The sequence below is a fragment of the Neorhizobium phenanthreniclasticum genome, from assembly GCF_040066075.1.
GTDB classification, from domain to species: Bacteria; Pseudomonadota; Alphaproteobacteria; order Rhizobiales; family Rhizobiaceae; genus Neorhizobium; species Neorhizobium petrolearium.
Window position 1 is genome coordinate 344583 of record NZ_JBEAAL010000003.1, and the last position, 55362, is coordinate 399944.

Below are 55362 nucleotides of genomic sequence, written 5' to 3' on the forward strand. Positions count from 1 at the left end.
TTCGCCGGGTGCTGCGGTTTCCACCGCCAGCGCATGCAAGCCGGCATCGAGTTCCGGCTTCAGAAGCGCGTTCACTATTCGATGTCGGTCGATACGGCTCATTCCGGAAAATTTGGCTGAGACGACACGGACACGCATATGCGTCCCCTCGGCGCCGGTGAAGTGCGGCTGATGACCGGCATGCTGATGGCTTTCGTCGATGACGACCAGCCGTTCCGGCTCAAGGTTTTCGGTAAGCGTGGCTTCGATCCGGGCTTTGACGGACATGTTCGGCTCCATGACAACGTAGGTCGCGGCGGCGACCTCAAAGGGGCATCCCACAAACCAGTAAGAAAGCGCTTTGTCAATTCTTGCCGCATCCTGCCGGCCATCCCATAATGAGGGCCTTATGAAGCTAGATTCCAAATATTTCGATCGTATCCGGACGCGCCGGAACAGGCAGCAGGAAGCGGCTCCGCAGACGCCGACCTGTCAGTGGGACGGGTGTGACAAGCCCGGAGTTCACCGCGCTCCCGTGGGCCGCAACGCGGAAGGCCAGTTCTTCTTGTTCTGTTTCGAACACGTCAAAGAATACAACAAGGGCTATAATTATTTTTCCGGTCTTTCGGACGGCGAGATCGCCCGGTACCAGAAGGAGGCGGTGACGGGCCATCGCCCGACCTGGACGCTCGGCGTCAACAAATCGGCGAAGCAGGCTCCACTTCATTCGACCGTGCGATCCGGCGGTGCCCACGCGCAACGGTTCAGGGATCCGTTCGGCTTCGTTTCGCAGGCGCGCGCCGGCGGCCCTCGCTTTCCACCCCAGGAGCGCAAGCTGAAGACGCTGGAAGCAAAGGCCTTCGACACGATGGGGTTGACGGGGAATGCGACAGCGACTGAAATCAAGAGCCGCTACAAGGAACTGGTCAAGAAGCATCATCCCGATGCCAATGGCGGCGATCGCGGCTCGGAAGAACGTTTTCGCGCTGTCGTTCAAGCATATCAGTTGTTGAAGCAGGCGGGTTTCTGCTAAGCCGTAAAAATTGCGTCAGTGAGGATGACGGACGGGCGGCGGCCCGTGCCTTGGAGAGATGATGAGTAAGATTGATCTAGATATTTCCAATCTGCCCGATACGACTGTTTCGGTCCGGGAAGTTTTCGGCATCGATACGGATTGGAAGGTTCCTGCCTACAGCAACGGCGACCCCTATGTTCCGGATCTCGACCCGGACTACCTGTTCGACCGCGATACGACGCTCGCCATCCTTGCAGGCTTTGCACATAACCGACGCGTCATGGTGTCCGGCTTCCACGGCACCGGCAAGTCCACCCATATCGAGCAGGTCGCAGCCCGTCTCAACTGGCCTTGCGTGCGCGTCAACCTCGACAGCCATGTCAGCCGTATCGATCTCGTCGGCAAGGATGCGATCGTGCTGAAGGATGGCAAGCAGGTCACCGAATTCAAGGATGGTATCCTGCCTTGGGCCTACCAGCACAATGTCGCGCTCGTCTTTGACGAATACGATGCCGGCCGCCCGGACGTCATGTTCGTCATCCAGCGCGTGCTGGAATCCTCCGGCCGCCTGACCCTGCTCGATCAGAGCCGCGTCATCCGCCCTCACCCTGCCTTCCGTATCTTCGCGACCGCCAACACTGTCGGCCTCGGTGATACGACCGGCCTCTATCACGGCACGCAGCAGATCAACCAGGCGCAGATGGACCGCTGGTCGATCGTCACCACGCTGAACTATCTGCCGCATGAGAAGGAAGTCGACATCGTCGCCGCCAAGGTGAAGAGTTTCGGCGCTTCCGCCGAAGGTCGCGAGACGGTTTCCAAGATGGTGCGCGTTGCGGATCTTACCCGCTCGGCCTTCATGAATGGCGACCTTTCGACCGTCATGAGTCCGCGCACGGTCATCACCTGGGCGGAGAATGCCGAGATCTTCGGCGATATCGCCTTTGCCTTCCGCATCACCTTCCTCAACAAGTGCGACGAGCTGGAGCGCACGCTGGTCGCCGAGCAGTACCAGCGCGCCTTCGGTGTCGAGCTGAAGGAAAGCGCAGCCAACATCGTTCTCGGGGCATAAACGCACGGAGGCGGCATCATGGCAGTGCGCGGAGACAATTCGAAGGCCAAACCCGGCGGGCCGGTGGATACCGAGCCGTTGCGGCAGGCGATCACCGGCTGCATTCGCTCGATTGCCGGCGACAACGAGGTCGAGGTTTCGTTCGCGAACGAGCGCCCCGGTCTTGCCGGCGAGCGTATCCGCCTGCCGGAAATTTCCAAGCGACCGACGGCGCACGAACTTGCGGTGACCCGTGGTCTTGGCGACTCCATGGCGCTGCGGCTTGCCTGCCATGATACGAATGTCCATGCCAATATGTCGCCGCAGGGCTCCGACGCCCGCGTTGTTTTCGACGCGGTCGAGCAGGCCCGCGTGGAATCGATCGGGGCACTGCGCATGGCCGGCGTCGCGGCTAACCTCAATTCGATGCACGCCGAAAAATATGCCAAAGCGAATTTCTCCGGCATCGAGCGGCAGGAAGATGCGCCGGTCGCGGAAGCCGTCGCCATGCTGGTGCGTGAAAAACTGACCGGCGAGCGGCCGCCCGCCAGTGCCGGCAAGGTGCTCGACCTTTGGCGGCCTTTCATCGAGGAAAAGGCATCCGGCGATCTCGACAACCTGAAGGGTGTGATCGAGGACCAGCAGGCTTTCGGCAAGCTCGTGCGGCACATGCTGTCCTCCATGCAGATGGCGGAGGAATTCGCGGAGGAGGACTCCGAGCCGGAGGAAATGGAGAATCCGAGCGAGGAAGACCAGCCGCGCAGCAATGAGACCGACAACGAGGACGTCGAGGAAGAGGCCGGTGCCGACGCCGCGCCCGCCGAGCAGAGCGAGGCTTCCGACGATGAACTCGAAGACGGCGAGATGGACGGTGCCGAGATGTCTGACGAGGACATGTCGGACGACAGCGACGAACATTCCGAGACGCCGGGCGAAACCCGTCGTCCGAACAGCCCGTTCGACGATTTCAACGAAAAGGTCGACTACAAGATCTTTACGCAGGAATTTGACGAGGAGGTCACGGCGGAGGAACTCTGCGACGAGGCCGAACTGGACCGGTTGCGCGCCTTCCTTGACAAGCAGCTTGCTCATCTCCAGGGCGCGGTCGGGCGGCTCGCCAACCGTTTGCAACGTCGCCTGATGGCGCAGCAGAACCGCTCCTGGGATTTCGACCTGGAAGAAGGCTATCTCGACCCGGCCCGCCTCGTGCGCCTGATCATCGACCCGATGCAACCGCTTTCCTTCAAGAAGGAGCGCGACACCCAGTTCCGCGATACGGTCGTTTCGCTGGTCATCGATAATTCAGGCTCGATGCGCGGCCGGCCGATTACGGTTGCGGCCACCTGTGCCGACATCCTTGCCCGCACGCTGGAACGCTGCGGCGTGAAAGTCGAGATCCTCGGCTTCACGACTAAGGCCTGGAAGGGCGGGCAGGCGCGCGAGAAGTGGCTCGCCGGCGGCAAGCCTCCGACCCCCGGCCGCCTTAATGACCTGCGTCATATCGTCTACAAGTCTGCCGATGCGCCCTGGCGCCGGTCTCGCCGCAATCTCGGCCTGATGATGCGAGAGGGCCTGCTTAAGGAGAACATCGATGGCGAAGCGCTGATGTGGGCGCACCAGCGCCTCATCGGCCGGCCGGAACAGCGCAAGATCCTGATGATGATTTCCGACGGCGCACCGGTCGACGACTCGACGCTGTCGGTCAATCCGGGCAATTACCTGGAACGGCACCTGCGGGCGGTGATCGAGCAGATCGAGACGCGCTCGCCAATCGAGCTTCTGGCGATCGGCATCGGCCACGACGTGACGCGTTACTACCGCAAGGCCGTGACGATCGTCGATGCGGACGAGCTTGCAGGCGCAATGACCGAGCAGCTTGCGGCGCTCTTCGAAGAGAGTAACGGTCATTCGACGGGCCGCATGCGCCGGGCCGGTTGAGGCTTGCTCCCTTGAAGCTTGTCCGTCTTGCCATCTGCTCCGCGCTTTTCAGCGCGCTGGCTTTTCCGGTGGCGCCGGCGACGGAGAGCGTCTCGGTGAGGGCGCGGGCGATCACGGAGTTCAAGCGGGGTTCGGCCGAGACGCGTTTCGGTCCGCTCGAATTCCTCGGTGGCATCGAGTTCTCGTCCACCGACAGCCGGCTGCAATCGTTGTCAAGCATACGCTTTCGCTCCGATGGCCAGGGCTTCGTATCCGTCCTCGATATCGGCAACTGGCTGACGGGCAGGATCGAGCGGGATGCCGGCGGTCGGCTTTCCGGCCTCTCGGATATCTCGATCAGCCCGATCCTCATCCAAGGCGGGCGTGCCGGTTCGAAATATTATACGGATGCCGAAGGGCTGGCTCTGCGCCGGGGACAGGCGATCGTCAGTTTCGAGCAGCGCCATCGCGTCGATGTCTATCCCGATCCGGGCTTTGAGACTTCCGCTCCACTGAAGACACTCGATCCCGTCATTCCCCGCCATGAGTTTCGGATGAATGCCGGGATGGAGACTGTGGCGGTCTCGCCTTCCTCAAGCCCGCTCAAGGGGGCGCTTGTCGTCGTCACGGAGCACAGCATCGACGATGACGGCAATTCGTTCGCAGCGATCCTTGAGGGGCCGCTGAGGGGTGTGTTCAAGGTCGCGCGCCACGATCCCTACGATGTAACGGATGGCGCCTTCCTGCCGAGCGGCGATTTACTGCTGCTGGAACGCCGCTTCAGCTTCACCGGTGGGCTCGGCATGCGCATCCGCCGGATCAGGGGCGACAGCATCCGTCCCGGCGCCGTCGTGGACGGCGAGGTGCTCATCGACGCCGATATGGGTTATGCGATCGACAATATGGAAGGGCTGGACGTCGTTATAGGGCCAGAGGGAAAACCGCATCTGATCCTGGTCTCGGACGACAACGGCAACCTCCTGCAGCGGAACGTCATGTTGGAGTTCCGGCTGAACCAATAGCGGTTTCCGGCTTCAGTCCTTTTTCGCAGCCTTGTACGCATCAAGCAGGTATTGAACAGGGATGCCGTCGATCCTGGCTCCAGTCATTCTGCATCCCGTGAATTCCGCGCCTGAAAGGTTTGCGTTCTGGAGGCGCAATCCGGAGAGATTGACGTCATCGATGGACCAGCCCGACATATTGCTATCCGTGAATGTCGCCCCAGAAAAATTGATGTCGTTGAACCTTGTTCCGGAGAGGTTGATATTGTTGAAGCTTGTTCCGGAGAGGTTGACGTTTTCAAATGACGAACCTGAAAGGGTTGAATTCGTCGCTTCAACAACGTCGATGACATCGTGAATCTTCATTGGCGTCCACCTTTTTTGAACCGTCGCTGGCGCGCGCAAATTGCAGCGCTTTTGTGCGACTTTCAAGTGGAGACGAGGCGGCTTCCGGTCAGGCGGCCTTGGCCACCTGCGGCATCGGCTTCAGCACGTTCATCAGCGCGCCATAGGGCAACAGCAGCACGATACCGACCAGGATCTTGACGACAAGATCACCCAGCGCCCAGGAGACCCAGCGCGGAGCCTCGATGGCGAAGGCGCCGAGGATCGGAGCCGAGGCGATTGCGAAATCCTCGTTCGGGCCGATGAAGACAAAGATCGCGGCGAAGGCCAGCGAGAAAAACAAGAGAGTATCGAGCGCCGAGCCGAGAAGGGAGCCCGCAAGCGGCGCACGCCACCAGGTCTGGCGGCGGAGCTGATTGAAGACCGAGATATCGAGAAGTTGGCCGATGAGATAAGCGGTGCCCGATGCGATCGCGATCCGCGGCGCGGAGGCCAGGAACGAAAGCGTCACACCGACGATGAAGCCGACGAGGACGATGCGGCGGGCAATTGCCGGGCCGAACTGTCGATTGGCGAGGTCGGTGACCAGGAAGGCGACGGGATAGATAAACGCGCCCCAGGTCAGAAGGTCGGCGAGCGCAACGCCCCAGAACGTTCCCGTGACCGGAAACTGAACCAGGAAGTTCGAGGCGACGACAACGGTCGCCATGATCAGAGCATAGATGAGGGTATAGCGTGTCACTTGCATTTTTTTATCCTGGGTGATGCCACCAGTTGGAGAAATATTGAGGCAAGAGAAAAGGCTTGTCCGGTTTTACCCGTTCAAGCCTCCCTCAAAGCCGGATGATATGTCGCCGGGCGATTAAGCGGCTTCGGCGGTCTTCTTGACGATCTGGCGGCGCAGCAGGCGAGCGCGCATCGACAGTTCGTTTTCGTCGGACTTCAGCAGGAAGGCGTCGAGACCGCCACGATGCTCAACGGAGCGCAGGGCATGCGCGGAAACGCGCAGACGGAAGCGCTGGCCGAGTGCGTCGGAGATCAACGTGACCTGGCAGAGGTTCGGCAGGAACCGGCGGCGGGTCTTGTTGTTGGCGTGGCTTACATTGTTGCCGGTCTGAACGCCTTTGCCGGTCAGTTCGCACACACGAGACATGGATACACCTTTGTTCTTCTGCAATCGGATGGTCTTTCCGGGCAACACCCGGCACCCCGATCCAACTGGTCCTGATTGGAAAGTTGCGGTTCTATAGTCAGTGAGGTCCGCCGCGTCAAGCCAAACCTTGGCCAAACCCCGGAGATTCCGCCTATGGTGAGATTATGCCGCTATTTTCTTGCCATTATGCCCGGTCTATATGTGGGTGGGAAGGCGCTTTCGGCGTCCTCATCGTTCAGAGCAGAATCATGATCCCTCGGGGCCGTTTCGTCAGTGCATTCATGTTCATCTTCGGACTTACCGCCGTTCCGATCGGCTCCGAGGAGATCCGGCATGTCAGCGAGTACGACATTTCGCTCGGCATCCTGCCGATCGCCAAGGCCTCTTTTTCAAGCGAATTTAACAGCAAGGACTACAAGATCACCGGCATCTTCAAATCCGCCGGCATCGTCAACATCATCAGCCGCATCTCGGCCGAGACCAATGTGAGCGGGCGCATGCAGGCCGACAAGCTGCAAGCCGATCGCTACAATCTCGTCTACAGCGCCGGCAAGCGCACGCGTATCTACGAGGTGGAATATCGCAACGGCAATGTCACCGAAACGACCGTCAAGCCCGAGCCGAGACGCAATCCGAAAAACTGGATTCCGGTAACGGAGGACGATCTGCATTCCGTTCTCGATCCGCTGAGCGGGCTCATCTTCCCCGCCAATGCCAAAATCTGCCCGAGCCGCCTGCCGATCTATGACGGAGAGTCCCGCATGGATCTGGTGCTGACGCTGAAGGGCATAAGGCCCTTCTCGACGGATGGCTTCAAGGGCGATGCGATCGCCTGCTCGATCCGCTATGTGCCGAAATCCGGCTTCCGCCGGGGGCGCAGCGATATCGAGTATCTCAGGAAAACGCCGATGGAAATCTGGTTTGCCAAGGCACAGTCGGCGAATGTATATGCTCCCGTTTACGCCCGCATCCCCACCAGGATGGGGCCGGTATATGTGACTGCCGTCAAGTATGGCGGCTGAAATGACGCTCGGCAGGGCGTCGAGGGGGCAGGGGTGAAAATCCGGGGAACTCTGATCGGCTTCACTGCGATCCTGATGTGGTCGCTGCTTGCGTTGATGACGGCCGCATCCGGCAAGATGCCGCCGTTCCAGCTTTCAGCGGTCACCTTCGCGATCGGCAGCCTGCCGGGCATCATCCTTTTCATCATGAAACCGCGGCGCATCGCGTTTTTGAAGCAGCGGCCGAAGGTCTGGATCACCGGCATCGGCGGGCTGTTCGGCTATCATTTCCTCTATTTCACGGCGCTCCGGAATGCGCCGGCGGTGGAGGCAGGCCTTATCGCCTATCTGTGGCCGCTATTCATCGTGGTCGGCTCCGCCTTGCTGCCGGGCGAGAAACTGCGCTGGTATCATGTGATCGGCGCCGTCGCCGGCCTCTGCGGCACGATCACCATCGTATCGCGCAACGGTCTGTCGTTCGACGACGCCTATCTGGTCGGCTATGGTGCGGCTTTCCTTTGCACCTTCACCTGGTCCGGCTATTCACTGTTGACGCGGCGCTTCGATCGGGTTTCGACCGATGTCGTGACCGGCTTCTGCCTCGCGACTTCGGCCTTGTCGCTGATCTGCCATCTGGCCCTGGAGACGACAATCTGGCCGGCAAATGGCGGTGAATGGGCGGCTGTCGTCGGTCTTGGCCTGCTGCCGGTGGGGGCGGCCTTCTACGCCTGGGATTACGGTGTCAAAAACGGCGACATCCAGATCATCGGCGCGGCGAGCTATGCGGCGCCGCTGCTGTCGACGCTGATCCTGGTCGCCACGGGTTTTGCCGAACCTGACTGGCGTATCGCGCTGGCCTGCCTGCTGATTACGGGGGGCGCGGTGCTTGCCGCGCGCGACATGTTCCGGCCGAAGCCGATCGGCGAGGCGGTTGCTGAGTAGGCGTCTCCGAATAACCGGAGGCGTCGGGGGGAAAGATGTCCGTTCTTTTGTCTGTCGTGCTTGCCGCGTCGATTGCGCTTGCACTTTTCTATTTCCGTTGCCTTGAAAAGCGCTCAAGCCATTGGCGCGCTGCGCTGAAGACCGCGCCCGTCCTGCTGCTTGCGATCTACGCGCTGCTCATCCAGGCGCCGCTTCTCCTGGTCGCGGCGCTTGCGCTCGGCGCCTTGGGGGATGCTTTCCTTGCCTATGATCGAGAAGGTGCCTTCCTTGCCGGTCTTTCGGCCTTCCTCCTTTCACATCTCGCTTATATCGCGCTCTTCTGGCCGTCGATCATGCCGGAATTGGTCGTTGCCAGCCCCTGGCGCTACACCGCGGCCTGGACCTTCGTCACCCTGATGGCGATGATGCTTCTCGTGCTCTGGCGACCGGCCGGACCGCTCGCAATCCCGGTCGCGGCTTATGCTGTGGCGATTATCGCCATGGCGTTGTCTGCCGTCGCGCTGAAGCCTGTCCCGCCATCGGCGGGCGCCATCCTGTTTGTGATGTCGGATACAGCGCTCGCCATCCAGACATTCCTGGTGAGGGCGGATGATCCTGTGATGAAAAGACTCAGGCCCTTCGTCTGGGGCACTTACTATGCTGCGCAGCTTGTCTTTACGCTGGCGATTGCCGGGCTCCCCTATTGAGCCGAAAGTTCCCGACTGGCCGAAGGAAGATCAGCCAGGTAGCCAGTTGGCCAAGGGGGATATCAGCCCGGCTCCCAGCCGGGTGGCGCCATTTCGAAGCTTGAAAACTCGAACCCAGGCGCGACCGTGCAGCCGACCAGTGTGAAACGGCCGAGCGGTTCTGCCGCCTGCCAGGCATCCGCCGGCACGATCGCCTGCGGCCGCTCGCCCTTTGCCAGATCGATGCCGAGCGTCACTTTTTCCGTCGCCTTGCCATCGGAAATGCAGAGAAGCAGCGGATCGCCGTCATAGAAATGCCAGACCTCCGCCGCGTCGCGCACCCGGTGCCAGTGGGACCGCTGACCGGCTTCAAGCAGGTAGTAGATCGCAGTGGAATGACCACGGGTGCCGCCATTGTCATCGCGGAAGGTCTCGGCATACCAGCCGCCTTCCGGATGGGGCTGCATGTCCAGCACCCGGATTATCTCCTGGATATCCATTCAGAAATTATCCTTCCGCTTGCGGATTTCGGCAAAGACCTCTTCATTGGACCTGCCCTCCATCAGCAAGTTGCGGCGGATGGCAGGATCGGCGGCGCGCAGGAACGGATTGGTTTCCTTCTCCAGCCCGATCGTGGTCGGAATCGTGAATTTCCCCGCAGCGCGGTTTTCCTCGATCTCCTCGGCTCGAGCCTGGAGGCGCGGATTGTCCGGATCGATCGTCAGCGCAAATCTGGCATTGGACAGCGTGTATTCGTGACCGAAATAGACCGCCGTCTCGTCCGGCAGGACGGCGAGTTTCTGCAGCGAATGCCACATGTCGGCCGCCGGGCGTTCGAAGATGCGGCCGCAGCCGAGCGCGAAAAGCGTGTCGGCCGCAAAGAGGATCTTGTCGTCCGGGAAATGGTAGCAGATGTGGCCGGCGGTATGGCCGGGCGTCTCGATGACGCGGACGAAGTGGTCGCCGAACTGGAACTCGTCGCCGTCCGCCATGGTCTTGTCGAGCCCGGGGATCGCCACCGCCTCGTTGAAGGGTCCGATGATGTCGAGCCCGAATTTTTCCTTCAGCGCCAGATTGGCTTCGACGTGGTCGGTATGGTGGTGCGTGGTGAAGATGTGGGTGATTTTCCAGCCGCGGCGCTCGGCGGCGTCGAGGATCGGCTTTTCTTCGGGCGCGTCGATCGAAGCCGTCAGCCCGCTTTCCGGATCGTGGACCAGGACGCCGAAATTATCGCTTCGACATGAAAAAACTTCGAGTTCCAGTGGTTTCATATCATCGCCCCTATTGCTCAAATCGCTTCGCGGGACAATGTAGGGGCTGCGTCCTCGAAGTCCAACCACTTGCCTGACAGATGTCCGTCGATATCGTTGATCTCCGCGAATTCTATCACTCGCCGCTCGGCCACCTCGCCGAGCAGTCGATTGCGATGGCGCTTTCATCGCTTTGGGCGCGGCTGCCGGAAGAGCGGCTGGTTGGGCTCGGTTACGCCGTGCCCTATCTCGATCGGTTCCGCGCCGATACCGAGCGCACCTTCGCCTTCATGCCGGCAGGCCAGGGCGCGGTAAACTGGCCGGTTGGAGAACTCTCCTCAACGGCGCTGGTCTTCGATGAGGAATTGCCGCTGCCGGACTCCTCCGTCGATCGCGTGCTCATGGTGCATTCGCTGGAATTTGCTGAAAATCCGCACGAGACGCTGAAGGAACTCTGGCGGGTGCTCGCGCCCGGCGGCCGTCTCGTCATCGTGGTACCGAACCGGCGTGGCGTCTGGGCGCGGATGGAACATACACCGTTCGGTTCAGGTCGGCCCTATTCGCGCAGCCAGCTCACCTCTCTGCTTCGCGAGACGAATTTCACGCCCGGGGCCAGTGCCGAGGCGTTGTTTTTCCCGCCGTCGAAGATCCGCATCGTCTTGAAGCTCCGGCATGTCTTCGAGCGTATGGGGCGGCGCTTCTGGCCGGTCTTTTCAGGTGTCATCGTGCTTGAAGCGCAAAAGCGGCTCTACCAGGGCCTGCCAGTCGCTGCGCGCGCCTCCCGCCGCGTGTTCGTGCCGGTGCTGGCGCCGCAGGGCGTACAGACGATGCGGATGCGTGACGTTCATCCCCGCTGACGGCGCTTCGCTTTGGGATCAGGGTCGTCTTTCGAAACGATCCACCGGAGCGTTTTGTCGGCGGCACCGACCATTCCTCGCCCCTCGACAAAGGCCGTTTTCGGCTTTAATGCCACTCAGATCATCGCCGCTTGAGGCATTTCCGAAAAGGTTGATCCGATGAACATCGTCACGAGTGAGCCCGTTCCACGTCCAGGCATCCTGGATATTGCCGCCTATGTGCCCGGCAAGGAACATGCTCCCGGTGTGGCGCGTGTCTTCAAGCTGTCCTCCAACGAAACGCCGCTCGGGCCGAGCCCGAAAGCGGTCGAGGCGTTCAGACAGGCCGCCGGCAATCTCGAACTCTATCCGGACGGCCAGGCGCTGGCGCTGCGCGAGGCGATTGCTTCCGTGCACGGCCTCAATGTCGCGAACATCATGTGCGGCAACGGGTCCGACGAACTGCTCGGCCTGCTCTGCCATGTCTATCTCGGATCGGGCGATGAAGCGATCATCACCGAACATGGTTTCCTGGTCTACAAGATCCAGATCATGGGGGCAGGCGCCAGGCCGGTCGAGGTCAAGGAAAAGGATTGTACGGTCGATGTCGACGCGATCCTTGCCGCCGTGACCGAGAAGACGAAGATGGTCTTCATCGCCAACCCCGGGAACCCTACCGGCACTTATGTCCCGGTCGCTGAAATCCGTCGCCTGCATGCGGGGCTGCCGAAGAACGTCATTCTCGTTCTCGATGCCGCTTATGCGGAATATGTCCGCAAGAACGACTACGAAGCGGGGCTTGAGCTGGTTTCGAACAACCGCAACGTGGTGATGACCCGCACCTTCTCGAAGGTTTATGGTCTTGCTGCACTGCGTATCGGCTGGATGTATGGCCCCGCCGGTATCCTCGATGCGCTGAACCGCGTGCGCGGTCCGTTCAACATGAATGCACCGGCGATTGCCGCGGGTGCGGCTGCAATCCGCGACCAGGCTTTCGTTGAAAAGGCGGTCGAACACAACACGCTGTGGCTCGACAAGCTCACACATGCTTTCGAGGCGATCGGCCTCAAGGTAACGCCGTCCGTCACCAATTTCGTCCTCATCCATTTCCCCGATGCGGACGGCAAGCGTGCGCCGGAGGCGGATGCATTCCTGACGAGCCGTGGTTATATCCTGCGGGCCGTGAAGGGTTACGGTTTCCCGAACGCATTGCGCATGACGATCGGCACGGAAGAAGCCAATCGCGGCGTCATCGAGGCGCTCGGCGAATTCATGGGTAGGAGCGCATGACGGAGCCGCATTTCGACCGGATCGCGCTGATCGGCATCGGTCTCATCGGGTCGTCGATCGCGCGTGACGTCAAGGAACTCGGGCTTGCCCGTGAGGTGGTGATCTCCACCCGCAGCGCCGAAACGCTCAAGCGCGCCGAGGAGCTGGAACTTGGCAATCGCTATGTGGCCTCCGCTGCGGAAGCGGTGAAGGATGCCGATCTGGTGATCGTCTCGGTGCCGGTCGGCGCGTCGGAGGCGGTCGCAAAACAGATCGCCGGCAGCTTGAAGCCCGGCGCCATCGTCACCGATGTCGGCTCCACCAAGGCTTCCGTCATCGCCCAGATGGCGCCGCATGTGCCTGAGAACGTGCATTTCATTCCCGGTCACCCGCTTGCGGGCACGGAGAAGTCCGGTCCGGACGCAGGCTTTCCAGGCCTGTTCCGCGACCGCTGGTGCATCTTCACGCCGCTGCCGGGCACCGATCCGGCGGCGCTCGACAGGCTCAAGGCCTTCTGGACGGCGCTCGGCTCGCGCATCGACGAGATGGACCCGCAACATCACGACAAGGTTCTGGCGATCGTTTCGCATCTGCCGCACATCATCGCCTACAATATCGTCGGCACGGCGGACGATCTGGAGACGGTGACGGAATCGGAAGTCATCAAATATTCCGCTTCCGGTTTCCGCGACTTCACCCGCCTTGCCGCTTCCGACCCCACCATGTGGCGCGACGTCTGCCTGCACAACAAGGATGCGATCCTGGAAATGCTGGCGCGCTTCTCGGAAGACCTTGCTTCCCTGCAGCGGGCGATCCGCTGGGGTGAGGGCGACAAGCTGTTCGAACTTTTCACCCGCACCCGCGCCGTCCGTCGCTCAATCATCGAGGCCGGCCAGGATGTCGATGCGCCGGATTTCGGCCGCCACGCGCTGGATCAGAAGAAGTGAACTTCCGGGTTAGATCGGCGGGATTTCGCCGATCGGGATGAAGCCGCCAGCAAAGACCTTGCCGCGGGTGATGGTGAGGTCGAGCGAAGCGTTCCTGCCGCCGCCTAGCGCCGACAGCATCCTGGAGACGGTTTCGAGCGTTGAGGCGATCTCCGGGAAGGCCTCTCCGAGACTGTTTCGCCAGGCATCGATCTGCTCGATCCTGAGCCTCAGCTTGCCGGAGAGATAGCCTTGTTCGTCGAAGGAAAAGGGTCCGGAAACGGTAATCAGCCGGCCTTGGCCGAGATCGGCAGACAGGCTGCGCATCTCACCTTGCGTGCCGTAAAGAACCAGTCCGTTCGGATCGCTGCCGTCGATCATGCCGGCGCGACCATTGAGGGTCAGATCGACATTGGCCGTCAGCCGGGGAAGAAGCTGCGGCATGTCCTTCATCATCAGATCCGTGCCTTCGAGCGTCATGGCCGCATCGAGATCGCTGCCGTTCTGGCGCAGATGGATTTCGGTATGGCTGGCGCTGATATCGAAAGCCTGGCCGGTTGAAGATGAGACGACACTGGTCTTGGCATTCTCGATCACCGTCGAGGTTCGCTCTACGCCCCGAAGCCTGGTGATCAGGCTCGACTGGAAGTTCTCCCAGGTGGTCGAAACCGTAAGGCCGTGGCCGGTACGGGCTTCCACTGGCGAATCGAGTTCCCAGACGATATGGCCGGGATTGTAGACCTGAGCGGCGGAGCGCAGGGCGCCGAAGGTGGCAGAGATCCCGTTTACCCGATCATCGATCGCGACCTTCGAGCAGAACAGGCCGATCCGGAAAGGATAGCCGCGATATTCCGCATCGCTGCATTCGGCGGAAACGCCGTTCCTCTCCTGGCTGCCGAGCAGCGTCAGGGTCCGTTCCCTCAGGGTCGATGCGGCATAGAACCAGCCGGCGGTGTAGAGCGCGATCACCAGCACAACGCCGCAGGCGAGTAGCCATAATTTTCCGCTGACGCCAGTTCGGCTTGACGCTGCCATGATGTTCTCCAATGGTGCTGAAAACGAAAGGCCAGTCTGTTTGATTGAATTGGTGTTGCGCGCGATATGGACGAATTTTGGGTGTTTGGCTACGGGTCCCTGATGTGGAATCCGGGTTTTGCGTTTGAGGAAAGACTGACCGCACGTGCCTTCGGCTTTCGCCGTTCCCTCTGTGTATGGTCGTATGTGCATCGCGGTACGCCGGAAAAGCCGGGTCTGGTGCTCGGTCTTGATCGTGGCGGCTCCTGCCGCGGCGTCGCTTTCCGGATAAGCCGGGAAGATCGTGAGGATGTCCTCGATTACCTGCGACGCCGCGAGCTTGTTACCAATGTTTACAGGGAAAAGATGCTGCCCGTGTTGCTCGGCGATGGGCGGCAGGCGAGGGCGGTCGGCTATGTGGTCGATCGTCAGCATGTGCAATATGCCGGCGCGCTCGGCGTCGAGGAGGCAGCCGAAATCGTGTGTACGTCCGTTGGCCAGTCTGGACCCAACGATGCCTACGTCTTCAACACGCTCGCGCATCTGAAGGAGATGCGCATCCGCGATCATTGGCTGGAAGGCGTGGGAGCTTCCGTGGCGGCACGCCTTCAAGCCGCGGTCTGAGCTTTCAGCTCTGCCAGGCGCCTTACTGCCGTGGGCGGCAGCGGCAGATGCGGATTGTCTTCGACAGTCTCGATCAGCAGCTTGTCGCTCTCGCGCTCCATCGTCTCGACGAGATGGGCGTAGAAGGCATCCGGATCCATGCCGGGCGCGATCGGCGGCAATATGCGCACCTTGAAATGGCCGGGATGCTTGATCAGCTTGCGGCGGCCCCAGAACAGGCCCCAATGGGCGACGACCGGCACCACGGGGACTTGCACGTCGCGATAGATGCGGGCGATGCCGTATCGGTATTGGGGTTCGGCCCCCGGAGGGCGACGTGTGCCTTCGGGGTAGATGATGAGCTGGCGGCCGTTTGCCATTTCCTCCCGGGTGCGCTTCATCACGTCGATCATGATCTTGCCGCGGGCGCCGCGATTGACCGGAATCATGCGCTGCTTCATCGCGTACCAGCCGAACAGCGGAATCCACATGAGCTCTCGCTTCAGAATGTAGACCGGGTCCCTTTGATAGGGCAGGAGGGCTACCGTATCCCATGCGGACTGATGCTTCGGCGCGAAGATGCAACCGCCCTCCGGTACGTTCTCCAAACCCTCGATCTCGAACGTGGCTCCTACGATCTTCGCCATCAGCCAATTGCAGGAAGCGGCCCAGGCTTTCGGAATCCGATAGGCGGCCTTGCGCGGCATCAGAAAATAGATCGGACTCAGCACGATCATGCGAATAATGAGATTCGTATAAAAAGCCGTGTTGAAAAGAACCGAGCGTATCAGAAGCATGAATGGAAGTTCCTTTTGGACAGCCGTTGCCTACACGAGATCGGCTTTCGAAAAAAGCGCCTTGTGTCGGCGGCTCCATGGACGCGACTGACTGTCAGGGCTCCGGCTTGGCCGCCGTCTTGGTGGCCGCTTCCGTGCGCAGCCCGGTGCCCCGCTCGATGCCGATCCAATCGCGCACGGTCGCCAGAACGACCTTGCCATATTCTGCGAGCATGGTGCGCAACACATCCGGTTCGGCGAACCATGCCTTGCGGGTGAGGTCGGAATTGACCACCGGATAGGGGATGAATTCGGTCACCGGATCGGCGCGGCGCAACTCGTGCAGGCTGCGCAGCATGTGGTAGTTGTTGGTCACGACCAGCACGGACCTGTAGCCGTGGTCGTGGATCCAGCGGTTGATCTCATTGGCATTGCCGATCGTGTCGATCGCGTCATAGCCGATGTCGACGCAGCAGGCGAAGAGGTCCAGCGAGGCCTGGGTTACCTTGCGGATCTGGTTCGGTGTCGTGGAGGGATGGGCGCCGGAAATCAGAAGCCGCTGGCCGGCACCATCCCTCAGGAGACCGAGCGCCTGCTCGATGCGCAGGTAGCCGCCGGTCAACACGACGATCGCGTCTGCCCTCACGCCATCCGGTGCCTTGAGCGATGTGACGGAATTCGCAAACCACAGGAAACCGCCGAACAGCACGGCTACGAACAAAACGCCCGCCATGATGACGCGGCGTGCAACCCAGCGCAGCCGGCCCTTGCGTGAAAACAAGCCGGCGGGCGGACGGTTCGGCTTGCCGTCTGCTCCATTGTCGGGTGTCATCTGAGCCGGTGTCATGATCGTGCATAGCCGGAGATTCGTGGCGAGAACAGGGCCAACCTATAAGGGGAAGAAGCCCGGTTCAAGAAGATGGCGCTCCATCGGAACGCGCCGGATCGGACCGTATGAGGTCGATTTCGTCGATCGTTCGCATCACGGTGAACCGGGCCGTCAGCGTTGTCAGCAACGCAATCACGATCATCGTGGCGAAAATGCCGAGATAACCGGTGATGCCGATTGTGAAGGAGCCGAAGAGAGCGGTTGCCTGATCGCTTTCCGGTGTCGCCAGCGAATTGGCCTGCCACATGTTGGCAGCGGCGAACAAGGCCGCCGCCAGCACGCCTCCGGCGGCCGAGCCCTTGATGCTGATCTTGAGGAAATGCTTCTGAAATTCGCCTGCCACGAAGGAACTCTCCGCACCGACGAAATGCAATACCTCGACGATATGGCGGTTGCCGGACAACGCTCCCCGCGTTGCGAAGACGACCGTGAGGATCATTGCCGTGAAAACCAGTATCAGGACCCCGGTTCCGATCAGTACCGTCGTCTGGGCCATGGAGACCAGGCGGTCCACCCAGGTGCGGTGATCATCCAGAAAGGCTTGCGGTATCTCCGTCTTCAGGAGGTCGCGCATGGCCGCGAAATCCGGCGGATTTTGTTCGTCGATGGTGATGATGACAAGGCGCGGCACCGGCAGTTCGTCGAGGTTCAATCCGGTGCCAAGCCAGGGTTCCAGCAGCCGGGCGGTCGCATCCTCGTCCATGATCGTGCCTTCGCGGGTGCCGACGAAGGTGAGCGCCAGCTCGCGGGCCTTCTTCAGCGCCGCGTCCATGTCGAGCCCTTCTTCGGGCTTGATCTGGATGGTGATCTCACGGGAGATCTGGCTCTGCCAGCCTGCGGCGGTCGCCCTGACCATGGTGACAGCGCCAAATGTCAGACAGGCGAGGAACGCCATGATGGCGATCACCACCATCAGCGCATTGCCCTGGATATTGGAGGGCGGCAGGATCGGAGCGGTGGGTCTCACCCGCATTTCCGCCCGGCGTGGCTGTTGTTGGGTTGGCGGCGCCGGTTCCGGCTGCCTGCCGGCCCCGGTCGCCTTCGCCGCCTTCAGGATTTTCTGGCCAAGCTCATTCATAGATGTCGAGCCGCCCTTCCGTCAGGATCATCCGCCGCGCATCCACCTGATCCATCAGGCCTAGATCGTGGGTGGCGATCACCACCGCGGTGCCGAGCCGGTTGAGTTCCAGGAAGAGACTGAGGAGCCGCCGCGCCATCGGTGGATCGACATTGCCCGTCGGCTCGTCGGCGAGCAGGATTTCCGGCCGGTCCATCAGCGCCCGGGCGATTGCGGCGCGCTGTTTCTCTCCGCCGGAAAGCACCGGCGGCAGCACATTGATACGCTCACCAAGCCCTACCCATTTCAGGAGTTCGATCACATCGTTGCGATAGGAATTTTCCTCCTTGCCGCGGACGCGCAGCGGCAGCGCCACGTTTTCATAGGTCGTAAGATGGTCGAGCAGACGGAAATCCTGGAAGACGATGCCGACACGCCGGCGCAACATGGGGAGTTCGGCACGCGGGATCTGAGACAGGTCCCGGCCGAACATATGGATGATGCCGCGGGTCGGGTGCAGCGACATGAAGAGCAGACGCAGAAGCGTGGTCTTGCCCGCGCCGGACGGCCCCGTCAGGAACTGGAACGACCGCTTGGGGATGTCAAAGGTCATGTCCCGGAGAATTTCCGGACCCATCCCGTAGCGCAGGCCGACATTTTCGAAATGAATCAATGGGTGACCCAGTCTCTCGCCTTCAGATTTCTGGTGCTCGTTATCTCTTAACGACCCGGGTAAACGGACGGTAAATCACGCGCGTAAAAAAGGCTAATTTCGGGTCGCGTTTGCGAAGCATTAACCATTTAAATTTACGACTGAGCGGGATTCGTTTCAATGCCCGCAACCCCGAACATCGGGGAAAACGGGCCGAAGAGGCCCCATGAGCACGTTCCACAGCCAGCAGGGCAAGACGGTCATCCGAATGGACATCCTTCCGCCGGATCATCCCGGCCGGGCAGGACGGGTAATGCAACGTCGCGGGGAGGTCATCGACGCTCAGTTCGTCACGGTTCGTGATGTTTCCCGTCGCGCTTCAAAGCCGCGCTCGCATAACGACAATCGTAACGACCCAGGATCTGCTGTCGATGCCGAACCACTCCTGCAGCGGATGGTCGCGGCGGGCGAACGTGCCTTGTCGCGCCTATCCGCCGATTTCTTCTCGGCTGTCGTTGCGGTCGTCTTCGTCACGGTTTTCAGCCTCGCAGGCGGCTTCTCTTTCCTTTTAAACGGATCGGACGCGGCTCCGGCGGGCCTGGCATTCGACATCACGCATGTCACCATGACACCACAGGACGCCAACGGCATGCGCGTGCTGCTGATCAACGGAATTGTTGAGAACCGCAGTGGCGGCAGTCGCGTCATGCCGTCGATCCGCGCTGATCTGATGTCCGGCGAAGAGCTGGTGGCGAGCACATTGATCTCGCCCCCTGCCTCCGCCATCGCGGGCGGTCAGAGCCGGGGCTTTTCGGCGCGCGTACCGCATCCTGGTGGAAAACTGCCGGACCTCCGGCTTTCGCTTGCCGAACGGGGTGCGTAAGCCTTTTTATTTTCCGGCCGTTTGTGCTATCGCAGCGCTTTAACGGACACGGAGAACCTCATGCCCGTCGTGCGCGGCAAGACCATTGAGCCGCTTTATACCGCCGAACAGATCGCCGAACGCAACCGGGCCATGGCTGCCGAAATCGCTGTCGGCCCGACCAAAGATCTACTTGTCATCGCCATCCTCAAGGGCTCGTTCATTTTCGCTGCCGATCTTCTGCGGGCGCTGCATGATGTCGGCCTTGCGCCTGAGGTGGAGTTTATCACCCTGTCGAGCTACGGCGCCGGCACGGTTTCGCAGGGCGTGCGCATCGTGAAGGACATCGACAGCGACGTGAAAGATCGCGACGTGCTGCTGATCGACGATATCCTTGAATCCGGCCGCACATTGCTTTTCGCCAAGGAGATGCTCTACGAGCGTGGCGCCCGCCACGTCTCAATCGCCGTGCTGCTCGACAAGCGCGTGAAGCGCAAGGAGGCGCTGGAGGCGGATTATGTAGGCTTCGAATGTCCGGATTATTTCGTGGTTGGTTACGGCATGGATGTTGCCTATGCCTTCCGTGAATTGCCTTTTGTCGGTGTCGTCACCGGCGATGCGTGAAACCTGGTGGCAAGGTGTTAACCATCCCAGCCCAGTAAAGGCCAATATTTACTCCTCGACAAGAAAACTCTGGTGAGTTGCTCCCGATATGAAACACGACAGGGAGCGATGATCGCTATGGCAAAGATCCTGATTACCGAGGACGAGGATACGCTCCGCAGCTTCGTCGCGCGGGCGCTTCGTCTCGACGGTCATGAGACACATGAAGCAGGTGACGGCGCCGAGGGTCTCGAAAAGCTGAGCCAGGGCCCTTTCGATTTGCTGCTTTCCGATATCCGCATGCCGGTCATGGACGGAATCGAGCTGGCGCATCAGGCTTCCGTCAGGTTCCCGGGCCTCAAAATCCTGCTGATGACCGGGTATGCCGAACAGCGCGAGCGCGCCGATGACCTTACTGCCAAGATCGTCGACGTGGTGCAAAAGCCGTTCGCCCTTCCGGACATCCGCAAGGCCGTCGCCGCGGCCCTGGCGGCCTGAGGGCGGCAAGAGGTGACGCAGTCGAGATCTGCTCGCCCCCTCACCTTGCATTTCTGACACCTGGCTTTCAGCCAAAGTTTTGAGTTTGCTACCTCTCCTGCAAGAGGAGAGGTAGGCTGCCGCGTTCACAAATCATGATCTTGGCGAAGCTAAGCCGTGGATTTTGTCGGTGAGGAGATAATCTTCTCCGCTATCTTATATCCAGCAGCCGCTCCAGGTATTGCCGTTCGGCCTCGCCGGAGAGCGCGTTGCCGAGTCTTTCGCGGATCGCTTCAAGGATCTCGCGGGCGCGCTGCACGTCGATCTCGTCCGGCACCTTCACCTGATCGCCGAAATCCGGGCCTGACGTGGCACGGGGCCGGCCAAGCGGGTCGCGGCCGTTCTGGCCGCCTTGCGACGACATGCTCTCACCCGGGCCACGGTCCTGACCTTGCCCCTGGCCCTGCTGCATGGCCTGCATCATCTGCTGCATCATGTTCTGGGCGCCCTGACGCAGCGCACTGAGCGCGTTGCCCTGACCCTGGACTGCCTGCTCGCCCTGGCCTTCGCCAAGCGCGCGGCCGGCATTGCCCATTTCGCGCTGTGCTTCGCCAAAGCCTTCGCCAGGCTGCATGCCGAGGTCCTTCAGGCCCTTCTGCAACTCTTCCAGCTTTTTGCCGAGGCTATCCTGTTGCGCCCGGAGGTTCTTCAGCGCCTCGCGAAGCTGTTCGGCCGTCATCTGGTCGGTATTCTGCTGACCCTGCTGGCCCTGTTGCCCCTGCTGACCTTGTTGTTGGCCCTGCTGCTGCTCGCCTTGCTGTTGGCCCTGCTGTTGCTGGCCCTGCTCGTTGGGCTGCTGGTTCGGATTGCCGCGCTGCATACGGTCGCGCAGCGCCTGGTCCAGCTTGAAGGTCTGGTCCATCAGCCGCTGCTGTTCCTGCATGATCTCGCCGAGTTTGTCGATCTGCTGACGCATCTGGCTGTTCTGCTGCTGGCCCTGCTGCCCGCGCTGCATGCGGCCGGCCTGCAGATTGTTCATCATCCGCTGCATTTCGGAGAGGAGTTGCTGGGCGGCATCGCGATTGCCGGACCGGGCGAGGTTTTCGATCTGGTCCATCATGTTCTGCAGGTCGCGCTGGCGGATGACGTTCTGGGCCTGCATGTTGTTCGGCGCCTGCGGGGCGTTCTGCATCCGCTGGGCAAGCTCGTTCATGAACTGCTGCATGGCTTCGCGCAGTTCCTTCATCAGACGGGCGATCTCCTCATCCGAGGCCTTGTTCTCAAGTGCTTCGGCAAGATTGCGCTGCGCATCGCGCAGCCGGCGTTCGGCGAGCGACAGATCGCCATCCTCGATGCCGATCGCTATTTCCCAGAGATAATCGGCGGTGTCTTTGAGCTGTTCCTCGGTGCGGGAAAGCTTCATGCGTTCCTGCGCCGAACGGATCAGCAGGAAATGGGCGAGATTCGGGATGGTCTCGTCAGGACGGATCGCCAGCGCTTCATTTAGCGCGATGGCGCGCGGCATCTGACGGGTGTCGAGTGCGAAGACCTGGCGCTCCTCCGCGACGGCTGCAGCAAGCGGCTCGGAGAAACCGCGGGCTGGCAGCACCATTTCATGGGGAGGGCTTCGGCCTGTCTGGCTGGCGCCATCCTTGGCGACGAGCGTGACCCTGACACGTTTGCCGGCAAGCGGATGCTCGGTCAGGTTCCGGCTCGTCAGTCCCTTGACCTCGCGGCTGTTCTGGCGTGGCAGGTTCAGCCTGTAATCCGGCGGAGGATAGAGTGGGGTTGCAGCCGGATCCTGTTGTTCAACCGGCTCGATCAGCGCATGCGCTTCGCGGATTCCATAATCGTCTTTCCCGGTGAAGCCGATTTCAAGAGCACCGTTGACGGAGCGTCGCGGTTGCCCGTCGAAGGCGATCTCCGGCGGACGGTCGGGAATGACTTCGAAAGCCCAGCTCTGGCCATTTACGGTCAGGTTGCCGCTCTCGGCGATGTTGAGCGCGTAGGTACGCGGCGGCATCTGGTGGTTTATCTGCGGCTGCGGCGGTTGGGCCGGAGCCTGCTCTGCTGTTTGTGCACCATCCCGCTGCGGCTGTCTGGCCGAAGCTTCGGCGATCTTTTTGGCCTCCTCGGTGATGAGCGTAACCTCCTCCCCGCCGGCTTCCGGTGTGAAGATCACGGCCTCGCCACCTTCGCCGCCGGTGACGCGCACGGTGAGTGCGGAGTTCTGGGGGATGGATACGGTGTTGACCGCGGCATTCACCTCGCGACCGGTCAGGAACACCGGTGCGCGGCCGGTATAGGAAGGCGGCGTCAGCCAGGCGTCGATGCGCAGGTCGGGATTGACGCTCGGTGCAGGCGGAGCCGCGCGGAACGCATCGGCCGGCGAGCCGCCGCCGTTCGAGAAGGAGTAACCGAGCGCGATTGCAAAGACGAGTGCCGGGATGGCGCGCAGGGCGAAGCGGTCATGCCTGGCGATATCGGGCTGCGGCAGGCCGGCATCGAGGGCGGCGATGCGTTCAGCCATGCGGATCTGGTGTTCCTTCCAGAGCGCCCTGGAGAAGGGCGTCTCGAAGGCCGGCTCATCCTCCTGCACGCCGACCGGCTGGTGGGGCAGGTTGTTGCGGTCTTCGAGAAGCCGGTCGGCCTCTTCCGAGGCCGGCCAGCGCAACCGGCCGAAGGGAAGGATGGAGTAGAGAAAGGCAAGAGAGAAGCCGCCGAGCAGAACCCAGCGTACCCAATCCGGCGCAATGCGGAAAATCCCGAACCAGGCGACCGACAGGAAGAGCGCTGCTATTCCCAGAGGAGGCAGCAACAGCGGTAAAATCCGCTCGAAAAACAGGACGATCCGCGCAAAGGAACGCTTCAGCGCGACGCGGCGCGCAAGCACAGGATGCGATTCGAAGGCACCTTTGCGGATGAAGCTCATGCGGTCCGTCTCCAGTCGTGGCGGCGCAAATCAAGCTTTAACGATAACGATCTTTGTGGCGAAGACGAGGGCAGGAGGCGTTTCGCACCCATATTTTCCGGTGTTTCCCCGAAAAGTGAACGGATGTTAACCCGTCACGCCAGCCATGCGGGTACAGAATCGAGACCGATAAGCTCTTCATAGGTGCGGCGCGGGCGCACGACGTGGAATTCACTGCCCTTCACCAGGACTTCCGGCACCAGCAGGCGGGAGTTATAGGTTCCCGCCTGGACGGCCCCATAGGCACCGGCCGACGCAACGGCGATCAGGTCGCCCGGCTTCGGTGCCGCCATCTCGCGGTCGAGCGCCAGGTAGTCGCCGGTTTCGCAGACGGGACCGACGACATCGGCCTTGATGCGGGGGGCATCGGCAGGGGGCACGACGACCGGGCGGATCATGTGATAGGCATCGTAAAGCGTCGGGCGGATCAGGTCGTTCATCGCGCCGTCGACGATCACGAAACTCTTCTCGCCGCTATCTTTCACATAGATGACCTCGGTCACCAGAATGCCGGCATTGCCGACAATCAGGCGGCCGGGTTCGGTGACGATCCTGCAGTTCAGCGAGCGGAGCTGGCGCTTGACCGTATCTGCATAGGCGTCCGGCAACGGCGGCGGATTGTTGTCGTCCTTGTAGGGGATGCCCAGGCCACCGCCGATATCCACGTGGTCGATGCGATGACCGTCGGCCCGCAGCGTGTCGACGAGTTCACGCAGCAGCCGGAAGGCATCGTCGAATGGCTCAAGCTCGGTGATCTGGCTGCCGATATGCATGTCGATGCCGGTCACCTCGATACCGGGCAGGGTCGCGGCATGGGCGTAGACGTCGCGGGCGCGCTCGTAGGAAATGCCGAACTTGTTTTCCTTCTTACCCGTGGAAATCTTCGCGTGGGTGCGGGCGTCGACGTCCGGATTGATGCGGAAGGAGACATGCGCCTTCTTTCCCATCTTCCGGGCGCGCAGGTTGAGCACTTCCAGTTCCGGCTCCGACTCGACGTTGAAACAGTAGATGCCGGCTTTCAGCGCGAGATCCATTTCCTGCACCGTCTTGCCGACGCCGGAGAACATGATACGGCTCGCCGGAATGCCGGCCGCCAGCGCGCGGCGCAGTTCGCCGCCGGAAACCACGTCAACACCTGCGCCAAGACGTCCCAGTGTCTTCAGCACCGCCTGGTTGGAATTCGCCTTCATCGCATAGCAGATCATGGTGTCCACGTCGGCAAAAGCCTGGGCGAAGACCTTGTAATGGCGCTCCAGCGTCGCGGTCGAATAGACATAAAAAGGCGTGCCGACAGCCCTTGCGATCTCCGGGATCGGCACGTTTTCGGCGTGCAGGACGCCGTCGATATAGTGAAAATGGTTCACGTCAAAACTCGAAAAAATTAAAGAAGCGGGTCGAGCACGAAGGGCTTGTCGGCGACAGGCTCCGGTTTCTTCTGCTCACCCGGCCTGGTGACCTTGCGGATGTTCTGCTGTTCCACCGGCGTGCTCGGGCGGTCGAGATCGCCCTTGCGGCCGCAGCCCGCGACGACGATGCCGGCAAGGCTCAGCACAAACGCTATGCGGGCAATATTCACCAGGGATTTCGACATTCTCTTGACCTTCTTCGGCACGGCTTGAGGGAACTGTCATAGCGAAGTTCCACTCGCTTGTGCAGTGTCATTCCGGCATCAATTGATCTCAGTTGCGGGCGCGCCACCAGGCGATCTGCTTCCTCACCTCCGCCGGCGCGGTGCCGCCGAAGCTGGTGCGGCTGGCGACAGAGGCATCGACCGACAGGACGTTGAAGACCTTGTCGGTGATCGCAGGATTGATCGACTGCAGTTCTTCCAGCGACAGTTCGGAAAGGTCGCAGCCCTTCTCTTCGGCAAGCGCCACGACGCGGCCGGTCACATGATGGGCGTCGCGGAAGGGCAGGCCGACTTCACGCACCAGCCAGTCGGCAAGGTCGGTCGCTGTCGAATAACCGGCACCGGCGGCGGCGCGCATCTTGTCGGCACGGATCGTCATGTCGCGCATCATGCCGGTCATCGCGGCGATCGCCAATTCCAGGTTCTCGGCGCAGTCGAAGACCTGTTCCTTGTCTTCCTGCATATCCTTGGAATAGGCGAGCGGCAGGCCTTTCATGACGGTCAGCAACGCGACCAGCGAGCCGTTGATACGGCCGGTCTTGGCACGCACCAGTTCGGCCGCATCCGGGTTCTTCTTCTGCGGCATGATCGAGGAGCCGGTCGAGAACGCGTCCGAGAGGCGCACGAAGCCGAATTGCGGCGTCGACCAGATGACGATTTCTTCGGCGAGACGCGACAGGTGCACGGCGCAGATCGCTGCGACGGACAGGAATTCCAGCGCGAAATCGCGGTCGGAGACGGTGTCGATCGAGTTGCGGGTCGGCTCGCGGAAGCCGAGCGCCTTTGCCGTCATGTGGCGGTCGATCGGGTAGGGCGTGCCGGCAAGCGCCGCGGCGCCGATCGGGCTTTCATCGAGATGGTCGATCGCGTGGCGCACGCGGGCGCGGTCACGGCCGAACATTTCCACATAGGCCATGCAGTGATGGCCGAAGGTGACCGGTTGGGCGGTCTGCAGATGCGTGAAGCCCGGCATGACCGTTTCGGCATGCTCTTCCGCGCGATCCAAAAAGGCGGCGATGAGGTCAGTCAGCATCCGCTCGGTCTTGGCGAGCTCTTCCTTGACCCACAGGCGGAAATCGAGCGCCACCTGGTCGTTGCGGGAGCGGGCGGTATGCAGGCGGCCGGCGGCAGGACCGATCAAGGTGGCCAGCCGCGCCTCGATGTTCATGTGGATGTCTTCGAGCTTTCTGGAGAATTCGAACTTTCCGCTCTCGATCTCTGACATGATCGTGTTCAGGCCGGACAAGATCTTGTCTTTATCTTCGCGGGAAATGATGCCTTTCTCCGCCAGCATGGTCGCATGCGCTATAGAGCCGCGGATATCCTGGGCATAGAGCTTCTTGTCGAAACCGATCGAGGCATTTATCTCCTCCATGATCGCGTCCGGTCCCGAAGCGAAGCGCCCGCCCCACATCTGGTTGGAAGATGCCGCGTCCTTCGTGCCCTCGGTCATGATGCCTAAGTCCTGGAGTAGTTGATGACGACCAAAAGACCTTTCGGCCTTCCTTCCGCCCGGTTGATCGTGATTGCCGCCGTTCTCGGAATTCTTGCCGGCGCCGTGGCGGTATACGTGAGGAATATGGGGTCTGGCAATGGTGAGGATGCCCTGTTGGCGGGATCATCCGGCGCCTGCGAGGGCGCGATCGAGAAGGTGAAGTCCGTCTCGCAGTTCTCCAAGGGCCAGGTTGCCGCCATGGTCGCTGCACAGCCGCCCCGACCGCTCGATCTTGCTTTCAAAGGCCCTGACGGAAGGGACCTCAAGACCGCCGATTTCGCCGGCAAGACCGTGCTTCTCAATCTCTGGGCCACCTGGTGCGGTCCCTGCCGCGAAGAAATGCCGGCGCTGAACGCATTGCAGAAGGAGATGGGCGGTGCGGATTTCGAGGTGGTGGCCGTCAATATCGACACGGGCGGTGACGAAAAGCCGAAGGCGTTCCTCGCCGAATACGGTGTCGATCAGCTTGGCTATTATCGCGACAGTTCGATGGGCGTCTTCAATAGCTTGAAAAAAGAGGGCCTCGCCTTCGGCCTGCCGGTGACGCTGATCATGGACAAAAAGGGCTGCCTGATCTCGGCCATGAACGGTCCGGCGGCCTGGGACAGCCCGGACGCCAAGGCGCTGATCACCGCCGCGAAATAATCCTGTCTTCGGGCACCGCTCAGTAAAGCGGCGCCAGATCCACTCCGTAGAAGAGGCCGCGGCCAACCCGGCCTTCGCTCCGTTCGACCGAGATACCGAATTCGGCTGCGATCTCCCTGACGATTGCGGCTTTGATATTGGCGTCCACCCCGGCCTTGTAGGTCAGCTTGTAGTCGAGGTCCGCTTTGAAGACAGCACGGACGATATGGGCATTGGCTTTCTCGCGCTGCTTCCTGAGTATATTCCTGCATTCGGGTCCAAGACTGTTCTCGATCATCTCGAGTTTATCCAACCCGTATTCCTGATATTCGATATTGCTGAACTTCATCGTCAGGTTGCTGACATAGCTGGCGCTGACGCCGAGCCCCAGCGCCTTGAGATTGTCCGCGCTGAAGGAAAAATTTTTCGCGCTGCCGAAGTCGGTGATCTCGGCACCGGATTTTTCCGGGTTTCCGGGAAACTTCACGAATTCCGGCGAGCAGATGTAGCCAAGGGATACGTCCTGCTTGTCGTTGTAGGCGTTCGCCCGTTTCCAGACGATGTTACCCGGGCCATAATTGGTGCTGGGCGGGACCGTCGTCAGGTAGCCCGCCTTTCTGACAATGGTCCTTGGGTTTTCGGAAGTGCAGCCGCAGATCAAGGCAGCGGCCAGGACGAGAATTGAGCATTTGTGCATTGATGATCCCCCGAGTCGATGACGACAATGTAGGGATCACACGTATCGCGTGTCTACTTACCGAGTAAATCCTAAGGCTGCATTTGGCGAGGCATCAGGTTGTCTCCGGCAATGCCCATTTCAGCGCGTCGGCACCGGCGTCTCGCCGCGATAGTCGTAGAAGCCGCGGCCGGATTTGCGACCGAGCCAGCCGGCCTCGACATATTTTACGAGGAGCGGGCAGGGGCGGTATTTCGAATCCGCCAGACCGTCGTGCAGCACCTGCATGATCGACAGGCAGGTGTCGAGACCGATGAAGTCGGCGAGTTGGAGCGGACCCATCGGATGGTTGGCGCCGAGCTTCATCGCCGTATCGATGGCTTCCACCGAGCCAACGCCCTCGTAAAGCGTATAGATCGCCTCGTTGATCATCGGCAGCAGGATACGGTTGACGATGAAGGCGGGGAAATCTTCCGCGACCGTCGCGGTCTTGTCCAGCGAGGCCACGTAGTCCTTGGCGGCCCTGAAGGTCGGCTCGTCGGTAGCGATGCCGCGCACCAGTTCCACAAGCTTCATCACCGGCACCGGGTTCATAAAATGGATGCCCATGAACCGTTCCGGGCGGTCGGTGGCGGAGGCGAGCCGCGTGATGGAGAGCGACGAGGTGTTGGTGGCAAGCAGGGCATCCGGTTTCAGGACCGGACAGACCTGAGCGTAGATCTTGCGCTTGACGCTTTCATCTTCGGTCGCGGCCTCGATTACCATGTCCATGGGGGCTAAGTCGTTCAGGTCGGCGGAGCCGGAAATGAGGGAAAGCGCAGCCTTCCGCTCCTCGTCACTCAGTTTTCCGCTGCTTACCTGCCGGGCGAGATTGCCGTTGATGGTGGCAAGTGCTGCTTCGATCCGGTCCTTGGAAAGATCGTACATCTGCACCTTGTAGCCGGCCTGCGCCGAAACATGTGCAATGCCGCAGCCCATCTGGCCCGCTCCGATGACGCCGATATTCTTCATGGCCGAACTCATTGTTCCGTTCCTGGGTTTCTGCTCCCGAGGCGCTGACGCTAACGTTCGCGTGCGCCGATCTTATGAAAATGCCGGACTACATGGATGCAGTCCGGCAGATTGTTATTCCGCTATTTGCGGTTTTGCCAGCATTTTTCGCGCTTGCGAAATGAACAGGCCTTCAAATCGCTCACAGCGCCTTTTCAAGCTGCGGCAGGATCTCGAAAAGGTCACCGACGATACCGTAGTCGGCGACCTGGAAGATCGGTGCTTCCTCGTCCTTGTTGATGGCGACGATGACCTTGGAATCCTTCATGCCGGCGAGATGCTGGATGGCGCCCGAGATGCCGGCTGCGATGTAGAGGTCGGGAGCGACCACCTTGCCGGTCTGACCGACCTGCCAGTCGTTCGGGGCATAACCGGCATCGACGGCGGCACGGGAGGCGCCGACGGCGGCACCCAGCTTGTCGGCCACGGGAAGGATGACTTCCTTGAACTTTTCCGCCGAACCGAGAGCCCGACCGCCTGAGATGATGATTTTCGCCGAGGTGAGTTCCGGACGCTCCGACGACGAGAGCGCATCCGATACGAAGCTTGAAACGCCCGGGTTCGCCGCTGCCGATACGGTTTCGACCGGAGCGGAGCCGCCCTCGCCAGTCGCCTGGAAAGAGGCGGTGCGCACCGTGATGACCTTCTTGACGTCGGTCGTCTGCACCGTCTGGATCGCGTTGCCGGCGTAGATCGGCCGTTTGAACGTATCGGCGGAGATCACTTCGATGATTTCCGAGACTTGGCAGACGTCGAGCAGCGCTGCGACGCGCGGCATGATGTTCTTGGCCGAGGCGGTTGCCGGAGCGATGATCGTGTCATAGGCACCAGCCAGCGAGACGACCAGTGCCGCCAGCGGTTCGGCGAGCTTGTTGGCGTAATCGGCGCTGTCGGCGAGCAGGACCTTGGAAACGCCGGCAAGTTTGGCCGCCGCATCGGCTGCCGCACTGGCACCGGAGCCGGCGACCAGCACATGCACGTCGCCGCCGATCCTGGAGGCCGCGCTCAGCGCCTTGGCGGTCTGGTCGGACAGGCTCGAATTGTCGTGTTCTGCCAGAAGAAGAATGGCCATGATGTTTACTCCCTATCCGCCCCTTAGAGCACGCCGGCGGTCTTGAGGCTGGCGACCAGTTCCTCGACCGACTTTACCTTGACGCCCGCCTTGCGGCCGCCCGGCTCTTCCGTCTTCAGGACCTTCAGCCGCGGCGCGGTATCGACGCCGAAATCGCCCGGAGTCTTCTTGTCGAGCGGCTTCTTCTTTGCCTTCATGATGTTCGGCAGCGAGGCATAACGCGGTTCGTTGAGGCGAAGGTCGGTGGTGATGACCGCCGGCAGCTTGACCTCGATCGTCTGGAGTCCGCCGTCGACTTCGCGGGTCACCTTTGCGGAGCCTTCGGAAAGCTCGATCTTCGAGGCAAACGTCGCTTGCGCCGAACCGAGGAGGGCCGCCAGCATCTGGCCGGTCTGGTTGGAATCGTCGTCGATCGCCTGCTTGCCGACGATGATCAGGCCCGGCTGTTCGGCGTCCACGACACCCTTCAGGATCTTGGCGACGGCGAGCGGTTCGACCACGTCGTCGGTTTCGACCAGGATCGCCCGGTCGGCGCCCATGGCGAGCGCGGTGCGCAAAGTCTCTTCCGCCTTGGCCGGGCCGATCGACACGACTACCACTTCTTCCGCCTTGCCCGCTTCCTTCAGTCGCAGAGCCTCTTCGACGGAAATCTCGTCGAACGGGTTCATCGACATCTTCACGTTCTGAAGCTCGACACCCGTGCCGTCCGCCTTCACGCGGATCTTCACGTTGTAATCGACAACTCGCTTCACAGGCACCAGGATCTTCATAGGGTCCTTCCTCGACTTCTCACCGGCGGCAAATTGCGACATTCACCGCTTCCTCATTTGTCAGTGGGCGACATGGATACGCATTTTTCGCGCGACTGCAACGCGGATTTGCAGTCAAAGCTTGCCGTTTTCTCATACATCTATTCGCGAACGGCCATTACCTGCGGCACGCCCGACTTCCGTTCGACCGCTTTCGGCGTCACGATGGCGCGGTCGAAAAGCGGCACGCCTTTGCGGCGCATGAAGAGGACGAGGACTGCGCCGGCGATGATGCCGCCGACATGTGCGCCCCAGGAAACGGCGCCATCAAGGTCCAGGGCCAGCATGGCGAATTGCTGCACGATCCAGAGCGCCAGCGGAATGAAGGCGGGCAGCGGCAGCGGGATACGGAAAAGAACCAGCACCCAGACCCTGACGCGTGGATGAAGCAGGAAATAGGCCGCGACGACACCGGAGATCGCGCCAGAAGCACCGATCAACGGGCCCTCTGATGAGGGCACAACGAGGCCGTGAAGGGCGGCACCGGCTGCAGCGCAAACCAGGTAGAAGATCAGGAACCTGACATGCCCCAGCGCGTCCTCGACATTGTCGCCGAAGACCCAGAGGAACAGCATGTTGGAGGCAAGGTGCCAGAAATCCAGATGCAGGAAGGCGTAGGTGATGAAGGTCGCATCGTCCGGCACAATGATGAGCGACGGGTCGAGCACTGCGTAATCGAATATCACCGCCGGAATGAAGCCGAGGCCCAGCGAGGCGTGTTCGACGATTGCCGGGCTGGCGACGGTCGTGAACAGCCAGACCAGCACGTTGATGGCGATGATGCTGATCGTCACATACTGGACGCGGATATATTTCAGTTCGACGGCGTCGTGCAGCGGGATGAACATTTGCCTTTAATCCCTCCCGCTTTCTCTTTCAGCGGTTTTTTCCCGGAACCCAAAGGATATCCGCCTTGCCATGATCGTTGGCGAAGCGCGCCGCCACGAACAGGAAGTCGGAAAGCCGGTTGATGTATTTCAGTGCCGCCGCACCGATGGTTTCACCGCGTGAAAGCTCCACCATCAGCCTTTCGGCCCGACGCGCGACCGTGCGGGCGAGATGCAGATGGGCAGCAGCAGGGGATCCGCCCGGCAACACGAAGGACGTGAGCGGATCGAGGTGGGCATTCAGGGCATCGATCTCGGTCTCCAGGCGGGTTGCCTGGGCTTCGATGATGCGCAGCGGCTCGTAGTCCAGTGCTTCGCCCGTATCGGGTGCTGCAAGATCGGCGCCGAGATCGAAGAGGTCGTTCTGGATGCGGAAGAGCATAGCATCGAGCTCGGCCATGCCCGCGGTATGGAGCCGGGCCAGACCGACAGCCGAATTCGTTTCGTCGACAGTGCCGTAAGCCTCGACCCGGAGATCGTATTTCTCCCGCCGGGGGCCGGAAACCAGCGACGTCGTGCCCTTGTCGCCCGTGCGCGTATAAATCTTGTTGAGCTTTACCATCCCGCCATCATCAGAATCAGCTCGGGCGACCGCCGCCCGTGATCCACAGTGTGAGCATGATGAGGACGATTGCGATTGCCTGCAAGAGGATACGCAATTGCATCAGCTTGTTGGATTTGTTCGCATCCGTACCCTTCATCATGTTGAACAGCCCGCGGATCAGGACGATCACGACAAGCCCCATGACGATCACGGTAAGGACGGTGGTGAAAGTGGACATTCTAGGATTGCTTTCGTTCAGTCGAGCCGGCGCATGAGTTTGTAGAAGAGGTCGGCCGGAAGTATTCTTTTCAGGAAGGCGCCCTGCCTGGCGGGCTTCGTTACCAGATAATGTGGCCTCGGGCGAGGCGCGGTCAAGGCGTGCGTCAAGACATCATAAACCGCTTCGGGTCCGAGTTTGTGGCGGCTGATCGGACCTCTCCCATCGAGGCGCTTGAGCTGCCGCTTGTATTGCTGGGCATGCACCGAGCCTTCGAGATCGATATTCTCTTTGATCTTGGCGAGCGCGTTGGCCGTAAAACGGGAGGCGATCGGCCCCGGTTCGATGAGGCTCACATGGATGCCACTTCCTTCCAGCTCCATGCGCATCGTGATGGTGAGCCCTTCGAGCGCATGTTTCGAAGCCGTATAGGCGCCGCGATAGCGATAGGGCAGCAGGCCGAGGATCGACGAGCAATTGACGATGCGGCCGTGGCCCTTTGCGCGCATGATCGGGATCACCCGCCGCGTCAGCTCGTGCCAGCCGAAGACATTCGTTTCGAACTGTTCGCGCAGCACGTCGGTCGACAAATCCTCCACGGCGCCCGCCTGGCCATAGGCACCATTGTTGAAGAGGGCGTCGATCCGGCCGCCTGTGCGCTCCTTCACGGTTTCCACAAGTGCGGCAATCGTTTCGGGCTTCGTATAGTCCATCAGCAGAGCCTCGATGCCGTCGGCTTCGAGCGGAGCGAGATCGCTCTCTTTGCGCACGGTCGCGAAAACCCGCCAGCCATCCGCCTTCAGGGCACGGGCGCAATGGGCACCGATGCCGGAGGAACAGCCGGTGACGATGATCGTTCTCCTGTCATCCATTTGATCTCATCCCTTGCACAATGGAAAGGGTTCCTCACATATTTTGCGCCAAGTCACAACGGAGTTGCCCTTGTCCGAAGAGAACCGGCCCTACAGGTGGTACAAACTCGCCTTCAAGGTGCTTTGGGATGCCTATTGCCACTTTTCCGACGACGATGGTTGGGCGATGGCGAGTCATGTGGCACTCTCGGGCCTGCTGGCTCTCTTTCCGTTCCTGATCTTCGGCACGGCGCTGGCCGGTTTCCTCGGGGCCGGCGGTTTTTCCGAAACGGCGATACATCTGCTTTTCGATACCTGGCCGGCGGATATCGCGGCACCTATCGCATCCGAAATCCAGCGCGTCCTGACCATGCCTCGCGGCGGCCTTCTGACCGTATCCGTGCTGGCGGCAGCCTATTTCGCTTCGAATGGGGTCGAGGCGCTGCGGATTTCACTCAATCGAGCCTACCGCGTCACCGAAACCCGACCCTGGTATGTGACGCGCCTCGCCAGCCTCGGCTATGTGGTGATCGCGGTCGTGATCTTTGCCGTGATCAGTATCCTTCTGCTTGCCGTGCCTGTTGCAATGCGGTTCGCTGAAACGCGCTTTCCCTGGCTGATCAGCGATCTGGCAAGAGCCGCCAACTGGGGCCTTTACGGCACGGGGCTGCTTTTGATGATCGGTCTCCTGCTGTCGCATAAATGGCTTCCGGCGGGGCATCGGCGGATCATCGACATCCTGCCGGGCGTGCTGATGACGATCGCCTTGTGGATCGGCTTCGGCCTCGGCTTTGCTGCCTATCTCTCGACCTTCGCCAATTACGCCGCGACCTATGCGGGTCTGGCGTCGATCATGATCGTGCTGATTTTTCTCTACATGGTCGGCGTGATTTTCATGCTGGGGGCCGAACTCAACGCCGCCCTGATGAAGTACCGGGTTTATTCGGTATTCTCCCGGTTGAGGAATGAGCGTCGCCGGCGCGAGGAAGCGCTCTCAAAGACCGACGAGGCGGCGGATGTCGTGGGGAGCGAACCCCTGGTCGCGGAGCGCCGCGAGCCCCGTTGAGCCCTCGCTTTTCGAGAGTTTCTTGCCGTCCGGCCCAAGGATCAGCCTGTGGTGATGATAGACGGGTTGCGGAAGCTCAAGCAGTTCCTGCAATAACCGATGCACGGCGGTCGCTTCAAAAAGGTCCAGCCCGCGCACCACATGGGTAATGCCCTGGGCCGCATCGTCCACCGTTACCGAAAGATGATAGCTCGACGGCGCATCGGAGCGGGAAAGCACCACGTCGCCCCAGGCCGTGGGGTGCGCAGTGATTTCGCCGCGTGCGCCGTCACCCGTCTCCGTCCATTTCAACGCATCGCCCGTCAACCGGAGCGCCTTGTGCATATCGAGCCGGAAAGCGTGCCGCACGCCCTTTGCAATCAGTAACTGCCGTTCCGTCTCGCTGCGATGCCTGTCATCCTCGGGATAGAGCGGCGACCCGTCGGGATCGCGAGGCCAGCTCTTCCCGCTCTCCTCATGCTCCGCGACCCTGGCCTTCACCTCTCCGCGGGTCAGGAAGGCGGGATAGACAAGGCCCATTTCCATCAGCCGGTCCAGCGCGGCGCGATAGTCGTCGAAATGCTCCGATTGCCTCCATACCGGTTTTTCCCAGTCCAGCCCGAGCCAGGAAAGATCGCGATAGGCGGCCTCCTCGAATTCCGGCGTACAGCGGGCGAGGTCGATGTCCTCGATGCGCAGCAGGAAGCGCCCGTTCGTCTTCTTCGCCATGTCGTGGTTGAGGATCGCCGACAGCGCGTGGCCGAGATGAAGCAGCCCGTTCGGGCTTGGCGCAAAACGATAGGCCGGTTTATCAAAGGACATGGCGGGCATGGCTTCTTCTGCCATGCTTTTCGACAAACGGCCATGGGAGAGGTTGAACGGACTGATGAATGCCATTCGCGATCATTCGGACATCGAGGCAGGCCTCGATGCGCTTGTCCGTCTCGACCCGCGGCTTGGGGCGGTCGTCGAGGCCTCGGGTCCGGTGCCGCTGCGTCTCAGCAGGCCCGGTTTCGAAGGCCTTGCCTCGATCATCGTATCCCAAATGGTATCGAGAGCGAGCGCGGAAGCGATCTGGAGGCGAATCACTGCGGCGGGGCCCGTAACGGCGGCCGATTATGCAGCGCTTTCCCCGGATGTTGTTGCGACATTCGGCCTCTCACGGGCAAAGGCGGCGGCGCTTCTCAATCTTTCCACAGCTATTTCGGAAGGGCGTTTCGATCTCGATTCCATCGGCAAGTTCGAAACAGCGGAAGCGATCCGGCGGATAACCGCGCTTCCCGGCATCGGCCCGTGGACGGCGGAAGTCTATCTGATGTTCTGCAGCGGTCATCGGGATATCTTTCCTGCCGGTGACGTGGCGTTGCAGGCGGCGGTCGCGCATGCCTTTGGCCTGGAGGCTCGTCCCTTGGCCAAGAGCCTGGCGTCCATGGCGGAAATCTGGAGCCCGTGGCGATCGGTCGCGGCGCGGCTTTTCTGGGCTTACTACGCGGCGAAAATGCGTCGCACCGTCACGCCTCTGGTGTGAAGGCGGGGTCGAGTTATCTCACTGCATTTATTGGGCTTCACAATCCTGTAACAACAGACCTAATATAGAAAGTACAGATGCCGAATCGGGTAGGAGCGTCACTTGACGATTGCAGTCTCCCCGCAGGCCCTGCCGGCGCTCGTGCTGAACGCTGACTACCGGCCGCTGAGTTATTATCCCTTGTCGCTGTGGTCCTGGCAGGACGCGATCAAGGCGGTTTTCCTCGACCGGGTGAACATCATCGCGGAATACGAACAGTCGGTCTGCTCGCCGAGTTTCTCGATGAGACTGCCGAGCGTCGTCAGCCTCAAGACTTACGTCCAGCCGACCCGCAACCCGGCCTTTACCCGGTTCAACGTCTTCCTGCGCGACAAGTTCGAGTGCCAGTATTGCGGCGAGCATGATGACCTGACTTTCGATCACGTCATCCCGCGCGCCCATGGCGGCGAAACGACCTGGGAGAATGTCGTGGCGGCCTGTTCGCCCTGCAACCTCAGGAAGGGCAGCAAGCTGCCGAAGCAGGCCGGCATGTTCCCGCACCAGAAGCCCTATCAGCCGACGGTGCAGGACCTGCACAACAACGGCAGGCTCTTCCCGCCGAACTATCTGCATGAAAGCTGGATGGACTATCTCTACTGGGATACGGAACTGCAGCCGTAACCCAGGCATCGTCGAAGGCTGTTCAGGCGGCCTTTTTCGCACCGATAAAGGCTATGGCTGCCAGCATCACGCTGGCGATGACGTTCCACCCCGCAAAGGACAAGCCCAGAACGCGGAGCGCCGCTTCCGTGCAGGAGGGGCCATGCACCGCGTTGAGATCCGACAGGAGGTTGCCGGCATTGGTGGTCACGCCGGCGCCGCCTCCGCAGCTTGCTGGGCCCTCCCAGAAGCCCCATTCGACGCCCGAGTGATAGACGCCCATGCCGGCGCCGACGAGCATCATCACGCCGATGGCGACGAGCAGCGCACGGGTGACCCAGGCGGGCAGGCCGATTGCGGCGGCGACAATGGCGAGAATGCCGACCGGAATACCGTAATAGTAGGGGTCGCGCTGCAGCAGGCAGAGGGCACAGGGAATATAGCCGCCGATATACTGGAAGGCGAGCGCGCCACCCACGGTCGCGGCCATGCCGAGCGTGACGAGAACGGCGTAGCCGATACCGGCGCGGGAGCCAGGGGTGGAAGCTGTCAGCGCCATTGCGCTCTTCTCCTGTTTCATTCCTGGCTCACTTAGAGCAGATCAAGCAGGGCTGTAAATGATTGTGGGCGAGACACATCGTCTCCATTCCGGCACTTTTTCGTGAGTTTGCGGAGGATTTGTGGTGTTATTTCTCCAAAAGAAGGCTATCCGGAAATAGCGCGACGATCGGCGATCGGTTCCCGGCTGCAAGCCGCAGCCATGCACTCGGTAAAGATAAAATTCATGTTCAAGACGGATGTCTGCATAGTTTCAGCCCGACGGCCGGATCTGCTCTCCGATACCCTTTCGAGCCTGTCACAACGGATTTTCAGCAACCTCGATCTTGTCAACGTCTACATGAACCTTGACCCGATCTTCGGCGATGCCAAGGATCACGAGGCCTGTGTTTCGCTGTTCCGGGGCCATTTTCCGACGGGCGTGCTTTTTGAGCCGGAGGCTCCCGGATTCGCCAATGCAGTCCGGAGACTGTGGCTGGCGACAACTGCCGATTTCGTCATGCATTTCGAGGACGATTGGGTTGCCTTGACTGACATCGGTGAGGAAGCCTTCGAACCCTTTTCCGACCCTACTGTCGCGCAGGTCTCCTTCCATACGGAGGAGAAGAATTGGGACGTCAAGAAAAACGGACATCTTCATCGGAAGAACGAATACTTCAGGCTTGCCGGCGTGAAGCTTCCGAAATTTACGCACAGGCCGATCTTTACGACCTCGCCGTCGATCCTGAGAGGTCCCTTTGCCCGCGCATGTGCGGGGCTTATGGACGTGACAAAAGATCCGGAAAAGCAATTCTATTCAGATGTCAACCTGCCCCTTCAGGCCTATGTCTGCAAATACGACAACTATATTTTTTCCCCTCAGAACAAACCGGTGATCAAGGACATCGGCCGGAATTGGAGAGAGGAAAAAGGGATCAAAAAGATCATCAGGGACTCCAGCTCTTTCTGGGAAGCCAGCTAATCGATACGTTCGGCCCTTTCTGTTTTCGAGTGCATGACCTGAAATACGGCAACCAAGTATTTGTTGATATTGTTGCATCATTGATCTTCGCCGTAGCGCAGATTGACAACAGAGGGAAAATAGTCAGAACCGCTTGCGTAAGGCGGGAATAGGTATCGGAGTGCTAGTTGAAGAGAGATGCAGTCCCTTTGGAAGTGGTGGTTGTGAACCTGGAGCGGTCATGGGAGCGGCGCCAGCAAATGACGGCCCTCTTAACGCCGCTCGGCCTTTCATTCAGCTTTTTTCAAGCGGTTGATGGTAAAGCTGCCCACCATCCTCTTTTTGACCGGGCCGATCAGAAGCTCGCTGAAATCCGCAGAGGGTTCACCCTGAACCCCGGTGAACTTGGATGTTTCGCCAGCCATTACCTTCTCTGGCAGCGCTGTGTTCAAGACAATCGACCGCTGCTTATTTTCGAGGATGATGTCGCGATCAACGACGGCTTCCTTGAAGCCTACAGGTTGGCTTCGGAACGGATCAGCCGTTGCGGCCTCATTCGCTTTTCCGGGCACAAAGAGAGAGCCTACACGCTCCAAGAAACGATTGACGATCAGTGGAGCATCGTGCGCTTCTTCAAGGGGCCGCATGGCACCTCTTGCTATGCGGTTTCACCGAAGGCCGCGGCGCGGTTGATCGCAACAGCTTCCGTCTGGTTCGAGCCGGTCGATTGCCATCTCGATCGGTTCTGGACACATGGCGTCAATTCTCTTGCAATCTTTCCGTATCCGGTAAGGCATGCTGCGGACACGGAGGAGCAGTCTGAGATCTGGCAGGGTACCAAACGGGCGCCGAAGTCGCGGCGCTTTCGTCGCTGGAGGGCCTTGTATCGCGCGCGGGACGACGTTGGGCGGTTTCTTGCCAATCTGCCCTATTCGTGGCGCAAATCCTTCTGACTGCGGGTTCAACGACATGCCGGCGCTGCAGGCGGGCAAACCAAACGACGAGATCTATGCCCATGGCCGTTATCGCACATATCGTCGGTGGACTTGGCAACCAGATGTTCCAGTATGCCATGGGCCGATCGCTATCCATCGCGACCAATCAGGAACTGAAACTCGATCTTACCTCGATGGAAAAATACACCCGTCGGCGGTTTGCGCTCGGCCAATTCGATATCAAGGCGACTGCAGCCGCTTCTCGGGATCTGCCTGCAACTCGCAAGCGGTCGAGCGTCGTCCGCCGGATGCAGCAAATATGGAGATCTCGAAGCCCGGGTCGGCATGTCGTGGAAAAAGGGCAGGCTTTTGATCCTGAGGTGCTGGGCCTGACGGGCCCGGTTTATCTGGAAGGGTATTGGCAAAGCGAAAAATACTTTTCCGCCATCTCGGACACGATCCGCCGCGACTTCAACCTTGCCTCTCCATTCACCCCTCCACGGGCGGCCGTTCTTAACAGGATCAAGAGTTCAAATGCGGTGTCCGTCCATGTCCGGCGGGGCGATTATGTCACCAACCCTCATGCAAATGCAGTGCATGGGACGTTGGAGCCTTCTTGGTATCAAGGTGCGATGTCTCGCATGGCGGAGCGGATGGGCGATGTGACCTTTTTTGTCTTCTCGGATGACCCTGCCTGGGCGCGGGCCAATTTGCCTGAAACCTGGCCGGTCATATTCATTGAGCCCCAGGATGATGATCTGGATGCGCAGGACATGCATTTGATGGCTGCCTGCCGCAACCACATCATTGCCAACAGCACCTTCAGCTGGTGGGGGGCATGGCTCAATCCCGAGCCTGCAAAGCACGTGATAGCACCTTTGAACTGGTTCAAATCCGCGGCTCATATCGAAAAGGACCTCGTGCCTGCGGACTGGGAGCGTTTATGATGCGCCGTATACTGGCTGGAACGGGCTGCGTTTTGCAGGCGGGTGCTCCATGATACGTGCCGGATTTATCTCAAGTTCTCCAAATTGGGACTGGCTACGTCAGTTTCCCGATTCAGTTCCCGAGTGGGATGGAGTCCGGTTCGACTTTTCCGGCAATACTGAAGCCTGCGATGTCATATTCGTCTATGATGGCTTGCCGACGAAGGTCATCACTGCGGCTGCCGGATATCGAGTGTTCGTTGCTTCCGAGCCGCGGGCCATCAAGGCTTATGATCCGCGTTTCCTCTCGCAGTTCGACATGGTGCTGACTACTGATCCGCAGACAGTCCATCCGAATTTCAGACTTTCTCAAATCGGATTGCCGTGGCTCGTCGGCGGCTGGAATTCCGATGGTTCCATTCGTCAAAGGGGGATGTGTTTTGACGAATTTGAGAACTGGCGCCCAGCCAAAACAAAACTTGCGTCCATCGTTTCCTCCAATAAAGCTTATGCAGAAGGGCATCGTAGCAGGCTAACATTCGTACAGCGTGTCAGAGAATATTTTGGCAACGAGATAGATTTTTATGGGCGTGGAGTTAACAGCTTTGCGGATAAATTAGAAGTCCTGGCGCCCTATCGATATCATATCGCCATTGAGAATTCGACATATAATCACTATTGGACAGAAAAATTGTCAGATCCATTCTTGGCGATGACTTATCCAATTTATTATGGTGCGCCAAATATTATTGATTACTTTCCAACCGGTGCTTTGACGTCGATTAATATCTTGGACATTGAGGGTGCGATCGGCAAAATAAAGAAGATCATCGAATCGGATCTGGCTGAGCGCGCAATTCCCATCCTGGAAGAAGCTCGTCGTCTGGTGCTGTACGAGAACAACCTCTTTGCGATCCTCGCGGAGGTCGCTAAGGACGTGGCAAAGATGGGTGCGCTCCAGAGAGGAAGTCATGGCGCTTTTCTCGAGGCTGAACAGGTCTATACGTCTTCCCGCGGAGCTAAACTTGCGAATTCGGCAAAAAAACAAGCGCGTAAGATTTTCAGTTTTCTGAATCGTGATCGCTTCTGACTTCTTGCCGGCAGCAGAAATCCGTTGCGATGTCGACTTTGAGAGCGACAAGATCGCTGCCGCCTCAGGCAGACATCTACAAAGGCTAAAGATGAAGATTCGACTTTTTAAGAGAAGAAACGACCGACGGTTCGATGTTACGACTGAGGTTCGCCCATCCAGTCGCGTCAGCCGAGACTCGAATGTCGGCAGGTATTGCTACATAGGGGAGCGATGCGACATCACGAAGAGCGAAATTGGAAACTATGTCTCGATAGCAAATAACGTAACTGTAGGTGCGGGAGAACACTATGTTTACGAGATTTCTACAAATAGTATTTTTTACCGCAATCCCTATGCCGAGCTGACCAGCGGAGAATGTTCCATAGGACACGACGCTTGGATTGGCGTCGACGCAATAGTCCGCAGGGGAGTTAAGATTGGTATAGGCGCGGTTGTCGGCGCAAATTCTTTTGTCAACTCAGATGTCCCTGATTTTGGGATCGTTGCCGGCTCCCCTGCAAAACTTATCCGCTATCGGTTCGAGGAAGCTCAAAGAGGGATGATACTTGATAGCCGCTGGTGGGAGGCGGACTTGAATGAAGCCAGGATCATCATTTCAGATTTGAAGGCCCGCATGTCTACCCAGCTTGGCTAGCCACGATAGACAATGACTGGGGCCTGTTGCCATAAATGGCCGATCCAACCCGGATTTTCTGAAGACAAAGCTCAAAAAACAGAAAATGGTGCCCCGTGCCGGAATCGAACCAGCACTCCTTTCGGAACCTGATTTTGAGTCAGGCGCGTCTACCAATTCCGCCAACGGGGCACTTTGGTAACGGCAAGCGCTCTAGCACGGGGCTGCAAGCCGATGCAAGAATGAAGTGCCGGTTACCATGTCGAAAGACTGTGACAAGTCCGATACTGCCTTGCAGCATGTTCCCGATAGCCCATTGCGTTAACAGGCTTCCGCACCCTTAGGTCCCCCCGGCGGTCCTCTTGTGCTTCAAGTTTCGAACATGTTAGCTGGTGCAGCAAAATGAGAAACATTGCCCATGAAACTGCCTGCCGGCGCCTCCTATGAGGACCTCATCCGCGATTTCGCCTGGGAGATTCCGTCCAGGTTCAATATGGGCGAAGTGGTCAGCGACGCCTGGGCCGCGGAGCATCCAGACAGCATCTGTCTTGAGCATTTCAGCCCGAACGGCCGACATCTGGCGCTGACCTATGGCGCGCTTTCGGGGCGGTCTGCGTCGCTCGCCAACGCCTTCCTGTCGCTCGGTTTGAAGCGTGGCGACCGGATCGCGCTTCTCCTGCCGCAGAGCTTCGAGACAGTCATTTCCCATGTGGCAATCTACAAGATGGGCGGTATCGCGCTGCCGCTCGCATTGCTTTTCGGTGCCGAGGCGCTGGAATACCGGTTGAAGGCATCGGGTGCTGCGGCCATCGTCACCAATGTCTTCGGTCTCGCGCGGCTTGCCGATATCCGGAACAAGCTGCCGGATCTCAGGCATGTGATCGTCACCGAGGATGTGCCGGCTGGGGAAGGCTTGGTCTCGTTCGACACGCTGATTTCCGCTCATCCGCCGCTTTTCGATGTAGTCGAGACCGGTCCCAACGATCCCGCGCTGATGATCTTCACGTCCGGCACGACCGGTCCGCCGAAAGCGGCGCTGCACGGTCACCGGGTGCTCGCCGGCCATATTCCCGGCTTCCAGCTCGGCCATGAATTCGCGCCGCAGGAAGGCGACAGGATCTGGACGCCGTCCGACTGGGCCTGGGCCGGCGGCCTGCTCAACGTGCTGATGCCGGCGCTGATGCTCGGAATACCGGTCGTCTCGTCGCCGGCGCAGAAATTCGACGCCGACATGGCCTTCCGCATCATGGCGGAGATGGGGGTGCGCAATGCCTTCATTCCGCCGACGGCGTTGCGGCTGATGAAATCGGTGGAGAAGCCGCTCGAAAAATACGATCTGAAACTTCGGACGATCGCCTCGGCCGGAGAGGCGCTCGGGCGCGAGACCTATGACTGGGCGAAATCGGCACTGGGATTGACGGTCAACGAATTGTTCGGCCAGACGGAATGCAATTTCGTTCTGGGATCGGCGGCCAATCTCGGCGTCTCGCGCGGTGGTGCGATCGGGCGCGCCGTGCCCGGCCACCATGTGGCTATCGTCGATGAGAAGGGTATCGAGGTGCCGGTCGGCAAAATGGGCCAGATCGCCATCCGCCGACCCGATCCGGTGATGTTCCTCGGCTACTGGAACGACGAAGCCGCAACGAAGGCCAAGTTCGTCGGAGACTGGCTGATGACCGGCGATCTCGGCCGGCAGGATGAATATGGCTACGTGGAATTCGTCGGCCGTGACGACGACGTCATTACTTCATCCGGTTACCGCATCGGTCCGAGCGAGATCGAGGACTGTCTGACGGGCCATCCGGCCGTGAGGCTGGCGGCCGCCGTCGGAAAGCCCGATCCGGTCCGCACCGAAATCATCAAGGCCTATATCGTTGTTTCCCCCGGCTACAGCCCAAGCGACGCGCTTGCCGCGGAAATCCGCGAATGGGTGAAGACGCGCCTCTCTATGCACGAATATCCGCGCGAGATCGCCTTCGTCGACGACATTCCGCTGACGACTACCGGCAAGGTCATCCGCCGACTGCTGCGCGAGAAGGCGGCCGCGGAATAGATTTCAGTCTCCGCGGCCGGCGATCGACAGGATCTTCTCTCTCAGGATACGGGCCATGTTGCGGGTGTTGCGATAGCGGTGAAGCTGGGCGGCCACCTGACGCACGTCGCGGTCGCCGTTCTGGTTGAGCCCGATGACCAGAGTGCCCATTTCCTCGCGCTCTTCCCAGAACCGGCTCATGATCGGATGGTCCGGTACGGCGCAGCTATCGGTACGCATGATGTTGGCATCTTCCAGATGCCATTCGGTGAGCTTGATCATCAGGAGCTTGCCTGGCGAGTAGGAGGCAAAATCCTCGTCATAGGCCGTCTTCCAGGTATAGGCCTCGCCGGCCATGACGAAGACGATGAGCGAGGCAATGGCGCGGCCGTCGAAATCGACGGTATGGATACGCACCGCGTCGACCTCGGCAAGGTTGGTGATCGCCTCGCGGGCGAAGGCCGAACGGTATCGGTCGTTGATGAGCGCCGAGCGGCGCCGACCCTTCCAGCCCTTGGCTTCGAGCAGAAGGAACTCTTCCATGCGCAACCGGACCTCTTCCGGCTGGCGCGCGACGGAATAGGCGAGCTTCCCCTTGGTTTCCAGTTTGCGCCAGAGGCGGCGCATCTCACGCACGTGATGCGGGGAGATCGCGTGCTTCAGGTAGGTCTCGCCGTCAGCCAAGCTCTCCAGCATCGGTCTCTGGAACGGATCGGTCACGGTGACCGGCAGGTTCCGGCTGATGGCGACCGCCTTGGCAAGCTGCGCGAAGCGGCCGTTGAGCCGCACGTCCGGCAGCACGAGCACGGAAGGAAGCCGCGCCTCCCGCAGGGCCAGAGCTTCCAGGAGGTTGTCGATCGTCTCGGCCGCATCTTCGGCATCGACGAGCGGGGTGCCGAGCGGGCCGAACGGGTTTGCCCAGGTGCGGATGATCGACGCGCCGATCGAGAATCCGGGTCTTTCGATCGTAAAGGGCATCAGCAGCCGGAGCCGGCTGCGGTTGTTGCTCTCGTCGCGGATCAGCGCCAGGTGCACCTGCTTGTCATCGACGCGCGGCATCGCGGGGGCCAGCAGCCGGGCCGAGAAGAAGATGTTCGGTTCCATGGCGCGGTTCGACAGGAATTCGAGCTCTTCCTGCAGATCGTAGCCGAGCGCTGCGGGATAGAGGCAGAGCTCGCGCCCCGGGCGGCCGACACGCAGGCGGGTATCGGCATCGGGACGTTCGGTACGGAAAGTCCGGATTGCGGAAAGCCCACCGCTGCCATTGCCTTCGAATTCGCCGCTGATCGGAGGTTGGGCCATGATCATGATGCCTTTGAAGGAACGGAGGTCATGGGGCCGGCGAAGGCGAAGAGCACGATGCCGAGCGTCCGGCGGACGGCAACATGCAGCAGGATGGCCTCGACCATCATCGCGGCGGCTGTCGCCATGGCGGCCCCGGTGAGGCCGAGCAGCGGGATCAGCACTATGTTGAGGCCGATGCTCACCGCAAGGGTTGCGGCGTAGAGCAACACGCAGAGGTTCTGGCGACCGGCCATGCTGAGCAGCACTTCGCCGGGACCGACCATCGATTTGGCGAGAATACCGGCGAACAGGATCGCCATCAGCGGGTATCCGGCCGTGAAGCCGGGGCCGAAGAGCGAGAGCAGCATTTCGCCGGCTGCAAGGGCGCAAAGGCCGATCGCAAGCGACGGCCAGAAGCTCCAGCGGGTGGTCTGGCCGGCAAAGGCGGCGAGTGCGGTCATGTCCTCCTCAGCCATGATCGCGGAAAAGCGGGGGCCGGCGGCGGCCTTGATCGAGAAATAGACGAACTGGACCAGCACGATGGTCTTGGCGGCGGCATAATAGATGCCGACCTGATCCGGCGGCAGGTAAAGGCCGACAACCACGACATCGGCATTGGTCAGCAGGAAGCCGATGCCGTCGACCAGGAAAAGCGGCAGCGAATAGCGGAACCAGGCAGCCGTCTCGAACTTCCCCGGGCCGGTGCCGTATTCCCGGCGCAGCCGCAATGTCAGGCGCAGGAGCTGCGAAAGCGTCGTGACATAGGTTGCGGCAAGTGCCGCCTGCATGGCAGTGACAGCCGTGTGCGGCGCGCCGAGCCAGAGAGCGAGAAGCATGAAGGCAAGAATCAGCGTGGGCCGGATCAGATAGGTGGGGCTCAGCGCCGTCGCTGTCCAACCGTTCGAGCGCGCGGTTCCGTCCAGCACGTCTCCCAGCGCAATCATCGGTATGGTGAAAAATGAGAGCGCGACCGGAATGAGGTAATAGGGTTCGATCCTCTCGCCGAATATATACAGGAAAAGAAAGCCGAGGCCCGCGACCGTGCTCGCCGAGGCAAGCGCCACGAGGCGGACAGCGAGGTTGAGGCCGCGCACCGTCGCCATCTCGCCCCGCGCTTTGTGCTGGTGCAGGAAGCGGATGACGGAGGTGTGGAAGCCGAGGCAGGACAGGTTGCCGGCGAGCACGACCAGAACCCAGACGAAAGCGAAGATGCCGTATTCGAATTCGCCCATCAGGCGGGCAAGAACGATCTGCGAGACGAAGGCGATGGCGGCACTGGCGACACGGATGACGAAGGCGGTGAGTGCCTGCCGCTGGGCGCGGCTCGTTTCGTTGTCATCCGTGATGATCGCGTCGAGCTTGCGTGTCAGCGGGGCGAGCCGGGCACGCAAGCCAGGCGGAAGCAATCTCTCCGCTGTTTCGATAACCGCCATGATGGGCACGCAATACTCGTAACGACGACGGGAACAATGGCGGAAAGTGTTGCCACAGCAGGGTTAAGAAAGGGTTCGCCGGGCCGTCAAAGTATTCACGATCTTCCGCTCGGGTCGCGGCTTTCGACCCGGCCGGCCGCAGGGCTGTAGCCGATCAATGCAAGCGCCAGCGCGGCGACAACGAGCCCGGTGGCGATGGCAAAGGCCGATCGCATGCCCGTGGCTACGGCCCCGGGAGAGGCGGTGCCAATATCTGCGCCGGTGGTGGCGGCAAATACCGCCCCCATGACCGAAGCGCCGGTCGTGAGGCCGAGATTGCGGGACAGGTTGAGCATGCCCGAAATCACGCCCCTCTCCCCGGAGTGGATATCGGCCATAACGGCCGTGTTGTTGGCCGCCTGGAAGAGTGCATAGCCCATCGTCGTGACGATGACCGGGAGAAGATAGCCTGGGATGCGGTACGTTGCCGGCAGGGTTGCGAGCAGGCAGACCCCGGCAGCCATGCCGGTCAGCCCGATGATGGTCGCCGAGCGTGCGCCGAAACGATCGGTGATGCGGCCGGCCGGGATGCCCGTCAGCGCCGAAACGACCGGCCCGGCCGAAAGTACGAGCCCCACCCCGGCCGCATCGAGGCCAAGTGCGTGCGACAGATAGAAAGGACCGACCACCAGCGTCGTCATGATGACCGCCGAAATAATCGCGCTCATCGCCAGGCCAGAGCTCAGAGCGGCATTGCGCAGCATCGACAAGCGCAGCAGCGGTGACCGGGTTTTCGCTTCGGCGAGAACGAAGAGGCCAAGCCCGGCGAACGCTGCCACGAGCAGCCCGACATTGAGGGGGCCGAAGCGACCTTTGCCCATGGTCATCGCCAGGGCGTAGGCCGCGAGTGTTGCGGCAAGCAGAAGTGTTCCCGTGCCGTCGAAGCCCGGGTGCGGTTCGGATCTTTCCTTGTGGTCATCGGGCAGATGCCGACGAATGAGAAGAATGGCTGTGACGCCGACCGGCACATTGACAAGGAAGATCGCCGGCCAGCCTGCCGTCGCGATGAGGATGCCGCCGAGAGAAGGCCCGAGAGCCGTTCCGACGGCCGACATGGTTCCGAGCAATCCCATCGCGCTGCCGGTTTTCGCTTTCGGCACGATATCCGCGACAGACGCCATGGCAAGCGCCATCATGATGGCGGCGCCAGCGCCCTGCGCCGCACGGGCGGCGATCAGAATGACGAGTGTGGGAGCGGTGCCGCAGAGGATCGAGGCGATGGTGAACAGCGCGATTCCGGAGAGAAGAAGCCGGCGTCTGCCAATCATGTCGCCTAGCCTGCCGGCGCCGACGATGAGCGTCGTGATGGAGAGGAGATAGGCCAGCAGCACCCATTGCACGTCCTGGAAGGAGGCAGAGAACGCCTGCGCGAGCGTCGGCAGGGCGACATTCGCGCTGCTCGTGCCGAGCGACGACAACAAGATCGAGAGCGACAGAGCGGCAAGCGCCTTCCGGCTCGTAGGAATATTTTCTGCCGTGCCCGTCGCGGGGTTCGGTGTTGCGGCGTTCGGTGTGGTGGTCGGTGACATCTCCAAGGCTCCGTTCTGCCGCCTGCATGGTCGGCGCGGCAAATCTAGCCTCAGGCATATCGTGGCGGAACGCGCATCATTTGCATTTTATTCGTGCATCTGACGCCATATCATTCGGCGAGGTCCGTGCTATTGTCCGGCGTATGTCGCATCCGGACCTCAACCTGCTTGTCACCCTTGATGCGCTGCTTGCGGAAGGCAGCGTGGCCCATGCCGCCAGGCGGCTCGGACTCAGCCCTTCGGCCATGAGCCGGGCGCTGGCGCGATTGCGGGAGGCGACGGGCGATCCGCTGCTGGTGAGGGCAGGACGCGGTCTCGTTCCGACGCCAAGGGCGCTCGAACTCAGCGAGCGCGTCGGCCTGCTTCTCGAAGAGGTCGAGGCGGTGCTGCGGCCGGCTGAGGCACTCGATCTTTCAAAGCTGACCCGGACGTTCACGCTTCGCGCAAGCGACGGTTTCGTAGAGAATTTCGGTCCGGATCTCATTGCCCGCGTGAACCGGGAAGCGCCCGGCGTGCGGCTCCGCTTCGTGCCGAAGCAGGACAAGGACAGCGGTCCCTTGCGCGACGGCAGCATCGACATGGAGACCGGCGTAATCGGCAAGGCTACCGGTCCCGAGGTTCGGGTGCAGGCATTGTTCAGCGACCGCTTCGTCGGCGTCGTTCGTGCAGACCATCCGCTGAGCGCCGGTCAAATAACGCCGTCCCGCTATGCCGCGGCCAGACACGTGCTCGTCTCTCGGCGCGGTTCCGAGAAAGGCTATCTGGACGATATCCTTGAAATTCAGGGGATCAGGCGAGAGATCGGGACGATGGTCGGCGGTTTTGCCGCGGCGCTGGCCCTTGCTCGGGCATCGGATATGGTCGCCACGGTTCCCGAACGCCATACGCGTGATCTGCGGGCGGATATGTTCAGCTTTGCCCTTCCGGTACCGGTGCCGGAGATCACGATATCGCTCTTCTGGCATCCGAGGATGGATGCCGATCCGGCGCATCGCTGGCTGCGTGGCTGTGTGAGGGACGTCTGCGCCGCTTCGGCGGGGCAAGGCCGCGCCGAAGCTTAAGCCCAGCCGGGCCTCACACCTGCTCGAACGCGCCGTGGCAGTGCTTGTATTTCTTGCCTGATCCGCAGGGGCAGGGCTCGTTGCGGCCGATCTTGCCCCAGGTGGAGGGGTCTTCCGGCCGGCGGTCCTGCGGCGCCGCAAGGAAGTTCTCGCCGTCGAGGCCGCTCACCTCATCCATGCCGGTCGTGGCATCGAGATGATGCGCTTCGAAAACCGGCGGCGGTTCCGGCGGCTGCGGGTTCTGCACCAGTTCGACGCGCATCATCTGTGCCGTCACCGCCTCGCGGAGGTTGGCAAGGAGCGCCTGGAAAAGCTCGAAGGCTTCCGCCTTGTATTCCTGCAGCGGGTCGCGCTGGGCATAGCCGCGGAAACCGATCACCGAGCGCAAGTGGTCGAGGTTGACGATGTGCTCGCGCCAGAGATGGTCCAGCGTCTGCAGCAGCACGGAGCGCTCGACATAGTTCATGATATCCGCACCGAAGCGTTCGCGGCGATCAGCGGCGGCCTGGTCGGCCGCTTGCGTGATGCGTTCGCGGATATCGTCCTCGCCGATGCCCTCTTCCTTGACCCAGTCTTCGATCGGCAGGTCGAGGTTCAGGAGGCGTCCGGCATCCTCGCGCAGGCCTGCCGCATTCCACTGTTCGGCATAGGCCCTTTCGGGGATGTGCTTGGCAACGATGACCTCGATCACCTCGTTGCGCATATCCTCGACGATCTCGGACACGTCTTCCGAATCCATCATTTCGATGCGCTGTTCGAAGATCACCTTGCGCTGGTCATTGGTGACGTCGTCGTATTTCAGAAGGTTCTTACGGATGTCGAAGTTGCGGGCTTCGACCTTCTTCTGGGCGCGCTCGAGCGCCTTGTTGATCCAGGGATGGACGATCGCTTCGCCTTCCTTCAGACCGAGCTTCTGCAGCATGCCGTCCATACGGTCGGAGCCGAAGATGCGCATCAGGTCGTCCTGGAGGGACAGGTAGAATTTCGAGCGGCCCGGGTCACCCTGGCGGCCGGAACGGCCGCGCAACTGATTGTCGATACGGCGGCTTTCATGGCGCTCGGTGGCGATGACGTAGAGACCGCCGGCGGCCAATGCTTTTTCCTTGAGGCTCTTCACTTCCTCGCGGATCGCCGCTTCCTTCGCCCGGCGCTCGGCCTCATCCTCAATGCCTTCGAGCTCGCGTTCGAGGCGCATCTCGACATTGCCGCCGAGCTGGATGTCGGTGCCGCGGCCGGCCATGTTGGTGGCGATCGTGACCGCGCCCGGCACGCCGGCCTGCGACACGATATAGGCTTCCTGCTCGTGATAGCGGGCGTTCAGCACCTGGAACTTATCGAAGCCCGACTGGCGCAGCAGGTTGGCGAGCAGTTCGGACTTCTCGATCGAGGTCGTGCCAACGAGCACCGGCTGGCCGCGCTCGTGGGCGGCCTTGATTTCTTCGATGATCGCCTTGAACTTCTCCTCGAAGGTCCGGTAGACCTCGTCGTCCTCGTCGATGCGGGCGATCGGAAGATTGGTCGGGACTTCGACCACTTCGAGCTTATAGATGTTGCCGAACTCTTCCGCTTCCGTCGAAGCCGTACCGGTCATCCCGGCGAGCTTTGAATACATGCGGAAATAGTTCTGGAAGGTGATCGAGGAGAGCGTCTGGTTCTCCGGCTGGATCTGCACCTTTTCCTTGGCTTCGAGCGCCTGATGCTGGCCTTCCGAATAGCGGCGGCCCGGCATCATGCGGCCCGTGAACTCGTCGATGATGACGATCTCGCCGTTGCGGACGATGTAATCCTTGTCGCGGGTGAAGAGCTTGTGGGCCTTCAGAGCGTTGTTGATGTGATGGACGATCGCGACATTTTCGACGTCGTAGAGGGCTTCGCCCTTCAAGAGCCCGGCCTGGCGCAGCAGGTTTTCCAGCTTTTCCGTGCCGACTTCCGAGAAGTTGGCGGAACGCTGCTTCTCGTCGATCTCATAGTCTTCCGGCGTGAGTTGCGGAATGAAGGCGTCGATGGTGTTGTAGAGGTCGGAACGGTCGTCGAGCGGGCCGGAGATGATCAGCGGCGTGCGGGCCTCATCGACCAGGATTGAGTCCACTTCGTCGACGATCGCATAGTTGTGGCCGCGCTGGACCATCTGCGCGCGCTCGTATTTCATGTTGTCGCGCAGATAATCGAAGCCGAGCTCGTTGTTGGTGGCGTAAGTGATGTCGCAGGCATAGGCCGCGCGGCGTTCCTCGTCGTCGAGACCGTGGACGATGACGCCGGTCGTCAGGCCGAGGAAGCCGTAAAGCCGGCCCATCGTCGTTGCGTCGCGGCGGGCGAGGTAATCGTTGACGGTCACGACGTGGACGCCCTTGCCGGCGAGCGCGTTCAGATAGACGGGCAGCGTCGCCACCAGCGTCTTGCCTTCGCCGGTCTTCATCTCGGCGATCGCGCCATCATGAAGGATCATGCCGCCCATCAACTGCACATCGAAGGGCCGCATGCCGAGCACCCGGCGCGAGGCTTCACGCACCACGGCAAAGGCGGGGATCAGGATGTCGTCCAGCGTCTTGCCTTCGGCCAGCAGCTTCCTGAATTCCGCCGTCTGGGCGGCAAGCTGCTCATCGGAGAGAGCCTTGGTCTTCTCCTCGATTGCGTTAATCGCGTCGATCCTCGGCGTGTAGCCGCGCAGGCGGCGATCGTTTGCCGAACCGAACAATTTGCGGGCGATGCCGCCAAGGCTGACCATACGAATGGTCCTTTCTGAATCAGTTCTCTCGGGATCGCGGGCCGGGCGGCCCATCATCATCCGATGACGACAAAATGACCCGCCACGCCCGGAAACTCTTCTGGACGCAAAGTTGCGTGACAGATAAGAGGGGGGTCGAATGATGTCAACGGTGGCGGCCGATACAGAATGGCCACATTCCGGTGTTTGTGAAGGTTTTCCGGCCGGAATCAGGCATTCTGAAACCGGTGCCCTATTGAAAGGTGAATTGATGTTGCGCCACAAATTTCTCGTAACGGCCGCGCTCGCTGCTGCAATCTTCTCCCAGGCTCCGGTGTTTGCGGCGGAAGATCCGGTCGTGGCGAAGGTCGGCAGCCTGGAAATCCGCCAGTCGGAACTCGACCTGGCCGTCCAGAACCTCGACCCGCAGCTTGCCCAGCTTCCGGACGAGCAGAAGAAAGTCGCCGCCCTTTCCGGCGCCATCGACGTCAAGCTTCTCGCATCGGGTGCGATCGCCGAAGGCATCAAGGATACGGACGATTTCAAGAAGCGGATGGCCTATATCGGCGACCGTGAACTTCATAACGCCTATTTCCGCAAGCATGTCATCGATGCCGTCACCCCGGAAGAGGTGAAGGCCCGTTACGACAAGGAAATCGCCTCTATCCCGAAGCAGGAAGAGGTGCATGCCCGTCACATCCTGGTGAAGACGGAAGACGAGGCGAAGGCGGTCATCGCCGATCTCGACGCCGGCAAGGATTTTGCCGAGATCGCCAAGGAAAAGTCGCAGGATTCCAACAAGGACGAAGGCGGTGATCTTGGCTGGTTCGGCCCCGGCCGCATGGTTCCGGAATTCGAGGAAGCCGCTTTCGCCCTCGAAAAGGGCGCCTACACGAAGACCCCCGTCAAGACGCAGTTCGGCTTCCATGTCATCAAGGTCGAAGACAAGCGTGACGCTCCCCCGCCGGCCCTCGAACAGGTCGAGGACCAGGTCAAGCAGCTCGTGATGCGTGACAAGTATGTGGCGCTGATCGAGAAGGCCAAGAGCGAGCAGAAGGTCGAGATCGTCGATGAGGCCCTCAAGAAGGGCTATGATGAAGTCAACAAGATGCAGGGTGCAAGCGACGCCCCGGCTCCGAAGCCGTAAGGATTAAGGATAAGGAGTCCATCTTCCCCTCGAGGTGGAGACCTCCGCATTTATCCGTCATCCTCGGGCTTGTCCCGAGGATCTATCCACTATCATGAAGGGCAGCAGATCCTCGGGACAAGCCCGAGGATGACGTCGAGCAGGTAGTCCAGCTTCGACTTTCAATTGAACCAAGGTCTAGCCATGTCCGCTTCCGTTTCGCCGCTCGCCCCTAAATCCTATCCCGACATGCCGCCATTGCGCGGTGTGCGCATGGCGACCGCCGCCGCCGGGATCAAGTACAAGAACCGCACCGATGTGCTGCTGATGGTTTTCGACCGGCCGGCCGCGGTGGCGGGCGTCTTCACGCGGTCCAAGTGCCCTTCCGCGCCGGTGGATTTCTGTCGCGCCAACCTGCCGCACGGGATCGCTCGCGCGGTCGTCGTCAATTCCGGCAATGCCAATGCATTCACCGGCATCAAGGGCAAGGCCGCGACGGCACTGACCGCGAAATCCGCGTCGCAAGCCGTCGGCTGCGGCGAGAACGAGGTCTACCTCGCTTCGACCGGCGTTATCGGCGAACCGCTGGATGCGACGAAATTCGCAGGCGTGCTCGGCGACATGAACAGGACCGCCGCCGGCGACTTCTGGCAGGAAGCGGCCAAGGCGATCATGACCACCGACACCTACCCGAAGGTCGCGACCCGCACCGCGGAGATCGGCGGCGTGAAGGTGACGATCAACGGCATCGCCAAGGGGGCCGGGATGATCGCGCCGGACATGGCGACGATGCTCTCCTTCGTGGTGACCGATGCGGACATCGCCTCGCCGGCCTTGCAGACCCTGCTTGCCGCGGGCGTCGGCCCGAGCTTCAACTCCGTCACGGTGGACAGCGATACTTCGACTTCCGATACTCTGATGCTGTTTGCGACGGGTGCTGCCGCCGATGACGGTCAGGTCCGCGTCGAGAGCGCGGACGATCCGCGTCTTCAAAGCTTCCGCGCCGCGCTCGACGATCTGCTCAAGGATCTGGCGCTGCAGGTCGTGCGGGATGGCGAAGGCGCCCGCAAGATGGTCGAGATCACCGTGACCGGCGCCGAGAGCGATGCGGCCGCGAAAGTGATCGCGCTGTCGATCGCCAACTCGCCGCTGGTCAAGACGGCGATCGCCGGCGAGGACGCCAACTGGGGCCGCGTCGTGATGGCCGTCGGCAAATCCGGTGAGATGGCCGACCGCGACCGGCTGGCGATCTGGTTCGGCGACGTGCGGGTCGCCGTCGAGGGCGAGCGCGATCCCAGCTATTCCGAAGCTGCCGCCACCGCCGTCATGAGGCAACAGGACATTCCTGTGAAAGTCGATCTCGGCCTCGGCAACGGCACGGCGACCGTCTGGACTTGCGACCTCACCAAGGAATATGTCGCTATCAACGGCGACTACCGGAGCTGATCATTTGATGCAGGCATCATCTCCGCAGAGCAATCTGCCCCTGGTTCGCCGGCTGGAGGCCGTGGGCTTCCGGGCCTGGCCGGCGGCTTCCGTCGTCTATGACGGGAGCTGGCAGGTACGGCTCACCGGCGGCCATCCATCCAAACGGCTGAATTGCATCGTCCCGCTCGATCCTTCCGATCATCGCGATATGGAGCAGCGGCTCGAAAGGGCACGCAAGCGGTTCGAGAGCTATGGCCGGCCGCTCATCGTCCGCGAGACGCCGCTCGCTCCTCCCGTCCTCATCGACCACATCAAGGCGGACGGATGGCGGATGTTCGAGACGGTCGACGTGCTGACCGTCGACCTGACGGCCTTGGCACTGCCCGATACGCTCGACTACCTGCCGAGTCACGACATCGGCCGGTTCATCGACGCCAGCCTTGCTGTTGAAGGCGAAAGCATCGCGCTGAAGCCGGCGCTTGCCGAAATCCTCTCGGCGATCAAGCCGCCGTCAGGCTTCTTCATGAAAGAAGATCCGGCGAATGGCGCGGTCGCCGTGGCGCTCTGCGTGCAAGATAACGATCTGGCCGGCATCATGTCTTTTGCCGTGGCGGAAGCCCACCGGCGGGAAGGCATCGGCACGCAGATCCTGTCTTCGGCATTGCGCTGGGCCCGCATCAGCGGTGCGCGGCAGGCCTGGCTACAGGTCGTCTCCACCAACGCGACGGCGCTGGCGCTCTACCGGAAATTCGGCTTTCGCAAGGCCTACGAATACCGTTACTGGTGGCGGGAAGGACGAGGATGAGCAGCGAAACACCCCGCAAGCTGGTGCTGGTCGCGGCCTGCGCGCTGATCGATGCCGACGGGCGCATCCTGCTGGCGCAGCGCCCGGAGGGCAAGACGCTCGCCGGCCTCTGGGAATTTCCCGGCGGCAAGGTCGAGCCGGGCGAAACGCCGGAGGAAACGCTGGTGCGCGAGCTCGAGGAAGAGCTCGGCATCACCACCAAAATCCCCTGCCTTGCGCCGCTCACCTTCGCCAGCCACACCTATGAGACCTTCCATCTTCTGATGCCGCTTTATATCTGCCGGCGTTTCGAGGGCATCCCGACCGGTCGGGAAGGCCAGGCGATCAAATGGGTCAGGCCGAACGCGCTACGCGACTACCCCATGCCGCCGGCCGACGAGCCGCTGATCCCCATTCTTCAGGACCTGCTATAGAGCGCCGTGCGTCCATTCGGACGCACAAAGGACGCTTTAAATTGTTGAATCTACGCATCGTGCTTTCCGAAAATCGATTCCGACCTTCGGGCCGATGCTGTAGGTCGCTGCCGCGGCTCAAT

The 55362-nt window shown here is 60.9% G+C and carries 58 protein-coding genes and 1 tRNA gene (1 of these 59 cut by a window edge); 29 read left to right on the forward strand and 30 right to left on the reverse strand.

The window, feature by feature from the left end; all coding sequences use genetic code 11:
• Window positions 1-267, reverse strand: the 5' portion of a protein-coding gene (locus tag ABK249_RS07745; RefSeq protein ID WP_037157335.1) for a BolA family protein. It extends 15 nt beyond the left edge of the window; 267 of the gene's 282 nt are visible here — the first part of the coding sequence; its start codon is at window positions 265-267; the stop codon falls past the left edge of the window.
• Between the two features lie 121 nt (window positions 268-388).
• Between ABK249_RS07745 and ABK249_RS07750 the strand changes: the two genes are divergently transcribed.
• The 4 genes from ABK249_RS07750 (at window position 389) to ABK249_RS07765 (ending at window position 4984) form a co-directional block, all read left to right on the forward strand.
• Window positions 389-1012, forward strand: a complete 624-nt coding sequence (locus tag ABK249_RS07750; protein ID WP_037157057.1) for a J domain-containing protein — start codon at window positions 389-391, stop codon at window positions 1010-1012.
• 61 nt (window positions 1013-1073) lie between these two features.
• On the forward strand, window positions 1074-2066 hold the full coding sequence (gene cobS / locus ABK249_RS07755) for a cobaltochelatase subunit CobS (protein ID WP_227704271.1): 993 nt from the start codon (window positions 1074-1076) through the stop codon (window positions 2064-2066).
• Between the two features lie 18 nt (window positions 2067-2084).
• Window positions 2085-3983 (forward strand): cobaltochelatase subunit CobT, encoded by a 1899-nt coding sequence (cobT, locus tag ABK249_RS07760; RefSeq protein ID WP_037157058.1) that lies wholly within the window; start codon window positions 2085-2087, stop codon window positions 3981-3983.
• 11 nt (window positions 3984-3994) lie between these two features.
• On the forward strand, window positions 3995-4984 hold the full coding sequence (locus tag ABK249_RS07765; RefSeq protein WP_348862544.1) for an esterase-like activity of phytase family protein: 990 nt from the start codon (window positions 3995-3997) through the stop codon (window positions 4982-4984).
• Between the two features lie 12 nt (window positions 4985-4996).
• Here the strand turns inward: ABK249_RS07765 and ABK249_RS07770 are convergent, their stop codons facing one another.
• From ABK249_RS07770 to rpmB, 3 genes are all read right to left on the reverse strand, one after another.
• Window positions 4997-5329 carry a pentapeptide repeat-containing protein gene (locus ABK249_RS07770; protein WP_227704268.1) on the reverse strand — a complete coding sequence of 111 codons (333 nt, stop codon included), beginning with the start codon at window positions 5327-5329 and terminating at the stop codon, window positions 4997-4999.
• 88 nt (window positions 5330-5417) lie between these two features.
• Complete coding sequence (locus ABK249_RS07775; RefSeq protein ID WP_227704267.1) at window positions 5418-6056, reverse strand: queuosine precursor transporter; 639 nt, start codon at window positions 6054-6056, stop codon at window positions 5418-5420.
• 114 nt (window positions 6057-6170) lie between these two features.
• Window positions 6171-6461 carry a 50S ribosomal protein L28 gene (gene rpmB, locus ABK249_RS07780; RefSeq protein WP_037157063.1) on the reverse strand — a complete coding sequence of 97 codons (291 nt, stop codon included), beginning with the start codon at window positions 6459-6461 and terminating at the stop codon, window positions 6171-6173.
• Window positions 6462-6709: 248 nt separating this feature from the next.
• Between rpmB and ABK249_RS07785 the strand changes: the two genes are divergently transcribed.
• The 3 genes from ABK249_RS07785 to ABK249_RS07795 are packed head-to-tail and all read left to right on the forward strand — an operon-like array spanning window position 6710 to window position 9090.
• On the forward strand, window positions 6710-7483 hold the full coding sequence (locus ABK249_RS07785; protein WP_037157065.1) for a DUF3108 domain-containing protein: 774 nt from the start codon (window positions 6710-6712) through the stop codon (window positions 7481-7483).
• Window positions 7484-7516: 33 nt separating this feature from the next.
• Complete coding sequence (gene yddG, locus ABK249_RS07790; RefSeq protein ID WP_348862546.1) at window positions 7517-8404, forward strand: aromatic amino acid exporter YddG; 888 nt, start codon at window positions 7517-7519, stop codon at window positions 8402-8404.
• Between the two features lie 35 nt (window positions 8405-8439).
• Window positions 8440-9090, forward strand: coding sequence for a lysoplasmalogenase family protein (locus ABK249_RS07795; protein ID WP_037157070.1), 651 nt, complete (start codon window positions 8440-8442; stop codon window positions 9088-9090).
• Window positions 9091-9152: 62 nt separating this feature from the next.
• Here the strand turns inward: ABK249_RS07795 and ABK249_RS07800 are convergent, their stop codons facing one another.
• Together ABK249_RS07800 and gloB are read right to left on the reverse strand one after the other, a co-directional pair.
• Window positions 9153-9569: a cupin domain-containing protein gene (locus tag ABK249_RS07800; protein WP_227704265.1), complete on the reverse strand. Its 417-nt coding sequence runs from the start codon at window positions 9567-9569 to the stop codon at window positions 9153-9155.
• A complete protein-coding gene (gloB, locus tag ABK249_RS07805; protein WP_037157076.1) occupies window positions 9570-10340 on the reverse strand; it encodes a hydroxyacylglutathione hydrolase in 771 nt (256 codons plus the stop codon).
• An 80-nt stretch (window positions 10341-10420) separates the two neighbouring features.
• Between gloB and ABK249_RS07810 the strand changes: the two genes are divergently transcribed.
• From ABK249_RS07810 to ABK249_RS07820, 3 genes are all read left to right on the forward strand, one after another.
• On the forward strand, window positions 10421-11176 hold the full coding sequence (locus tag ABK249_RS07810) for a class I SAM-dependent methyltransferase (protein WP_037157078.1): 756 nt from the start codon (window positions 10421-10423) through the stop codon (window positions 11174-11176).
• Between the two features lie 159 nt (window positions 11177-11335).
• Complete coding sequence (gene hisC / locus ABK249_RS07815) at window positions 11336-12445, forward strand: histidinol-phosphate transaminase (RefSeq protein WP_037157080.1); 1110 nt, start codon at window positions 11336-11338, stop codon at window positions 12443-12445.
• Window positions 12442-13371: a prephenate/arogenate dehydrogenase family protein gene (locus ABK249_RS07820; RefSeq protein WP_037157082.1), complete on the forward strand. Its 930-nt coding sequence runs from the start codon at window positions 12442-12444 to the stop codon at window positions 13369-13371. The genes hisC and ABK249_RS07820 overlap by 4 nt, the downstream gene beginning before the upstream one ends.
• 9 nt (window positions 13372-13380) lie before the next feature.
• On the opposite strand, the gene ABK249_RS07825 is transcribed toward ABK249_RS07820, so the two are convergent.
• A complete protein-coding gene (locus tag ABK249_RS07825) occupies window positions 13381-14385 on the reverse strand; it encodes a DUF2125 domain-containing protein (RefSeq protein WP_348862548.1) in 1005 nt (334 codons plus the stop codon).
• A 66-nt stretch (window positions 14386-14451) separates the two neighbouring features.
• Here ABK249_RS07825 and ABK249_RS07830 point away from each other — a divergent pair, with 66 nt between their 5' ends.
• Window positions 14452-14988: a gamma-glutamylcyclotransferase gene (locus ABK249_RS07830; protein WP_348862549.1), complete on the forward strand. Its 537-nt coding sequence runs from the start codon at window positions 14452-14454 to the stop codon at window positions 14986-14988.
• Here the strand turns inward: ABK249_RS07830 and ABK249_RS07835 are convergent.
• The 4 genes from ABK249_RS07835 to ftsE all read right to left on the reverse strand — a co-directional run bounded on the left by ABK249_RS07835 (window position 14973) and on the right by ftsE (window position 18362).
• Entirely contained in the window at window positions 14973-15764 is a 792-nt protein-coding gene (locus ABK249_RS07835; RefSeq protein WP_348862551.1) for a lysophospholipid acyltransferase family protein, read from the reverse strand. The two genes, ABK249_RS07830 and ABK249_RS07835, sit on opposite strands and share 16 nt — an antisense overlap.
• Before the next feature lie 94 nt (window positions 15765-15858).
• Entirely contained in the window at window positions 15859-16590 is a 732-nt protein-coding gene (locus tag ABK249_RS07840) for a YdcF family protein (RefSeq protein WP_415926427.1), read from the reverse strand.
• 64 nt (window positions 16591-16654) lie between these two features.
• On the reverse strand, window positions 16655-17710 hold the full coding sequence (locus ABK249_RS07845; protein WP_407721650.1) for a cell division protein FtsX: 1056 nt from the start codon (window positions 17708-17710) through the stop codon (window positions 16655-16657).
• Window positions 17703-18362 (reverse strand): cell division ATP-binding protein FtsE, encoded by a 660-nt coding sequence (gene ftsE / locus ABK249_RS07850; protein ID WP_037157095.1) that lies wholly within the window; start codon window positions 18360-18362, stop codon window positions 17703-17705. The genes ABK249_RS07845 and ftsE overlap by 8 nt, the downstream gene beginning before the upstream one ends.
• Window positions 18363-18567: 205 nt before the next feature.
• On the opposite strand from ftsE, the gene ABK249_RS07855 reads away from it, so the two are divergent.
• The 3 genes from ABK249_RS07855 (at window position 18568) to ABK249_RS07865 (ending at window position 20304) form a co-directional block, all read left to right on the forward strand.
• Complete coding sequence (locus ABK249_RS07855; protein ID WP_227704260.1) at window positions 18568-19224, forward strand: hypothetical protein; 657 nt, start codon at window positions 18568-18570, stop codon at window positions 19222-19224.
• A 60-nt stretch (window positions 19225-19284) separates the two neighbouring features.
• A complete protein-coding gene (hpt, locus tag ABK249_RS07860; protein ID WP_037157097.1) occupies window positions 19285-19827 on the forward strand; it encodes a hypoxanthine phosphoribosyltransferase in 543 nt (180 codons plus the stop codon).
• 117 nt (window positions 19828-19944) lie between these two features.
• A complete protein-coding gene (locus tag ABK249_RS07865) occupies window positions 19945-20304 on the forward strand; it encodes a response regulator (protein WP_037157340.1) in 360 nt (119 codons plus the stop codon).
• Window positions 20305-20494: 190 nt separating this feature from the next.
• Here the strand turns inward: ABK249_RS07865 and ABK249_RS07870 are convergent, their stop codons facing one another.
• The 4 genes from ABK249_RS07870 to argH form a co-directional block, all read right to left on the reverse strand.
• Window positions 20495-23215: a TIGR02302 family protein gene (locus tag ABK249_RS07870; protein ID WP_227704259.1), complete on the reverse strand. Its 2721-nt coding sequence runs from the start codon at window positions 23213-23215 to the stop codon at window positions 20495-20497.
• A gap of 134 nt (window positions 23216-23349) precedes the next feature.
• A complete protein-coding gene (gene lysA, locus ABK249_RS07875) occupies window positions 23350-24618 on the reverse strand; it encodes a diaminopimelate decarboxylase (protein WP_227704258.1) in 1269 nt (422 codons plus the stop codon).
• 17 nt (window positions 24619-24635) lie between these two features.
• Window positions 24636-24845, reverse strand: a complete 210-nt coding sequence (lptM, locus tag ABK249_RS07880; RefSeq protein WP_037157103.1) for an LPS translocon maturation chaperone LptM — start codon at window positions 24843-24845, stop codon at window positions 24636-24638.
• Window positions 24846-24933: 88 nt separating this feature from the next.
• Window positions 24934-26337 (reverse strand): argininosuccinate lyase, encoded by a 1404-nt coding sequence (gene argH / locus ABK249_RS07885; protein ID WP_037157105.1) that lies wholly within the window; start codon window positions 26335-26337, stop codon window positions 24934-24936.
• Window positions 26338-26361: 24 nt separating this feature from the next.
• Here argH and tlpA point away from each other — a divergent pair, with 24 nt between their 5' ends.
• Window positions 26362-27024: a thiol:disulfide interchange protein TlpA gene (gene tlpA, locus ABK249_RS07890; protein WP_227704256.1), complete on the forward strand. Its 663-nt coding sequence runs from the start codon at window positions 26362-26364 to the stop codon at window positions 27022-27024.
• A gap of 19 nt (window positions 27025-27043) precedes the next feature.
• Here the strand turns inward: tlpA and ABK249_RS07895 are convergent, their stop codons facing one another.
• The 8 genes from ABK249_RS07895 to ABK249_RS07930 form a co-directional block, all read right to left on the reverse strand.
• Window positions 27044-27700, reverse strand: coding sequence for a hypothetical protein (locus tag ABK249_RS07895; protein ID WP_210053865.1), 657 nt, complete (start codon window positions 27698-27700; stop codon window positions 27044-27046).
• Between the two features lie 120 nt (window positions 27701-27820).
• Window positions 27821-28702 carry a 3-hydroxybutyryl-CoA dehydrogenase gene (locus ABK249_RS07900; RefSeq protein WP_227704255.1) on the reverse strand — a complete coding sequence of 294 codons (882 nt, stop codon included), beginning with the start codon at window positions 28700-28702 and terminating at the stop codon, window positions 27821-27823.
• 169 nt (window positions 28703-28871) lie between these two features.
• Window positions 28872-29801, reverse strand: coding sequence for an electron transfer flavoprotein subunit alpha/FixB family protein (locus ABK249_RS07905; protein ID WP_227704254.1), 930 nt, complete (start codon window positions 29799-29801; stop codon window positions 28872-28874).
• Window positions 29802-29824: 23 nt separating this feature from the next.
• A complete protein-coding gene (locus ABK249_RS07910; RefSeq protein ID WP_227705224.1) occupies window positions 29825-30571 on the reverse strand; it encodes an electron transfer flavoprotein subunit beta/FixA family protein in 747 nt (248 codons plus the stop codon).
• Window positions 30572-30711: 140 nt separating this feature from the next.
• Window positions 30712-31458: a rhomboid family intramembrane serine protease gene (locus tag ABK249_RS07915; protein WP_037157115.1), complete on the reverse strand. Its 747-nt coding sequence runs from the start codon at window positions 31456-31458 to the stop codon at window positions 30712-30714.
• 28 nt (window positions 31459-31486) lie between these two features.
• A complete protein-coding gene (locus ABK249_RS07920; protein ID WP_210053889.1) occupies window positions 31487-32059 on the reverse strand; it encodes a cob(I)yrinic acid a,c-diamide adenosyltransferase in 573 nt (190 codons plus the stop codon).
• A gap of 16 nt (window positions 32060-32075) precedes the next feature.
• On the reverse strand, window positions 32076-32279 hold the full coding sequence (locus ABK249_RS07925) for a twin transmembrane helix small protein (RefSeq protein WP_037157119.1): 204 nt from the start codon (window positions 32277-32279) through the stop codon (window positions 32076-32078).
• Window positions 32280-32296: 17 nt separating this feature from the next.
• A complete protein-coding gene (locus ABK249_RS07930) occupies window positions 32297-33130 on the reverse strand; it encodes an SDR family oxidoreductase (protein WP_037157121.1) in 834 nt (277 codons plus the stop codon).
• A gap of 70 nt (window positions 33131-33200) precedes the next feature.
• On the opposite strand from ABK249_RS07930, the gene ABK249_RS07935 reads away from it, so the two are divergent.
• Window positions 33201-34175, forward strand: coding sequence for a YihY/virulence factor BrkB family protein (locus ABK249_RS07935; protein ID WP_052183099.1), 975 nt, complete (start codon window positions 33201-33203; stop codon window positions 34173-34175).
• Here the strand turns inward: ABK249_RS07935 and gluQRS are convergent.
• Window positions 34104-35000 carry a tRNA glutamyl-Q(34) synthetase GluQRS gene (gene gluQRS, locus ABK249_RS07940; protein WP_227704253.1) on the reverse strand — a complete coding sequence of 299 codons (897 nt, stop codon included), beginning with the start codon at window positions 34998-35000 and terminating at the stop codon, window positions 34104-34106. The two genes, ABK249_RS07935 and gluQRS, sit on opposite strands and share 72 nt — an antisense overlap.
• 40 nt (window positions 35001-35040) lie before the next feature.
• Between gluQRS and ABK249_RS07945 the strand changes: the two genes are divergently transcribed.
• Both ABK249_RS07945 and ABK249_RS07950 read left to right on the forward strand, forming a co-directional pair.
• Entirely contained in the window at window positions 35041-35682 is a 642-nt protein-coding gene (locus ABK249_RS07945; RefSeq protein ID WP_407721639.1) for a DNA-3-methyladenine glycosylase family protein, read from the forward strand.
• Between the two features lie 102 nt (window positions 35683-35784).
• Window positions 35785-36342 (forward strand): HNH endonuclease, encoded by a 558-nt coding sequence (locus tag ABK249_RS07950; RefSeq protein ID WP_037157127.1) that lies wholly within the window; start codon window positions 35785-35787, stop codon window positions 36340-36342.
• Window positions 36343-36364: 22 nt separating this feature from the next.
• Here the strand turns inward: ABK249_RS07950 and ABK249_RS07955 are convergent, their stop codons facing one another.
• On the reverse strand, window positions 36365-36880 hold the full coding sequence (locus tag ABK249_RS07955) for a disulfide bond formation protein B (RefSeq protein ID WP_227704251.1): 516 nt from the start codon (window positions 36878-36880) through the stop codon (window positions 36365-36367).
• A gap of 225 nt (window positions 36881-37105) precedes the next feature.
• Here ABK249_RS07955 and ABK249_RS07960 point away from each other — a divergent pair, with 225 nt between their 5' ends.
• The 5 genes from ABK249_RS07960 to ABK249_RS07980 all read left to right on the forward strand — a co-directional run bounded on the left by ABK249_RS07960 (window position 37106) and on the right by ABK249_RS07980 (window position 41407).
• Window positions 37106-37840 (forward strand): hypothetical protein, encoded by a 735-nt coding sequence (locus tag ABK249_RS07960; RefSeq protein WP_227704250.1) that lies wholly within the window; start codon window positions 37106-37108, stop codon window positions 37838-37840.
• Between the two features lie 167 nt (window positions 37841-38007).
• Window positions 38008-38772, forward strand: coding sequence for a glycosyltransferase family 25 protein (locus tag ABK249_RS07965; protein WP_227704249.1), 765 nt, complete (start codon window positions 38008-38010; stop codon window positions 38770-38772).
• Window positions 38773-38834: 62 nt separating this feature from the next.
• Window positions 38835-39701, forward strand: a complete 867-nt coding sequence (locus ABK249_RS07970) for an alpha-1,2-fucosyltransferase (protein ID WP_227704248.1) — start codon at window positions 38835-38837, stop codon at window positions 39699-39701.
• A gap of 49 nt (window positions 39702-39750) precedes the next feature.
• Window positions 39751-40770: a glycosyltransferase family 10 domain-containing protein gene (locus ABK249_RS07975; protein ID WP_227704247.1), complete on the forward strand. Its 1020-nt coding sequence runs from the start codon at window positions 39751-39753 to the stop codon at window positions 40768-40770.
• Between the two features lie 91 nt (window positions 40771-40861).
• A complete protein-coding gene (locus ABK249_RS07980; RefSeq protein ID WP_227704246.1) occupies window positions 40862-41407 on the forward strand; it encodes a CatB-related O-acetyltransferase in 546 nt (181 codons plus the stop codon).
• An 86-nt stretch (window positions 41408-41493) separates the two neighbouring features.
• On the opposite strand, the gene ABK249_RS07985 is transcribed toward ABK249_RS07980, so the two are convergent.
• Window positions 41494-41578 (reverse strand) — tRNA-Leu (locus ABK249_RS07985).
• Window positions 41579-41804: 226 nt separating this feature from the next.
• On the opposite strand from ABK249_RS07985, the gene ABK249_RS07990 reads away from it, so the two are divergent.
• Window positions 41805-43439 (forward strand): AMP-binding protein, encoded by a 1635-nt coding sequence (locus ABK249_RS07990; protein WP_227704245.1) that lies wholly within the window; start codon window positions 41805-41807, stop codon window positions 43437-43439.
• Between the two features lie 3 nt (window positions 43440-43442).
• Here the strand turns inward: ABK249_RS07990 and ABK249_RS07995 are convergent, their stop codons facing one another.
• From ABK249_RS07995 to ABK249_RS08005, 3 genes are all read right to left on the reverse strand, one after another.
• The gene (locus ABK249_RS07995; protein WP_407722145.1) at window positions 43443-44723 is read right to left on the reverse strand and encodes a GNAT family N-acetyltransferase; all 1281 of its coding nucleotides are present in this window, start codon (window positions 44721-44723) and stop codon (window positions 43443-43445) included.
• Window positions 44723-46135 carry a lipopolysaccharide biosynthesis protein gene (locus tag ABK249_RS08000; protein WP_227704244.1) on the reverse strand — a complete coding sequence of 471 codons (1413 nt, stop codon included), beginning with the start codon at window positions 46133-46135 and terminating at the stop codon, window positions 44723-44725. The genes ABK249_RS07995 and ABK249_RS08000 overlap by 1 nt, the downstream gene beginning before the upstream one ends.
• A 95-nt stretch (window positions 46136-46230) precedes the next feature.
• Entirely contained in the window at window positions 46231-47703 is a 1473-nt protein-coding gene (locus ABK249_RS08005) for an MFS transporter (protein ID WP_227704243.1), read from the reverse strand.
• 143 nt (window positions 47704-47846) lie between these two features.
• Here ABK249_RS08005 and ABK249_RS08010 point away from each other — a divergent pair, with 143 nt between their 5' ends.
• Window positions 47847-48764: a LysR family transcriptional regulator gene (locus tag ABK249_RS08010; RefSeq protein WP_227704242.1), complete on the forward strand. Its 918-nt coding sequence runs from the start codon at window positions 47847-47849 to the stop codon at window positions 48762-48764.
• 13 nt (window positions 48765-48777) lie between these two features.
• Here the strand turns inward: ABK249_RS08010 and secA are convergent, their stop codons facing one another.
• A complete protein-coding gene (gene secA, locus ABK249_RS08015; RefSeq protein WP_227704241.1) occupies window positions 48778-51489 on the reverse strand; it encodes a preprotein translocase subunit SecA in 2712 nt (903 codons plus the stop codon).
• A gap of 250 nt (window positions 51490-51739) precedes the next feature.
• On the opposite strand from secA, the gene ABK249_RS08020 reads away from it, so the two are divergent.
• The 4 genes from ABK249_RS08020 to mutT all read left to right on the forward strand — a co-directional run bounded on the left by ABK249_RS08020 (window position 51740) and on the right by mutT (window position 55240).
• Window positions 51740-52615, forward strand: a complete 876-nt coding sequence (locus tag ABK249_RS08020; RefSeq protein WP_037157144.1) for a peptidylprolyl isomerase — start codon at window positions 51740-51742, stop codon at window positions 52613-52615.
• 183 nt (window positions 52616-52798) lie between these two features.
• Complete coding sequence (gene argJ / locus ABK249_RS08025) at window positions 52799-54040, forward strand: bifunctional glutamate N-acetyltransferase/amino-acid acetyltransferase ArgJ (RefSeq protein WP_227704240.1); 1242 nt, start codon at window positions 52799-52801, stop codon at window positions 54038-54040.
• A 7-nt stretch (window positions 54041-54047) separates the two neighbouring features.
• Window positions 54048-54827 (forward strand): GNAT family N-acetyltransferase, encoded by a 780-nt coding sequence (locus tag ABK249_RS08030; protein ID WP_227704239.1) that lies wholly within the window; start codon window positions 54048-54050, stop codon window positions 54825-54827.
• Complete coding sequence (mutT, locus tag ABK249_RS08035) at window positions 54824-55240, forward strand: 8-oxo-dGTP diphosphatase MutT (protein WP_037157150.1); 417 nt, start codon at window positions 54824-54826, stop codon at window positions 55238-55240. The genes ABK249_RS08030 and mutT overlap by 4 nt, the downstream gene beginning before the upstream one ends.
• The last annotated feature ends 122 nt before the right edge of the window (window positions 55241-55362 follow it).

Bases quoted from the DNA above. Each gene is read 5' to 3' on its own strand.
- secA (WP_227704241.1), bottom strand. From the start codon at position 51,489: ATGGTCAGCCTTGGCGGCATCGCCCGCAAATTGTTCGGTTCGGCAAAC.
- ABK249_RS07820 (WP_037157082.1), top strand. From the start codon at position 12,442: ATGACGGAGCCGCATTTCGACCGGATCGCGCTGATCGGCATCGGTCTC.
- mutT (WP_037157150.1), top strand. From the start codon at position 54,824: ATGAGCAGCGAAACACCCCGCAAGCTGGTGCTGGTCGCGGCCTGCGCG.
- ABK249_RS07825 (WP_348862548.1), bottom strand. From the start codon at position 14,385: ATGGCAGCGTCAAGCCGAACTGGCGTCAGCGGAAAATTATGGCTACTC.
- rpmB (WP_037157063.1), bottom strand. From the start codon at position 6,461: ATGTCTCGTGTGTGCGAACTGACCGGCAAAGGCGTTCAGACCGGCAAC.
- argH (WP_037157105.1), bottom strand. From the start codon at position 26,337: ATGACCGAGGGCACGAAGGACGCGGCATCTTCCAACCAGATGTGGGGC.
- ABK249_RS07855 (WP_227704260.1), top strand. From the start codon at position 18,568: ATGAGCACGTTCCACAGCCAGCAGGGCAAGACGGTCATCCGAATGGAC.
- ABK249_RS07955 (WP_227704251.1), bottom strand. From the start codon at position 36,880: ATGGCGCTGACAGCTTCCACCCCTGGCTCCCGCGCCGGTATCGGCTAC.
- ABK249_RS07990 (WP_227704245.1), top strand. From the start codon at position 41,805: ATGAAACTGCCTGCCGGCGCCTCCTATGAGGACCTCATCCGCGATTTC.
- gloB (WP_037157076.1), bottom strand. From the start codon at position 10,340: ATGAAACCACTGGAACTCGAAGTTTTTTCATGTCGAAGCGATAATTTC.
- ABK249_RS07960 (WP_227704250.1), top strand. From the start codon at position 37,106: ATGTTCAAGACGGATGTCTGCATAGTTTCAGCCCGACGGCCGGATCTG.
- cobT (WP_037157058.1), top strand. From the start codon at position 2,085: ATGGCAGTGCGCGGAGACAATTCGAAGGCCAAACCCGGCGGGCCGGTG.
- ABK249_RS07900 (WP_227704255.1), bottom strand. From the start codon at position 28,702: ATGAGTTCGGCCATGAAGAATATCGGCGTCATCGGAGCGGGCCAGATG.
- ABK249_RS07980 (WP_227704246.1), top strand. From the start codon at position 40,862: ATGAAGATTCGACTTTTTAAGAGAAGAAACGACCGACGGTTCGATGTT.
- hpt (WP_037157097.1), top strand. From the start codon at position 19,285: ATGCCCGTCGTGCGCGGCAAGACCATTGAGCCGCTTTATACCGCCGAA.
- ABK249_RS08005 (WP_227704243.1), bottom strand. From the start codon at position 47,703: ATGTCACCGACCACCACACCGAACGCCGCAACACCGAACCCCGCGACG.
- ABK249_RS07870 (WP_227704259.1), bottom strand. From the start codon at position 23,215: ATGAGCTTCATCCGCAAAGGTGCCTTCGAATCGCATCCTGTGCTTGCG.
- ABK249_RS07915 (WP_037157115.1), bottom strand. From the start codon at position 31,458: ATGTTCATCCCGCTGCACGACGCCGTCGAACTGAAATATATCCGCGTC.
- ABK249_RS07865 (WP_037157340.1), top strand. From the start codon at position 19,945: ATGGCAAAGATCCTGATTACCGAGGACGAGGATACGCTCCGCAGCTTC.
- ABK249_RS07785 (WP_037157065.1), top strand. From the start codon at position 6,710: ATGATCCCTCGGGGCCGTTTCGTCAGTGCATTCATGTTCATCTTCGGA.
- ABK249_RS08010 (WP_227704242.1), top strand. From the start codon at position 47,847: ATGTCGCATCCGGACCTCAACCTGCTTGTCACCCTTGATGCGCTGCTT.
- argJ (WP_227704240.1), top strand. From the start codon at position 52,799: ATGTCCGCTTCCGTTTCGCCGCTCGCCCCTAAATCCTATCCCGACATG.
- ABK249_RS08020 (WP_037157144.1), top strand. From the start codon at position 51,740: ATGTTGCGCCACAAATTTCTCGTAACGGCCGCGCTCGCTGCTGCAATC.
- ABK249_RS07750 (WP_037157057.1), top strand. From the start codon at position 389: ATGAAGCTAGATTCCAAATATTTCGATCGTATCCGGACGCGCCGGAAC.
- cobS (WP_227704271.1), top strand. From the start codon at position 1,074: ATGAGTAAGATTGATCTAGATATTTCCAATCTGCCCGATACGACTGTT.
- tlpA (WP_227704256.1), top strand. From the start codon at position 26,362: ATGACGACCAAAAGACCTTTCGGCCTTCCTTCCGCCCGGTTGATCGTG.
- ABK249_RS08030 (WP_227704239.1), top strand. From the start codon at position 54,048: ATGCAGGCATCATCTCCGCAGAGCAATCTGCCCCTGGTTCGCCGGCTG.
- ABK249_RS07795 (WP_037157070.1), top strand. From the start codon at position 8,440: ATGTCCGTTCTTTTGTCTGTCGTGCTTGCCGCGTCGATTGCGCTTGCA.
- ABK249_RS07905 (WP_227704254.1), bottom strand. From the start codon at position 29,801: ATGGCCATTCTTCTTCTGGCAGAACACGACAATTCGAGCCTGTCCGAC.
- ABK249_RS07925 (WP_037157119.1), bottom strand. From the start codon at position 32,279: ATGTCCACTTTCACCACCGTCCTTACCGTGATCGTCATGGGGCTTGTC.
- ABK249_RS07920 (WP_210053889.1), bottom strand. From the start codon at position 32,059: ATGGTAAAGCTCAACAAGATTTATACGCGCACGGGCGACAAGGGCACG.
- ABK249_RS07970 (WP_227704248.1), top strand. From the start codon at position 38,835: ATGGCCGTTATCGCACATATCGTCGGTGGACTTGGCAACCAGATGTTC.
- hisC (WP_037157080.1), top strand. From the start codon at position 11,336: ATGAACATCGTCACGAGTGAGCCCGTTCCACGTCCAGGCATCCTGGAT.
- ABK249_RS07775 (WP_227704267.1), bottom strand. From the start codon at position 6,056: ATGCAAGTGACACGCTATACCCTCATCTATGCTCTGATCATGGCGACC.
- ABK249_RS07800 (WP_227704265.1), bottom strand. From the start codon at position 9,569: ATGGATATCCAGGAGATAATCCGGGTGCTGGACATGCAGCCCCATCCG.
- ABK249_RS07975 (WP_227704247.1), top strand. From the start codon at position 39,751: ATGATACGTGCCGGATTTATCTCAAGTTCTCCAAATTGGGACTGGCTA.
- ABK249_RS08000 (WP_227704244.1), bottom strand. From the start codon at position 46,135: ATGGCGGTTATCGAAACAGCGGAGAGATTGCTTCCGCCTGGCTTGCGT.
- lptM (WP_037157103.1), bottom strand. From the start codon at position 24,845: ATGTCGAAATCCCTGGTGAATATTGCCCGCATAGCGTTTGTGCTGAGC.
- ABK249_RS07945 (WP_407721639.1), top strand. From the start codon at position 35,041: ATGAATGCCATTCGCGATCATTCGGACATCGAGGCAGGCCTCGATGCG.
- ABK249_RS07835 (WP_348862551.1), bottom strand. From the start codon at position 15,764: ATGCTTCTGATACGCTCGGTTCTTTTCAACACGGCTTTTTATACGAAT.
- ABK249_RS07770 (WP_227704268.1), bottom strand. From the start codon at position 5,329: ATGAAGATTCACGATGTCATCGACGTTGTTGAAGCGACGAATTCAACC.
- gluQRS (WP_227704253.1), bottom strand. From the start codon at position 35,000: ATGGCAGAAGAAGCCATGCCCGCCATGTCCTTTGATAAACCGGCCTAT.
- ABK249_RS07840 (WP_415926427.1), bottom strand. From the start codon at position 16,590: ATGACACCGGCTCAGATGACACCCGACAATGGAGCAGACGGCAAGCCG.
- ABK249_RS07830 (WP_348862549.1), top strand. From the start codon at position 14,452: ATGGACGAATTTTGGGTGTTTGGCTACGGGTCCCTGATGTGGAATCCG.
- ABK249_RS07845 (WP_407721650.1), bottom strand. From the start codon at position 17,710: ATGAATGAGCTTGGCCAGAAAATCCTGAAGGCGGCGAAGGCGACCGGG.
- ABK249_RS07910 (WP_227705224.1), bottom strand. From the start codon at position 30,571: ATGAAGATCCTGGTGCCTGTGAAGCGAGTTGTCGATTACAACGTGAAG.
- ABK249_RS07810 (WP_037157078.1), top strand. From the start codon at position 10,421: ATGTCCGTCGATATCGTTGATCTCCGCGAATTCTATCACTCGCCGCTC.
- ABK249_RS07930 (WP_037157121.1), bottom strand. From the start codon at position 33,130: ATGGATGACAGGAGAACGATCATCGTCACCGGCTGTTCCTCCGGCATC.
- ABK249_RS07895 (WP_210053865.1), bottom strand. From the start codon at position 27,700: ATGCACAAATGCTCAATTCTCGTCCTGGCCGCTGCCTTGATCTGCGGC.